General features: G+C 65.7%; 48 protein-coding genes (1 of these 48 running past the window's edge). 28 read left to right on the top strand and 20 right to left on the bottom strand.

The genetic code is table 11. The annotated features are described in order from the left end of the window. Window positions 1–56: 56 nt before the first annotated feature. A complete protein-coding gene (locus GGD62_RS30955) occupies window positions 57–974 on the bottom strand; it encodes a LysR family transcriptional regulator (RefSeq protein ID WP_179735553.1) in 918 nt (305 codons plus the stop codon). 91 nt (window positions 975–1065) lie between these two features. On the opposite strand from GGD62_RS30955, the gene GGD62_RS30950 reads away from it, so the two are divergent. From GGD62_RS30950 to GGD62_RS30940, 3 genes are all read left to right on the top strand, one after another. Then, window positions 1066–1509, top strand: coding sequence for a nuclear transport factor 2 family protein (locus GGD62_RS30950; protein WP_183711944.1), 444 nt, complete (start codon window positions 1066–1068; stop codon window positions 1507–1509). Between the two features lie 11 nt (window positions 1510–1520). Beyond that, window positions 1521–1730, top strand: a complete 210-nt coding sequence (locus tag GGD62_RS41580) for a DUF1127 domain-containing protein (RefSeq protein ID WP_312012694.1) — start codon at window positions 1521–1523, stop codon at window positions 1728–1730. A gap of 330 nt (window positions 1731–2060) precedes the next feature. Then, a complete protein-coding gene (locus tag GGD62_RS30940; protein WP_179735172.1) occupies window positions 2061–4070 on the top strand; it encodes a methyl-accepting chemotaxis protein in 2010 nt (669 codons plus the stop codon). Between the two features lie 58 nt (window positions 4071–4128). On the opposite strand, the gene GGD62_RS30935 is transcribed toward GGD62_RS30940, so the two are convergent. The 3 genes from GGD62_RS30935 to GGD62_RS30925 form a co-directional block, all read right to left on the bottom strand. Further along, window positions 4129–4815 (bottom strand): glutathione S-transferase family protein, encoded by a 687-nt coding sequence (locus tag GGD62_RS30935; RefSeq protein ID WP_183711942.1) that lies wholly within the window; start codon window positions 4813–4815, stop codon window positions 4129–4131. Between the two features lie 125 nt (window positions 4816–4940). Beyond that, entirely contained in the window at window positions 4941–5267 is a 327-nt protein-coding gene (locus GGD62_RS30930; protein WP_183711940.1) for a hypothetical protein, read from the bottom strand. Window positions 5268–5476: 209 nt separating this feature from the next. After that, window positions 5477–6607, bottom strand: a complete 1131-nt coding sequence (locus GGD62_RS30925) for a site-specific DNA-methyltransferase (protein ID WP_283813345.1) — start codon at window positions 6605–6607, stop codon at window positions 5477–5479. A 433-nt stretch (window positions 6608–7040) separates the two neighbouring features. Here GGD62_RS30925 and GGD62_RS30920 point away from each other — a divergent pair, with 433 nt between their 5' ends. Together GGD62_RS30920 and moaB are read left to right on the top strand one after the other, a co-directional pair. Further along, window positions 7041–7970, top strand: a complete 930-nt coding sequence (locus GGD62_RS30920; RefSeq protein WP_092261519.1) for a neutral zinc metallopeptidase — start codon at window positions 7041–7043, stop codon at window positions 7968–7970. A gap of 161 nt (window positions 7971–8131) precedes the next feature. Next, complete coding sequence (gene moaB, locus GGD62_RS30915; RefSeq protein WP_092261518.1) at window positions 8132–8695, top strand: molybdenum cofactor biosynthesis protein B; 564 nt, start codon at window positions 8132–8134, stop codon at window positions 8693–8695. Between the two features lie 181 nt (window positions 8696–8876). Here the strand turns inward: moaB and GGD62_RS30910 are convergent, their stop codons facing one another. Then, window positions 8877–9836 carry a helix-turn-helix domain-containing GNAT family N-acetyltransferase gene (locus GGD62_RS30910; protein ID WP_183238435.1) on the bottom strand — a complete coding sequence of 320 codons (960 nt, stop codon included), beginning with the start codon at window positions 9834–9836 and terminating at the stop codon, window positions 8877–8879. Window positions 9837–9898: 62 nt separating this feature from the next. Then, window positions 9899–10474, bottom strand: coding sequence for a glycosyl transferase (locus GGD62_RS30905; protein WP_018323337.1), 576 nt, complete (start codon window positions 10472–10474; stop codon window positions 9899–9901). 325 nt (window positions 10475–10799) lie between these two features. On the opposite strand from GGD62_RS30905, the gene GGD62_RS30900 reads away from it, so the two are divergent. Next, on the top strand, window positions 10800–11639 hold the full coding sequence (locus GGD62_RS30900) for an RMD1 family protein (protein ID WP_183238434.1): 840 nt from the start codon (window positions 10800–10802) through the stop codon (window positions 11637–11639). On the opposite strand, the gene GGD62_RS30895 is transcribed toward GGD62_RS30900, so the two are convergent. The 4 genes from GGD62_RS30895 to GGD62_RS30880 form a co-directional block, all read right to left on the bottom strand. Continuing rightward, window positions 11633–13243 (bottom strand): PEP/pyruvate-binding domain-containing protein, encoded by a 1611-nt coding sequence (locus GGD62_RS30895; protein WP_183711936.1) that lies wholly within the window; start codon window positions 13241–13243, stop codon window positions 11633–11635. The two genes, GGD62_RS30900 and GGD62_RS30895, sit on opposite strands and share 7 nt — an antisense overlap. 10 nt (window positions 13244–13253) lie before the next feature. Then, on the bottom strand, window positions 13254–15182 hold the full coding sequence (locus GGD62_RS30890) for a hypothetical protein (protein WP_183711934.1): 1929 nt from the start codon (window positions 15180–15182) through the stop codon (window positions 13254–13256). 82 nt (window positions 15183–15264) lie between these two features. Further along, entirely contained in the window at window positions 15265–16455 is a 1191-nt protein-coding gene (locus tag GGD62_RS30885; RefSeq protein ID WP_183711932.1) for an acetate/propionate family kinase, read from the bottom strand. Window positions 16456–16457: 2 nt separating this feature from the next. Further along, window positions 16458–18872 carry a phosphoketolase gene (locus GGD62_RS30880; protein ID WP_183711930.1) on the bottom strand — a complete coding sequence of 805 codons (2415 nt, stop codon included), beginning with the start codon at window positions 18870–18872 and terminating at the stop codon, window positions 16458–16460. A gap of 210 nt (window positions 18873–19082) precedes the next feature. Between GGD62_RS30880 and GGD62_RS30875 the strand changes: the two genes are divergently transcribed. The 4 genes from GGD62_RS30875 (at window position 19083) to GGD62_RS30860 (ending at window position 23468) form a co-directional block, all read left to right on the top strand. After that, window positions 19083–20249, top strand: coding sequence for a PA0069 family radical SAM protein (locus GGD62_RS30875; protein WP_183711928.1), 1167 nt, complete (start codon window positions 19083–19085; stop codon window positions 20247–20249). A 24-nt stretch (window positions 20250–20273) separates the two neighbouring features. After that, on the top strand, window positions 20274–20729 hold the full coding sequence (locus GGD62_RS30870) for a VOC family protein (RefSeq protein ID WP_183711926.1): 456 nt from the start codon (window positions 20274–20276) through the stop codon (window positions 20727–20729). A gap of 73 nt (window positions 20730–20802) precedes the next feature. Then, a complete protein-coding gene (locus tag GGD62_RS30865; protein WP_183711924.1) occupies window positions 20803–21672 on the top strand; it encodes a ribonuclease HII in 870 nt (289 codons plus the stop codon). A 287-nt stretch (window positions 21673–21959) separates the two neighbouring features. Continuing rightward, a complete protein-coding gene (locus GGD62_RS30860) occupies window positions 21960–23468 on the top strand; it encodes a glycosyltransferase family 39 protein (protein ID WP_183711922.1) in 1509 nt (502 codons plus the stop codon). Window positions 23469–23593: 125 nt separating this feature from the next. Here the strand turns inward: GGD62_RS30860 and GGD62_RS30855 are convergent, their stop codons facing one another. Continuing rightward, window positions 23594–24400 (bottom strand): uracil-DNA glycosylase family protein, encoded by an 807-nt coding sequence (locus tag GGD62_RS30855; protein WP_179735190.1) that lies wholly within the window; start codon window positions 24398–24400, stop codon window positions 23594–23596. Between the two features lie 247 nt (window positions 24401–24647). Between GGD62_RS30855 and GGD62_RS30850 the strand changes: the two genes are divergently transcribed. The 3 genes from GGD62_RS30850 (at window position 24648) to GGD62_RS30840 (ending at window position 29393) form a co-directional block, all read left to right on the top strand. After that, on the top strand, window positions 24648–26309 hold the full coding sequence (locus GGD62_RS30850; protein WP_183711920.1) for an electron transfer flavoprotein-ubiquinone oxidoreductase: 1662 nt from the start codon (window positions 24648–24650) through the stop codon (window positions 26307–26309). 296 nt (window positions 26310–26605) lie between these two features. Then, the gene (locus GGD62_RS30845; protein WP_183711918.1) at window positions 26606–28402 is read left to right on the top strand and encodes a tetratricopeptide repeat protein; all 1797 of its coding nucleotides are present in this window, start codon (window positions 26606–26608) and stop codon (window positions 28400–28402) included. A gap of 106 nt (window positions 28403–28508) precedes the next feature. Then, window positions 28509–29393: a 4-(cytidine 5'-diphospho)-2-C-methyl-D-erythritol kinase gene (locus tag GGD62_RS30840; protein ID WP_179735197.1), complete on the top strand. Its 885-nt coding sequence runs from the start codon at window positions 28509–28511 to the stop codon at window positions 29391–29393. Between the two features lie 123 nt (window positions 29394–29516). On the opposite strand, the gene GGD62_RS30835 is transcribed toward GGD62_RS30840, so the two are convergent. The 5 genes from GGD62_RS30835 to GGD62_RS30815 form a co-directional block, all read right to left on the bottom strand. Continuing rightward, a complete protein-coding gene (locus GGD62_RS30835; protein ID WP_183711916.1) occupies window positions 29517–30389 on the bottom strand; it encodes an alpha/beta fold hydrolase in 873 nt (290 codons plus the stop codon). A gap of 7 nt (window positions 30390–30396) precedes the next feature. Then, window positions 30397–31029, bottom strand: a complete 633-nt coding sequence (locus GGD62_RS30830; protein ID WP_183711914.1) for a LysE family translocator — start codon at window positions 31027–31029, stop codon at window positions 30397–30399. 60 nt (window positions 31030–31089) lie between these two features. Then, on the bottom strand, window positions 31090–32352 hold the full coding sequence (gene fabF / locus GGD62_RS30825) for a beta-ketoacyl-ACP synthase II (protein ID WP_183711912.1): 1263 nt from the start codon (window positions 32350–32352) through the stop codon (window positions 31090–31092). 1 nt (window position 32353) lies between these two features. Then, window positions 32354–32869, bottom strand: a complete 516-nt coding sequence (locus GGD62_RS30820) for a helix-turn-helix domain-containing protein (protein WP_018323352.1) — start codon at window positions 32867–32869, stop codon at window positions 32354–32356. 348 nt (window positions 32870–33217) lie between these two features. Then, window positions 33218–34225 carry a polyprenyl synthetase family protein gene (locus tag GGD62_RS30815; protein ID WP_026202916.1) on the bottom strand — a complete coding sequence of 336 codons (1008 nt, stop codon included), beginning with the start codon at window positions 34223–34225 and terminating at the stop codon, window positions 33218–33220. Between the two features lie 134 nt (window positions 34226–34359). Here GGD62_RS30815 and GGD62_RS30810 point away from each other — a divergent pair, with 134 nt between their 5' ends. The 6 genes from GGD62_RS30810 (at window position 34360) to glyS (ending at window position 40031) form a co-directional block, all read left to right on the top strand. Further along, entirely contained in the window at window positions 34360–34587 is a 228-nt protein-coding gene (locus tag GGD62_RS30810) for a DUF2007 domain-containing protein (RefSeq protein ID WP_018323354.1), read from the top strand. Next, window positions 34580–35344, top strand: coding sequence for a tRNA1(Val) (adenine(37)-N6)-methyltransferase (locus GGD62_RS30805; protein WP_183711910.1), 765 nt, complete (start codon window positions 34580–34582; stop codon window positions 35342–35344). Before GGD62_RS30810 ends, GGD62_RS30805 begins: the two co-directional genes overlap by 8 nt. A gap of 214 nt (window positions 35345–35558) precedes the next feature. Next, window positions 35559–36467, top strand: coding sequence for a S49 family peptidase (locus GGD62_RS30800; protein WP_092262413.1), 909 nt, complete (start codon window positions 35559–35561; stop codon window positions 36465–36467). A gap of 105 nt (window positions 36468–36572) precedes the next feature. Then, window positions 36573–36764, top strand: a complete 192-nt coding sequence (locus tag GGD62_RS30795) for a hypothetical protein (protein ID WP_008131462.1) — start codon at window positions 36573–36575, stop codon at window positions 36762–36764. 232 nt (window positions 36765–36996) lie between these two features. Continuing rightward, window positions 36997–37932, top strand: coding sequence for a glycine--tRNA ligase subunit alpha (locus tag GGD62_RS30790; protein WP_038948278.1), 936 nt, complete (start codon window positions 36997–36999; stop codon window positions 37930–37932). Beyond that, complete coding sequence (glyS, locus tag GGD62_RS30785; protein WP_183711908.1) at window positions 37932–40031, top strand: glycine--tRNA ligase subunit beta; 2100 nt, start codon at window positions 37932–37934, stop codon at window positions 40029–40031. Before GGD62_RS30790 ends, glyS begins: the two co-directional genes overlap by 1 nt. Window positions 40032–40279: 248 nt before the next feature. Here the strand turns inward: glyS and GGD62_RS30780 are convergent, their stop codons facing one another. Beyond that, window positions 40280–40633, bottom strand: coding sequence for a DUF1236 domain-containing protein (locus tag GGD62_RS30780; protein ID WP_179735219.1), 354 nt, complete (start codon window positions 40631–40633; stop codon window positions 40280–40282). Window positions 40634–40864: 231 nt separating this feature from the next. On the opposite strand from GGD62_RS30780, the gene GGD62_RS30775 reads away from it, so the two are divergent. From GGD62_RS30775 to GGD62_RS30765, 3 genes are all read left to right on the top strand, one after another. Then, the gene (locus GGD62_RS30775) at window positions 40865–41020 is read left to right on the top strand and encodes a DUF3096 domain-containing protein (protein ID WP_008562090.1); all 156 of its coding nucleotides are present in this window, start codon (window positions 40865–40867) and stop codon (window positions 41018–41020) included. A gap of 96 nt (window positions 41021–41116) precedes the next feature. Continuing rightward, window positions 41117–44068, top strand: a complete 2952-nt coding sequence (gene ppdK / locus GGD62_RS30770) for a pyruvate, phosphate dikinase (protein ID WP_026202919.1) — start codon at window positions 41117–41119, stop codon at window positions 44066–44068. A 454-nt stretch (window positions 44069–44522) separates the two neighbouring features. Continuing rightward, on the top strand, window positions 44523–45971 hold the full coding sequence (locus GGD62_RS30765; protein WP_183711906.1) for a cell wall hydrolase: 1449 nt from the start codon (window positions 44523–44525) through the stop codon (window positions 45969–45971). A gap of 179 nt (window positions 45972–46150) precedes the next feature. On the opposite strand, the gene nadC is transcribed toward GGD62_RS30765, so the two are convergent. The 3 genes from nadC to nadA all read right to left on the bottom strand — a co-directional run bounded on the left by nadC (window position 46151) and on the right by nadA (window position 49953). Then, the gene (gene nadC / locus GGD62_RS30760) at window positions 46151–47029 is read right to left on the bottom strand and encodes a carboxylating nicotinate-nucleotide diphosphorylase (RefSeq protein WP_183711904.1); all 879 of its coding nucleotides are present in this window, start codon (window positions 47027–47029) and stop codon (window positions 46151–46153) included. 11 nt (window positions 47030–47040) lie between these two features. Then, window positions 47041–48639: an L-aspartate oxidase gene (locus tag GGD62_RS30755; RefSeq protein ID WP_183711902.1), complete on the bottom strand. Its 1599-nt coding sequence runs from the start codon at window positions 48637–48639 to the stop codon at window positions 47041–47043. 207 nt (window positions 48640–48846) lie between these two features. Further along, window positions 48847–49953, bottom strand: a complete 1107-nt coding sequence (nadA, locus tag GGD62_RS30750) for a quinolinate synthase NadA (RefSeq protein WP_183711900.1) — start codon at window positions 49951–49953, stop codon at window positions 48847–48849. A 341-nt stretch (window positions 49954–50294) separates the two neighbouring features. On the opposite strand from nadA, the gene GGD62_RS30745 reads away from it, so the two are divergent. The 6 genes from GGD62_RS30745 to GGD62_RS30720 all read left to right on the top strand — a co-directional run. Further along, window positions 50295–51548: an MFS transporter gene (locus tag GGD62_RS30745; RefSeq protein WP_092262434.1), complete on the top strand. Its 1254-nt coding sequence runs from the start codon at window positions 50295–50297 to the stop codon at window positions 51546–51548. A gap of 41 nt (window positions 51549–51589) precedes the next feature. Then, window positions 51590–52576: an MDR family oxidoreductase gene (locus GGD62_RS30740; RefSeq protein WP_183711898.1), complete on the top strand. Its 987-nt coding sequence runs from the start codon at window positions 51590–51592 to the stop codon at window positions 52574–52576. A 113-nt stretch (window positions 52577–52689) separates the two neighbouring features. Further along, window positions 52690–53277, top strand: a complete 588-nt coding sequence (locus tag GGD62_RS30735; RefSeq protein ID WP_018323366.1) for a hypothetical protein — start codon at window positions 52690–52692, stop codon at window positions 53275–53277. Window positions 53278–53441: 164 nt separating this feature from the next. Next, on the top strand, window positions 53442–53696 hold the full coding sequence (locus GGD62_RS30730) for a DUF6894 family protein (protein ID WP_018323367.1): 255 nt from the start codon (window positions 53442–53444) through the stop codon (window positions 53694–53696). A 178-nt stretch (window positions 53697–53874) separates the two neighbouring features. After that, window positions 53875–55611 carry a methyl-accepting chemotaxis protein gene (locus GGD62_RS30725; RefSeq protein WP_183711896.1) on the top strand — a complete coding sequence of 579 codons (1737 nt, stop codon included), beginning with the start codon at window positions 53875–53877 and terminating at the stop codon, window positions 55609–55611. A 196-nt stretch (window positions 55612–55807) separates the two neighbouring features. Beyond that, window positions 55808–57255, top strand: partial view of a methyl-accepting chemotaxis protein gene (locus GGD62_RS30720; RefSeq protein ID WP_183711894.1) — the 5' portion only. 523 nt of this gene lie beyond the right edge of the window; 1448 of the gene's 1971 nt are visible here — the first part of the coding sequence; the start codon lies at window positions 55808–55810; the stop codon falls past the right edge of the window.

Raw genomic sequence — 57255 nt, 5'->3', positions numbered from 1 at the left:
CTTTTTCCGCCGGCGACATGTGGTGGGCACGCTCCGCTTTGCCCACCCTACGGGAGCTACCCAGCCTTCCGCTTCTCCAATTCCCGCCCCGTCTCCAGCATCAGCCGCCGCAGCCAGATCGAGCCGGGGTCCATCTGCGCGCGGGTCGGGTAGAACATGAACTGCTCGTCGATCCCGGGGTCGAGCGGCGGGGTCACCGCGACGAGGCCGAGCTGCTTCGACAGTGCTGCGATCAGCCGGCGTGGCACGAAGGCGACGAGATCGGTGCGGGCGGCGACGTGCAGCGCTTCGAGATAGCCTGACACGACCAGCGAGATGTGCCGCTCGATGCCCTTGGCCCTGAGCCAGGTGTCGATCAGATCCTCGTTGCTGCCTCGGATGATCACGCCGACATGGCGCGCGGCCAGGAACGTCTCGCGCCGCTTCAGCTTGGCGCCCATCGGATGGCCGCGCCTCACCGCCAGCGCGTCGCTGTCGACGTAGAGCAGCTGGCGGTGAAAGCCCTTGAAGGCGTTGCCGATCGAGATCACAAGGTCGATGGTGCGGGCGAACTCGGCGTGGAAGATCGCCGATCCCCGCCATGGCACGATGTCGATGCGGACGTTGGGCGCGGCCCGCGTCACCTTCTCCATCAGCGGCGGCATCAGCAACTCGACTGCGAGATCCGGCATCATCAGGCGGAATTGCCGTTCGCTGCGTGCGGCATCGAAGTCATCGGGCACGAACAGGCCGCGCACCTGATCGAGCGCCTGCGCCAGCGGCGCGCGCAGGGCCTGTGCCCGCGGCGTCAGCTCCATCCGCGCGCCGGTGCGCACCAGCAGCGGATCGCCAAGTATGTCGCGCAGGCGCTGCAGCGCGTGGCTGGCCGCCGGCTGCGACAGGCCCATCCGGAGCGCGGCGCGGCTGACACTGGCCTCGCGCAGCAGGGCGTCGAGCGCGGTCAGCAGGTTGAGGTCAAGCGAATTCAAATTCATCAAGCGAATAGATATCATATTCTCTATCGATTTGAAGAATTTTGATGCTGCGGCGATGATCTCCGCATTCCCACCAAACGGAGATGCCGCCATGAACGCGAGCGCCAACAAGAAACTGATGCAGGATATTTTCGCCGCCGCCGCCAATCCCGATCCGGCCGCGCGCGATCGCGCCCTGTTCGCCGCAAGCCTTGCCGAAGATGCCAAATGGGTCGTGACCGGCCAGTATTCCTGGTCGCGCACCTTCTCGGGCAAGGAGTCGATCCTCAACGATCTGCACGGCTATGTGCGCACCCGCCTGCGCGACCGCACGCGCACCGTCGCGCACCGCTTCATCTCCGACGGCGATGTGGTCGTCGTGGAGGCCAAGGGCGACAACGTCACGCCCGAAGGCGTGCGCTACGACAATGACTATTGCCTGGTGTTTCGTCTCGAGGACGGCAAGATCAAGGAGATCCGCGAGTACTGCGACTCGATCCTGACCGAGCGGGCGCTCGGTTCTTTTCCCCAAGGGGGCGTCAGAGCCGCGGGCTGACCGACTTGAGCATGATCTGGTCCGCCCGCCGGCGACGTCCGTCACCGTGGGCGATGGTCGCGTCGGTCTGGCAAAGACTGGCGGAGATCGTCCGTATCAGGCGCGAGCGGTCTTCGGCGCGCCGTCAGCTCGTCATGATGAGCGAGCGGGAGCTTCTGGACTGCGGGATGTCTCGTTCGGAGATTGAGTACGAGCTGAAGAAGCCCTTCCGGCGGAATTGAAAATAGAGAGAGAACGGAGGGATTCAGGGCGGCAATTGCAGCAGGCCACCGCGTAGGCAGGCATGCATCCGGGCGCCCCATGCAGGTATCTATCTGCATGGGTCGCACGCCTTGCGCCAAGGGCGTAGCGCAACTGGCTATAAAATCAGCAGATATTGTGCGCGCCGCTTTGGTGCGCGCGAAAAATGGGAAGGTTCAATTAACGAGTGTCCCCCATTGTGTCGCGGTGCAGCGTGGGTCGCAAAGACGCGCGGCTGCCAGGGTGGTCGTGACGATTTGCCGGACTTGTTCGGCCGCTCGAAGTGAAATGCATCTGGGTGGACAGTGGGAATGCCGAAGTTTCGTTTGCGGATCAGGGGACGCCTGTACGCAGGCTTCATGGCCTTGGTGGCGGTCGGTCTCGCGATGGCGGTGGTTGCCGTCTGGAATTTGCGGGCGGTGCAGGATCAGGTCGCGAGACAATCCGCACTTTCGGACAGCACGGCGCGGGTTTTGGAAATATCGACCCATCTTCAGGCGATCCAGCGGGCCAATCTGCGTTACGTCTACGACGCCAACGAGCCCGCGATGAAAGAGGCGCAAGAGCGGGAAACCGCTGCGATCGAGCTGTTGCGGGTCGGCGCCAAGGGGACGCTCTCGGAGGATCGGCGAGCGCTCTACAACGGCCTCATCGACGACATTGCCAAGATGCGACGCTTGCGTGACAACCTCGGCGACGCCGTCAACGAGGCGAGAACGGGCAAGGCCACGTTGCTGCCGAGCGGCGAAGAGCTGGCCGTCAAGATGGGCAAGCTGGTCGATGCGGCGCGCGCAGCCGTCGACGAAGACACCGCGGCCCTCGTCGCCGACCTCGAATCCAGGATCCTCCTTGTTCGGGTCGCAAACTGGCGTTTCCTGGCCTTGCGCGACGCGCAGGGACCCGCGAATTTCAGGGCGAGCGTAGACCGGGCGGCGCAACGGCTCGCGGCTCTCGAAAAGAGCCCGCAGGCAGCGGAATTGCGATCCACGCTCGCGCCGGTGAAGACCTCGCTCGGCATCTACAAATCGGCGTTCGAGACGACGTCCGCCGCGATGCTTCAGGCCGACGAGATCTACCACAAGGACCTCGCGCCTCTCATCGTCGACAGCGTCGGCAGGCTCAAGGCCGCGGAAACGACCCTGAAGAAGGACTATCAGGACTCGCGTGCGACCGCCGAAGCCGTGATCGCCGGCACGACGACCGTTCAGGAGATCGCCGGCGGCCTCGCCATCCTGTTCGGCGGCATCGTCGCCTTCCTGATCGCCCGCAGCATCGTCGGTCCGCTGGCCTCGATGACGAGCGCAATGGGGCGGCTTGCCGGCGGCAATCTCGAGGTCGAGATTCCCGGGCGCGGCAAGGCCGACGAGATCGGCGACATGGCCAAGGCGATCCAGGTGTTCAAGGACAACATGGTCGAGACCGAGCGCCTGCGCGCCGAGCAGACCGAGGTCGAGGCGCGGCAGGCCGAAAGCCGCAAGAAAGACATGGTCAGGCTCGCTGATCAGTTCGAGCAGGCGGTCGGCGAGATCGTGAACACCGTGTCGTCGGCATCGAACGAGCTCGAAGCCTCCGCCGGCACCTTGACCACGACCGCTTCGCGGGCCCAGGATTTGTCGACGGAGGTCGCCAGCGCCTCGCAGGAGGCGTCGGCCAATGTGCAGGCGGTTGCATCGGCGACCGAGGAGCTGTCCTCCTCGGTGTCCGAGATTGCCCGCCAGGTGCAGGAATCCGCCCGCATCGCGGTCGAGGCCGTTGGTCAGGCGAGCAGGACCAATGACCGGGTCGGCGCGCTCTCCAAGGCCGCCGCGCGGATCGGCGACGTGGTCGAACTGATCAGCACCATCGCCGGCCAGACCAATCTGTTGGCGCTGAACGCCACCATCGAGGCGGCGCGCGCAGGTGAAGCCGGCCGCGGCTTTGCCGTCGTCGCCTCCGAGGTCAAGGCGCTCGCCGAGCAGACTGCGAGGGCCACCGGCGAGATCGCCCAGCAGGTGTCCGGCATCCAGGCCGCGACGGAGGAATCGGTCGGCTCCATCAGGGAGATCAGCGGCACGATCGAGCGGCTGTCGGAGATTTCGTCGACGGTCGCGGCCGCCGTGGAGCAGCAGGGCGCGGCGACGCAGGAGATTTCCCGCAACGTCCAGCAGGCGGCTCATGGCACGCAGAGGGTGTCGTCCAACATCGGCGACGTGCAGCGCGGTGCCTCCGAAACCGGGTCGGCCTCATCGCAGGTGCTGTCGGCAGCGCGCTCGCTGTCGGCCGACAGCAACCGCCTCAAGCTCGAAGTGGCCAAGTTCCTGAACTCGGTCCACGCCGCCTGAATCCCAAACGCAAAAGGCCACGCGCATGCGCGTGGCCTCGAAGAGCGGCGCGGTGCGCTCAGGCGACCTTGGTCGCCATGTGCTTGAACATGTTGGCGCGCGCCTCGTCGTCCATCTCGGCCTTGAAGGTGAACTTGTCCTTCAGAGCGATCGCACGCGCAGCCGCCGGGCGCGCCGAGATCTCGTCGACCAGCCGCTTCACATTCGGGTAGCGCGCAAAGGCGTCGTCGCCGAGCTTGAACGGCAGCATCCGCGCCCAGCCCCACAGCGCCATGTCGACGATCGAATAGCTGTCGCCGACCATGTAGCTGCGCCCTTTGAGGTGAGCGTCGAGAATCTTGTAGTGGCGGTCGGTCTCGTACTGGTAGCGGTTATGGGCGTAGTCGTGGTTCTGGTCCTTCGGCGCAAAATGCTTGAAGTGCACGGCCTGACCCGAATATGGCCCGACGCCGGTGGCGATGAACATCAGCCATGACAATGTTTCGCCGCGCACGCTCGCGGCGGGCAGGAACTTGCCGGTCTTCTCGGCGAGATAAAGCAGGATGGCGTTGCTGTCGAACACGATGGTGCCGCCATCGTCGATCGCCGGGACCTTGGCATTCGGATTGATCTTGAGGAATTCCGGCGTGAACTGCTCGCCCTTGCGGGTGTCGACCTTCTCCGGCTCGAAGGGCAGGCCGGACTCTTCGAGATAGAGCGCAACCTTGGTCGGGTTCGGCGATCCGTTGAAATAGAATTTGAGCATCGATCTCCCCAATGTTTGTTGCAAGGCGCGAACGCAGCGTCATGGCCGCGCCGCCCGTCTTGCCTGAACCCGTTGCGGGAGGGCAACCGGCGAGTTTGCCGGGCGGTATCTGCGCGCCACGCAGATCAGCCGGCGTAACAAAGGCCGATTGCCGCCGTAATGACCATCGCGGCGCCGACCGCTTCCAGCCGCAGTCCGAGCCGCGTGGCCAGATGCATGTCGGAGGCCCGCGCCGCGCGCTCCGATCCGCGCGCATAGCCGTGAACGATGACGTCGTGATTGAAATTGTCGTGAGCCTCGTTGCTGCTGGCGAGCCCGACGCAGATCACGAGCACGCCGAGCAGCGCGAGGCCGAAGAATCCCAGCAGGGCGATCAGGAACATCGGAAACATGCCGAGCAGGAAGATCGGCAGCAGCGGCACCAACAGCAATGTCTCGGACTGTCGTCGCATGGGGCCCACCGGTCAGGACGGGAGCTGACCGGGCAAATCTAGTCCCGACTGCCGCCCCATTCAAGGCGCCGCAGGGTGGGCAAAGGCGCGTTTGCGCCGTGCCCACGTCTTCGCGTCAATTGGGAAGGACGTGGGCACGCTTCCGCCGTCGCTCTTCGAGCTATGGCGGACAAGTCGCTTTGCCCACCCTACAAGATCGTGGGAAGCGGCTACTCCGCCGCCATGCCGGCGCGGATTTCGGCGCGCAGCTCGTCGATCAGCTTGAGACCCTTCTTGGTCTCGACGTGCCAGAAGGTCCAGCCGTTGCAGGCTTGCGCGCCCTGCGCCACCGCGCCGATGCGGTGGATCGAGCCGACCTTGTCGCCGAACATGATGGCGCCGTCGGCACGCACCAATGCGCCGAGCTTCTTCTTGGCGTCGAACAGCTTCGTGCCGGGCATGATCATGCCGCGCTCGATCAGCTCGGAGAATGCGACCCGCGGTGCTTCGCGCGCAGTCATGAACGGGGCGAGGCTCTCCTCCGGCAGCGGCTCGACCTTGGCGATGCGGGCTTCCGCGGCCTTCGCATAGGTCTTGTCGCGCTCGAAGCCGATATAGGAGCGGCCGAGGCGTTTTGCGACCGCGCCGGTGGTGCCGGTGCCGTTGAAGGGATCGATCACGAGATCGCCGGGCCTGGATGAGGACAGCAGCACGCGTGCGAGCAGGCCTTCCGGCTTCTGCGTCGGATGCACTTTCTTGCCGTCGGCGCCCTTGAGGCGCTCCTCGCCAGTGCAGAGCGGGATCAGCCAGTCGGAGCGTGCCTGCACGTCCTCGTTCGCGGCCTTCAGCACCTCGTAGTTGAACGTGTAGCCCTTGGCCTTTTCGTCGCGCGCCGCCCAGATCATGGTCTCGTGCGCGTTGGTGAAGCGGCGGCCGCGGAAATTCGGCATCGGGTTCGACTTGCGCCAGACGATGTCGTTCAGGAGCCAGAAGCCGAGGTCCTGCATGATCGCGCCGACGCGGAAGATGTTGTGATAGGAGCCGATCACCCAGATCGTCGCCGACGGCTTCATCGCGCGGCGCGCGGCAAGCAGCCAGGCGCGGGTGAAATCGTCATAGGCGGAGAACGAATCGAACTTGTCCCAGTCGTCGTCGACGGCGTCGACATGGGATTCGTCGGGGCGCTTGAGATCGCCCTTGAGCTGGAGATTGTAGGGCGGATCGGCGAACACGAGATCGACCGAACCAGCCTGAAGCTTCGACATCTCGGCGACGCAATCACCGAGAATGATGCGATGCGAGGCGGACTCAAAATTTGTGCGGGGCGCCCTTGCAGACGCCCCGCGACGCGACTCTACCATGACTCAAGAACTCTGACTCAGGCGACGCTGTCGGCGACGCGGGACCAAACAACCGACTGACCGTTACATTGAAGCGGCAAAGTAAAAATCGACTTAACCCGCCGCTTTCGTGAGCAGTCCCCGCACCGCGTCCGGCGCGCTGGTCGTCGTGCGCATTCGTCGTGTTTTACAGTGTATTTCGCAATTCTTCGCGTTGCGGGAGCAGCCCCGGCGCCAAAAAAGCCCCAAACTTCTCTCGGAAAAAATTGCTCGACCCTCGGAAAAAATTGCTGGCATCGCCATGTTGCCACACTAGGCAATTTTTGCCGGCCACGATATTGATAAAGGCAAGGGAAATTTTACGTGTGTGGCGCGTTGAGCTTTCGCGCTCCTGCGCGCCGACGAAACTGAATCAGGGGTCCCGGGAATCGGGGGCTCCAAAGGGAAGGCCGCCATGCGTTACGATGACTTCCGCCGCAGCGACGACATCGAGGATCGTCGCGACGAGGGTGGCGGCGGTGGAGGCGGCGGGTTCGGCCTGCCGATGGGCGGCGGCGGGCTCGGCATCGGCACCATCATCGTGCTCGGCCTCGTCGGCTATGCCTTCGGCATCGATCCGCGCATCCTGATCGGCGGTGCCGAGATTCTCACCGGCGGCGGCCAGGCGCCGAGCTATCAGACCGATCGCCAGGCCTCGTCAGGCAAGCGTGGCGCGCCGACGGACGAGATGGGCAGCATGATCTCCGGCATTCTCGGCGAGATCGACGATCGCTGGAGCGAAATCTTCCAGGCCTCGGGCCAGTCCTACACCGGTCCGAAGGTCGTGCTGTTCCGCAACGTCACCAATGGCGGCCGCTGCGGCCGGGCAGAGTCGGCGATGGGGCCGTTCTATTGTCCGCCGGATCGCACCATCTTCCTCGACACCTCGTTCTTCCGCGAGGTCGAGACGCGCTTCCGCGGCTGCTCCGGCAAGTCCGCCTGCAATTTCACCACCGCCTACATCATCGCGCACGAAGCCGGCCATCACATCCAGAACCTGCTCGGCATCATTCCGCGCGTGACGCGGCTGCAGCAGCAGGCGGGCTCGAAGGCGGAGGCCAACGCGCTCCAGGTGAAGGTCGAATTGCAGGCCGATTGCCTGTCCGGCGTCTGGGTCAATCGCGAGTCGAAGAAGCGTCCGAACTTCCTCGAGCCCGGCGACATCGACGCCGCGCTGACCACGGCGAGCGCGATCGGCGACGACACGCTGCAGCGCCAGGCCACGGGACGCGTCGTGCCCGATTCCTTCACCCACGGCTCGGCCGCGCAGCGCAAGCAGTGGTTCATGACCGGCTATCAGCAGGGCACGGTCCAGGCCTGCAACACGTTCGGCGGCGGGCAGTAGTAAGCTATTAGTGGCGTCATCCTGAGGTGCTCGCCACTTGGCGAGCCCCGAAGGATGGCGGAGCCTGCGGCCCATCCTTCGAGGCTCGCCCTGCGGTGCCCTTGCACCGCACGGCGCGCACCTCAGGATGACGGCGGTGGGCAGGAAACAGGAGTGAAGTCGTGGCCTCCATCGACGAAGCAAAACAATTCATCCCGCTCGACATCGCGGTGCTCACCGTGTCCGACACCCGTGCGCTCGCGGATGACAAGTCCGGCCAGACGCTCGCCGACCGCCTTGCCGCAGCGGGCCATCGCCTCGCCGCCCGCGAGATCGTCACCGACGATGTCGAGGCGATCCGCGCCGTCGTTCGCCGCTGGATCGCGGATGCGGGCATCGACGTCGTCATCACCACCGGCGGCACGGGCTTCACCGGGCGCGACGTCACGCCGGAGGCGATCGAGCCGCTGTTCGAAAAGCGCATGGACGGTTTCTCGATCGCGTTCCACCTGCTGAGCCACGCCAAGATCGGGACGTCGACGATCCAGAGCCGCGCCACCGCCGGCGTCGCGGGTGCGACCTACATCTTCTGCCTGCCAGGCTCCCCCGGCGCCTGCCGCGACGGCTGGGACGGCATCCTTGCCGCTCAGCTCGACTACCGCACGCGGCCCTGCAATTTCGTCGAGATCATGCCGCGGCTGGACGAGCATCTGCGCCGGCCGAAGGCGCAAGGCGCCACGGTGTGATTGCTTTCTCCCTTCTCCCCTTGTGGGAGAAGGTGGCGCGAAGCGCCGGATGAGGGGTCTCTATCCGCACGGAATACGCTGAGACATACCCCTCACCCAAGTGAGCCTGTGTCTGCCGGCGTCGCTGCCCTCTCCCACAAGGGGCGAGGGCACATTCATGCGCATCGCGCTCGTCGCAAAATCAGAGATCCCGCTCCCAGGTCTCGCCGACCAGATCGGCACCGAAGCTGTGGTGCTTCTCTTCCTTCACGAGCTTGAAGCCTGCACTTTGATAGATGCCGCGCGCGGCAACCAGGATGCTTTGCGTCCACAGCGTCATCCTGCTGTAGCCCCGCTCGCGTGCGCCCTGGATGCACTGCTCGACCAGCGCGCGGCCGACACCGAGCCCGCGCGCCTTCTTCTCCACCTGCAACAGGCGCAGCTTGGCGATCTCGTCCGTGGCCTTGACCAGGAAGATCGAGCCGACCGGCTCGCCGCCCACTTCCGCGATCCAGCAGTGCTCGCGCGCGGCGTCATAGTTCTTGATGAATTGTGCGCAGATCTCGGCGACCAGCGCTTCGTAGCTGATGTCCCAGTTGTAGTCCGCGGCATAGGCGGCGGCCTGCTTGGAGATGACCCAGCCCATGTCGCCGACGCGATGGCTGCGCAGCATGAAGGCCGCAGGCTGGGTTCGACGTTGCTCCAGCACGGCCTCGATGGTCGCCATGGCCTGCGTGAGCCGCGCTGCATCGCTGGCCGAAAGCTGGGCCAGCATTGCGGCGACCTCGTTTTGCGAGCTCAGGTTCAGCTTGGCGTAGGTCTGGCGGCCCTTGGCGGTGAGACTGAGCTGGTATTGCCGGCGATCGGCGGGCAGGGGCCTTCGCGTGATCAGCCCCTTTTCGTCGAAGCTTTGCACGATGCGGCTGAGATAGCCGGGGTCGAGGCCAAGCTCGTTCCCGATCTCCTTTGCCGCCAGCTCGTCGCGATGCGCGAGTTCGTAGAGCACCCGGGCCTCGCTGAGCGAGAACGGGCTCTTTCCAAGATGCTGGTCGAGCACACCGAGCTTGCGGGTATAGAAGCGGTTGAAGGCCCGGACCGCCGCGATGCGATCGTCAGCGACCTGTTCGATCGCAAGAGCTGATGGGGAAGAGCTTGATGGCATGGGGCACCTCGATACTTGCCATTGTCAATTAATTATTTGACTTTGGCAAGTATGTGGTGACTTCAGCCGACCATGACGATCCGGCTGCGCAGCATGGTCCGGGACGAGCGGCCGAGCCGGCGCAGCAGCCGTGCCTCGGAACGGCGGGCCTGCGGCGGGTAACCGCCGATCCGGTCGTAATGATCACGCGCAATCAAAAGGCCCTGATCGCCGAGCGGGCCGATCACCCTGCGCACCACGGCCCGGAGGACGTCGCGCAATCCGGTATCGACGTAAGGCGAGCGCGCATAGCGGAACACGGCAGCACGGTCCCGTCCGCTGGTCGCGACGGCCTGGATGAACTGGGTGGTTTCCTCGATCCAGCCGGTTTCGAGCACGGCGCCTGCGGGCAGGAACATCAGCCACGGCGAGCGGGCCTGGAGCGCGCCGGCCGCGAGCGCGGCGCCTTGCGAAGATCCCTCGAAGCCGACGAAACGGCAGCCTGCGACGTCGGCAACCCGCTCGATGACGCCGTTGCGGGTGCCGTCGACCAGAAGCACCTCGCGGATGACGCCGGCGGCGGCCCCGGGGACCAGCGCGGCCAGAGTCGCCACCGCGGTCTGCTCGACGCCTTCGGTCGGAATGATGACGCTCAGCATGATTGAGGCTTCAATGTCTGCACTTCGGGAGAAGCGTAGCTTGTTATGATGTTGTCATAAACACGTGGCGTTGCCGAGTGCAACTTTCCGGCCGCGCCTCGACGTGCGATGGTAAACTGCAGCCAGTCCTCGCAGCCAAATGTGTCACGCGCGGGTTGGCGATGTTGCCGAATGTTTCGGCACAAGCGCGTCCCGGGGGTATTAACCCGGAGTTTTACGGCGACATTGCGCGGCGCGCGGGTAGCCGGCTCCTGCAGGGAGGGTGCGCCCTGCAAGAAAGGTTCGAACGGGAAATGTGTGACTTTGGTGCCGGTGGAGGCTTCCTGTGAACGCCGATCAACTCGCTGTTGGCACGGCGTCAACGTCGCCGAAGCCGGAGGCTGCGCCGACCTTGCGGATCCGCGCGCTGATGCTGGGCGACCGCATCAATGCCGCCGGTCTCGAGATCGGCACGCTGGTCTCGTCGACGCCCGCCGCCTTCCGTGTCCATGCCGGCCTTGCCGTGATCTTCCGTTACGGCGTCGTGGTGCTGATCGGGCTGCTCCCGTCCGAGGAGAAAGTGCTGATCGACAGCCTGAAGCCGCGGGTGATCGGCGAGCTCAGCCCATATGAGGAAGAGATCGCGCAGGCACAGCTCTGCAAGGATGAAAGCACTGAAGCGATCCAGCCGGGCGGGCCGATCTGCCTCGCAAAGTTCTCCGACGACCGGCTGCTGCTGGTTGCGGACGCGCTTGCCAAAAGCACGTCGCTCGCGCGGGACGAGCGCCGCGTCGCCGCGGTCTTCGATGTGATCGAGCCGTTTGCGCGGGAGCTCGCCGAGCACGGCCGCACGCCGCGCCGTCGCAAGGGCATCCTGCAACTGATCGGCAATGCACTGCTGGTGCAGCAGCGCGTCGCCGGCCGCGTCGCGATCGCCGAGAAGCCCGACGTGCTCTGGGAGAAGCCCGAGCTCGACCGGCTCTATTCCCGCCTCGAGGACGAGTACGAGCTGAAAGAACGCCTCGACACGCTCGAGCGCAAGCTCACCGCGGTGTCGGAGACCGCCAATGCGCTGACCGACATCATCGACACCCAGCGCTCGCTCCGCCTGGAGATCGCGGTCGTGGTGCTGATCGTGATCGAGGTCGCGATCGGATGTTTTCAGATCCTGACCGGCACTCACTGAGTCGCGTCGGCGCGTCTGTCATGTCGGCCAGATTGCGCCTGCCACGCGGCGATCTCGGCAAGCTCGGCTTCGGGCCGTGTCCGGATCGTCTCGCAACGTCCGAGATGGAGCTCTCCGGCATCGCCTTCGATCGTAATCCAATCGCCTTCGGCAAATGCGACATCGCCGAGCTCGGCCCGCCCCGCGACAGGATCGATCTTCAGCGCACGGCAACCGACCACGCAGGGTTTGCCCATCTGCCGCGCCACCAGGGCCGCATGTGAGGTGCGCGCCCCGACCGAGGTGACGATGCCGGCGGCCAGGGCGAAGCCTGCGACGTCGGCGGTGCTGGTGTCGGGACGCAGCAGGATGACCGGCTCGCCGGCGGCCGACAGGCGCTGAGCGCTTTCGGACGAGAACGCCGCCCGTCCGATACCGATGCCGCCGGAGGCGCCGATGCCGGTCGTTGCGGGTCTGCCGGGGGAAACCAGTCTGGTTTCGGTGAGCGAGGCGAGGTCGATCTCCGCAATCCGCCCCAATGCCTCGTCTTTCGAGATCAGGCCTTCATGCACGAGGTCGATCGCGATCCTGGCGGCGGCCCGCGGCGTACGCTTGGCCGCCCGGGTCTGGAGGATCCAGAGCTTGCCGTTGTCGACGGTGAACTCGACATCCTGGACGTCGGCGAACGCGCCCTCCAGTCGCTTCAGCACATCGCCAAGCTCCGATTCGAGTTTCGGCAGCTCGCGGGCGATCGCCTCGGCCGTATCAGGTGCGCGTCTTCCGGAAACGACGTCTTCACCCTGCGCATCGAGGACGAGGTCGATCATCGGGCGCCGCGCGCCCGTCGACGGATCGCGCGAGAATGCCACGCCCGCGCCGGAGGCGAGACCGCCATTGCCGAAGACCATCGCCTGCACGGTCACGGCGGTGCCCTCGAGCGCTTCGAGGTGCTGGAGACCTCGATAGGTCTGCGCACGCTCGCTCATCCAGGAGCGATAGACCGCCTGGGCTGCCGCCTCCAGCTGCGCGAAGGCATCCTCCAGCGAGCCGTCGGCGCGATCCTCGATCAGCGCCTGCTCGCGGCCGGCGAGCCGTTCCAGCGCTTCGCTGTCGAGCTCACGGTCGCTGCCGGCGTGCTCGGTTGCGACGAGCTCCGAAATGCGCGCGGCAAAAGCGGCCTGGTTGAGTTCGAGCACGGTTTCGCCAAAGCTCTCCAGGAAACGGCGCCGGCAATCCCATCCGAGCCGCGGACGGCCGGTCGCGCGGATCAGGCCGTGCACGGCATCGGACGTGCAGCCGACATTGAGAACGGTGTCGAGCATGCCCGGCATTGATCGTGCCGCGCCCGAACGCACCGACACCAGCAGCGGTTGCCTGCGGTCGCCGAAGCGCTTTCCCGTGGCGCTCTCCAGGAACGCGATGCCCTCCTTCAAGCCGTCGCGCAGGTGTCGCGCGGCGTGCGCATGGCCTGCAATGATGTCGGCGCAGAGCTTCACCGGGAGCACGAAGGCAGGCGGCACCGGCAGGCCCAGTGCCGCCATGCGGGCGAGGTTGGCGGCCTTGGCGCCGATTGCTTCGGCGGGCAGCAATTCGGCGGCTTCAGCGCCGATACGCGCGATATGCATGGTGACTTCCTCAAGCTGCGAGATCGATCATGATGTGACGGCGGAGCAGATGCCCGAACGCGGCGAAGCGGTCGGTGGCGCGTTCGACGGCGCGAGCGAGCTCGATCACCGACAGCGAGGTCGCGACGTCGAAGCCGCCGCAGAAGACCAGCGCGGTCGTCGTGCGTTCGCAACTGTCGGCGGCGTGTTCGGCGTCGATCAGGCGGGTCACGGCGGAGAGCGCATCCTCGGAATCGGCGCGCCGTCCTTCCGGCACGTCGATGGCAGCGGCGACGCCGCTCGCGGCCGCTTCGGTGGCGGTCTGTGCCACCGCGCAAAGCTCGGCCAGCGATGCCAGAAGGGATGGATCGGTCATTTCCGGCATCAGCGAGGCGATGAATGCGGCCTGCTCCAGCTCGTCGACGGCTTCCTCTGCGCGATCGATCAGTTGCCCGATCAGCGGGCGCGCATTGAGGCGGTCGACCTCGTTGCGGCTTTCGAGCGCGATCCGGTCGGCCTTCTGCTCGATCGCGCCGCAGCGCTGCGTCAGGAGTTTGCCGTCGGCAGGCTGACCGGTCCGCAACGCGGCGATATGGCGCGAGATCGCGGCGACGAGATCGTGGGCGAGGCCGATCTGACGCAGCACGGCTGCCAGCAGAGCCCCGTCGACGCGATCCAGGTGCCGCATCAGATCGGCCTCGATCTGGTCGCGCACCGTCCTGACCGAGCGGCCCGCAAGCAGCGCCTCGGTGGAGGCACGCAGCGACGCCTTGAGGAAATCGATTGCGGCGGTGCGGCCGAGCGCCTGGTCGAGCCGCTCGCCGAAACCGATCCGCGCGGGGGCGGCGTTCCGGACCGCGGAGCTGAGCAGATCGTTGCCGCCGAGCTCGAGAAAGCCGCGATGGCCGATCCGCTGGCGCGCAGCCCATTCCAGGGTGCGAGCCGCGTCCTCCTTGGCGACCCAGGTCCTCAGCAGCTTGCGCGCCTTGTTCCAGTCGATCAGAAAGACCAGTGCGGCGCCGATCGCGGTGAGGAATTCGTTGCGATCGGAGGCGTGTCCGGTCTCATACTGGCCGGTGACGAGATAGAACGAATTGTCGTCGCCGAGACCTGCGGCGGTGTGACGATCGAGCCCGCTCCAATTCGCCTCGAAATCGGCGAACAGCGAAATGAAGAATTTCGCGCGGGCCAGATGCACATCGGTGTAGGTGACGGTGACCGTGTTCTTCTTCACCGCGATCACGACGACATGGGCGTCCGTGGTGCCGATGTCGTTCTGGATCAGCAGCCGTCCGCCGACGCGCGTGGCCATGGTGTCGAGGCCGGGATGATTGAACTTGAGACCGCGCGTCGCATTCAGGCCCTTCATGAAAGCGGCGACGGCTGCCCGGTCCTCGCTATGCAGGCCGAAGACATGCGCGCCGTCGAGCGCTTCCTCCGAGCAGCTCGCCGCAAGCCTGTTGAGCTGCTTGTGCAGATCCATGACGAGGCGATGCAGGCTGTCGCCGCCACTGTCGGCCACGCCGGTCAGACGCGCGACATGGGACATCTCGATCTCGCCGGCGGCCTCGAGCAGGCCGGCTGCGCGGATGGCGTCGAACCGCGCCTGCGCTCTCTCGCCGTCGCTCGCTGCGCCGGCGCCGACGGCGCGGATCATGGTCGCTGCGTCGTCCGCAATCTCCTGCATCAGTTTAGCAAGGTCGGGGGCCGCGAGCCGGCCCTGTCCGATCAGATGGGCGCCGCCGATCAGCGTCGCGATCCCGGCGGGGGCGATGCCCGCAGTCTGGCTTTCGACGCCAAGGTCGCTGGCGGGCCGGCCCGGCTCCTGCGCATGCTGGGCCGCCGCCTGCAATGCGCTCATCCGCACCTTGATGCGGTCGTTGGCGGCGAGCCCTTCCGCCACCAGCGCGGGCAACAGGATGCCGTCTTGTCCGAGCTCTTCGATGATGTGGGTTTTCATGATCCGTCCGCCCGAGGATTGATGCAGTCTCTATGCCGCGAAACCGCGGCGGCATCATTGCGGCAGATCATTCATAAAAACGTCACGTGGCGTGGCGGTCGCGGATCAGAGCAGCGCAATGGCGCGCGATCGTCAACTCTTCATCGGTCGGGATGACGAGGACGTCGACGGCGCTATCGCTGCTGCTGATGCGTTCGTGCGCGTCGTCATTCGCCGTCGCATCGATCCGCACGCCGAGCCAGCCGAGCCGCTCGCCGATCGCGCTGCGGATCTCCTTGGCGTGCTCGCCGATGCCGCCGGTGAAGACCAGGCAATCGAGGCCGCCAAGCGTGGTCGCCATCATCGCGACCTGCTGCGCCGCGCGGAAGGTGAAGAGATCGACCGCCTCCCGTGCGGCAATCTCGCCGCTCGCCAGCAGCGTGCGCATGTCCGCGGAGATGCCCGAGACGCCTACCAGGCCCGACTGGTGATAGAGCAGGTGCTGGACATCCTCGATCGACATCTTTTCGTGCTGTTGCAGATAGAGCAGCACGCCGGGATCGATCGTGCCGCAGCGTGTGCCCATCACCAGGCCGTCGAGCGGCGTCAGTCCCATGGTGGTGTCGACGCTGCGTCCGTGGTGTAACGCGCACAGGCTGGCGCCGTTGCCGAGATGCGCGATGACGCTGCGCTTGGCGACGAGCTCCGGCGCAATCTCGGCGAGGCGGCGCGCGACATATTCGAAGGAGAGGCCGTGAAATCCGTAGCGTCGGACGCCACGTTCCTCATAGCGCCTCGGAATGGCGAAGCGGCTCGCCGGCGGCGCCAGGCCGTGATGGAACGCCGTGTCGAAGCACGCGATCTGCATCAGCGCTGGCCGGATCGCCGCGAGCGCGCGAATTGGCGCGAGGCACCGCGGCTGGTGCAGCGGCGCAAGCGGCGTCAATGCCTCCAGCTTCGCGACGACGTCGTCGGTCAGCGCGACCGGGCCTGAATAGTCCGGCCCGCCATGAACGATGCGATGGCCGGCGGCGCGCAGATGATGTTCGCCGAACCGGTCCTCGATGAAGGCGAGCACATCGGCGAATAGATGGCCGCCATCGGCGTCCGGCGCCTCTGTCCGCGTCTCGAACAGGTCTTCGCCGGCGGGGCTCTTCACCACCAGCCGGGGCTTTGCCTCGTGCTCGTCGAGCAGCCCCTTGCAGAGCAGGTTGGGTTCAACAGCCGAGATCTCGAACAGGCCGAACTTGATGCTCGACGATCCCGAGTTGAGGACGAGGACCGTGTCCGGCATGGCTAATCGCCGGCCTCAGTCGGGGTGTTGCCGCCGGAGCTGTTGGGCCAGACCCATCCCTGGACATCAGGCATGTCCTCGCCGTGCTCGCGCACATACCGCGAATGCTCGATCAGCTTGTCGCGGAATTGCTGCTTGGCCCGCGCGGCCCTAGCCGCCAGCCCGGGCACGCGTTCGATCGCTTCGATCGCGAGGTGGTAGCGGTCGAGCTCGTTGAGCACGACCATGTCGAACGGCGTCGTCGTGGTGCCTTCCTCGGCAAAGCCGCGCACATGCAGGCCGGCATGGTTGGTGCGGTTATAGGTAAGGCGGTGGATCAGATAGGGGTAGCCGTGATAGGCGAAGATGACAGGCTTGTCGCGCGTGAACAGGCTGTCGAAGTCGCGGTCCGAAAGCCCATGAGGATGCTGATCCCTCGGTTGCAGCGTCATGAGGTCGACGACGTTGACGACGCGGATCTTCAGGTCCGGCAGCGCCTTGCGCAACAGGTCGACGGCGGCGAGCGTCTCCAGCGTCGGCACATCGCCGGCGCAGGCCATCACCACGTCGGGCTCGCCCGTTGCATCTTCCGTCCCCGCCCAGGTCCAGATTCCGATGCCGGCATCGCAATGCGTGGCTGCTTCCTGCATCGACAGCCATTGCGGCGCCGGCTGCTTGCCGGCAACGATCACGTTGATGCGGTTATAGGTCCGCAGGCAATGGTCGGCGATCCACAGCAGCGTGTTGGCATCCGGCGGGAAGTAGATGCGAACGATATCGGCCTTCTTGTTGGCGACGAGATCGACGAAGCCGGGATCCTGATGGCTGAAGCCGTTATGGTCCTGCCGCCAGACATGCGAGGTCAGGAGATAATTGAGCGAGGCGATCGGGCGCCGCCATGGCAGATCGCGCGTGACCTTCAGCCATTTGGCGTGCTGGTTGAACATGGAATCCACGATGTGGATGAAGGCCTCATAGCAGGAGAAGAAACCGTGGCGTCCAGTGAGCAGATAGCCCTCGAGCCAGCCCTGGCAGAGATGCTCGCTCAAGACTTCCATGACGCGGCCGTCCTGCGCCAGATGCACGTCGTAAGGCTCGATCGGCTCCATCCAGACCCGCTCGGTCTCCTCGAACACGGCGTCCAGACGGTTTGACGCGGTCTCGTCCGGGCCCATGATGCGGAAATTGCGCTCCTTCGCGTTGAGGCGGATGACGTCGCGCAGGAATTTGCCGAGCTCGCGCGTCGCTTCGGCTGCGACGCCGCCGGGCTGCGGCACCTCGATGGCGAAGCTGCGGAAGTCTGGCAGCTTCAGCTCCTTCTTGAGCAGGCCGCCATTGGCATGCGGATTGGCGCCCATGCGGCGAATGCCTTCGGGCGCGAGCGCCTGAAGTTCTGGAATGAGCGCCCCGCTCTGGTCGAACAGCTTTTCGGGCTCGTAGCTGCGCATCCAGTTTTCGAGCACTTTGAGGTGCGCCGGGTTCTCGCGACAGCCCGCCACCGGCACCTGATGCGCGCGCCAAAAACCCTCGACCTTCTTGCCGTCGACCTCTTTCGGGCCGGTCCAGCCTTTCGGGCTGCGCAGCACGATCATCGGCCAGCGCGGCCGCTCGACTGCCTTGCGGCCGTCGCGGGCGTGCTGCTGGATCGAGCGGATGCTGGCGAGCGCAACGTCGAGCGCATCCGCCATGGCCTGATGCATCAATTTGGGATCGTCGCCCGCGACGAACAGCGGCTCGTGGCCGAACCCGCGGAACAGGTCGCGGATCTCGCTGTCCCGCATCCGCCCGAGCACGGTCGGGTTGGCGATCTTGTAGCCGTTCAGATGCAGGATCGGCAGCACCGCGCCGTCATGCGCGGGGTTCAGGAACTTGTTGGAGTGCCAGGAGGCCGCGAGCGGGCCGGTTTCCGCTTCGCCGTCACCGACCACGCAAGCCACGATCAAGTCGGGATTGTCCAGCGCCGCACCATAGGCATGCACCAGCGCGTAGCCGAGCTCGCCGCCTTCGTGGATCGAGCCCGGCGTTTCCGGCGCCGCGTGGCTCGGAATGCCGCCGGGAAAGGAGAACTGCCTGAACAGCTTGCGCAATCCGTCCGTGTCGCGCGCGATGTCGGGATAGATCTCGCTATAGCTGCCTTCCAGATAGGTGTTGGCGACCATGCCCGGCCCGCCATGGCCGGGACCGCAGACATAGAGCACGCTGACATCCAGCGCGCGGATGACGCGGTTGAGATGGGCGTAGATGAAGTTCAGGCCGGGCGTCGTGCCCCAATGGCCGAGCAGACGCGGCTTGATGTGCTCGGCCTGCAAGGGCTCGCGCAGCAGCGGATTGTCGAGCAGGTAGATTTGCCCGACGGAGAGGTAGTTCGCGGCGCGCCAGTAGCGATCGAGGAGGTCGAGGTTGCTGCTTGCCGCGGCCGATTGTTGTTGATTTGTCATGTTCCTGCTGACCTTCACCCGGCGATCGTCACCAACATTGTTCCGCGACGATTGATCCCTGGCCGGCATCAAACGAAATCGTTGCGACGGGTGTGTTGCGTGAGGTCAAAGGACCGCGCCCGAAATTTGAGCGGCTACTTTGCATGGGGTTGTTTTCCCATTTTTTGTTTGTGTTCTTGATTTGTTCCGTTGTGGTGCTATCTTGGCTTCATGAGTCCAGCAGCATCCTCTCATGCTCTCAAACACCCGCCGGTCAAGGCGCCCTCCGAGCCGGCGGGTGTGGACTCTGACTTTCCAGAGCTTGGCGTCGCCATCGACCGCGCACGCAGGCGGGGGCGGGGCGCACAGTCGAATGCCAGCGGCCGCTATGAGGCCGAGGCGCGCGTGGCCTTCGACGACGGCTGGCAGAGCCTGGAAGAGCTGCCGCCGTTCAAGACCAGTGTGGGGGTCGACACCTCGCGCAAGGTGATCACCCGCAACGATTCCCCCGATATCGGCTTCGACCGCTCGATCAATCCCTATCGCGGCTGCGAGCATGGCTGCGTCTACTGCTTCGCGCGGCCGACCCATGCCTATCTCGGCCTGTCGCCCGGGCTCGACTTCGAGTCAAAGCTGTTCGTCAAGCCCGAGGTGCCGGCGCTGCTGGAGAAAGAGCTCGCCGCGACCGGCTATGAGCCCCGGATGATCGCGATCGGCACCAACACCGATCCCTATCAGCCGATCGAGCGCGAGCGCAAAATCATGCGCGGCATCCTCGAGGTTCTCGAGGGTGCCGGCCATCCCGTCGGCATCGTCACCAAGTCGGCGCTGGTGGTGCGCGACATCGATATTCTCGCGCGGATGGCCAAGCGCAACCTCGCCAAGGTTGCGATCTCCGTCACCTCGCTCGATCCGAAGCTCGCGCGCACCATGGAGCCGCGCGCCTCGACGCCGCCGAAGCGGCTGGAGGCGCTGAAGCAGCTCTCGGACGCCGGCATTCCCACCACGGTGATGGTTGCGCCTGTAATCCCCGCGCTGAACGATTCCGAGATCGAGCGCATCCTCGATGCTGCCGCCCATGCCGGCGTCAAGGAAGCCTCCTATGTGCTGCTGCGGCTGCCGCTGGAGGTGCGCGATCTCTTCCGCGAATGGCTGATGGCAAACTATCCCGACCGCTATCGCCACGTCTTCACCCTGATCCGCGACATGCGCGGCGGCCGCGACTACGATGCGAAATGGGGCGAGCGGATGAAGGGCACGGGACCAATGGCCTGGACCATCGGCCGCCGCTTCGAGATCGCCTGCGACAGGCTTGGCCTCAACAAGCGGCGCTCCAAGCTGACGACCGATCACTTTGCGCGGCCGAAGCGGAACGGCGATCAGCTCAGCCTGTTCTGATCGGGGAAGTGGAAGAGGCGTCCCGTGGTCAAGGAACTTCACCCGCCGGTGCCGCGGCTCACTGTCATCACGCTCGGCGTCAGCGATATCCGTGCCAGCATCGCTTTTTACGACGCGCTCGGTTTTGCGCGCCGGCTAAAGGCGACCGGCGAGGCCGTCGCTTTCTACGATACCGGTGGCCCGGTGCTCGCACTTTATCCCTGGGATCAGCTCTCGGCCGACGCGATGTTGCCGGACCAGCCGAGGCCATCGACCTTCCGCGGCATCACGGTCGCCTGGAACTGTCGGACCCGAGAGGAGGTCGATGCGGTGCTGGCCTTTGCTCTCGGCAAGGGGGCAAAGCTGGTGAAGGCCGCGCACGAGACCGATTATGGCGGCTATTCCGGTTATTTTGCCGATCCCGACGGCCATCCCTGGGAGGTCGTGGTCGCACCCGGCATCGAGGTCGGCGAGGACCGGCGGGTGCATCTGGCGGAATAGGGCGGCCTGAATAACGGGAATTGCGCGGGGTTCCCGGTTGCGCCGGCCGGGCCGCTTGCGCACGATCCCCGCCATGATTCGGGACAAGTCCGCCAAGACATCCGCCACGACACCGGCCAAAGACGCGCCAAGGAAGGACGTTGCGAAGAAGGCAGCGCCCGCCAAGGCCGGCAAAGCGCCTGCGACCAAAACAACGACCGTTCCCGCAGGCAAGAAAGGCATCATCGCGGTCGCACCGCCGAGCTTCCGGCGCGAGCGCGCGCTGATCAAGCGCGGCGTCTGGCCGGTCGCCGGCTGCGACGAAGCCGGCCGCGGGCCGCTCGCCGGCCCCGTGGTAGCCGCGGCCGTGATTCTCGACCCCGACCGGATTCCGCGCGGCATTGACGATTCCAAGCGCCTGACCGCCGAGGAACGCGAAAAACTGTTCGACAAGATCTGCGCCACCGCCCAGGTCTCGGTCGCCGTCGCCTCGCCCTCGCGAATCGACCGCGACAACATATTGCGCGCCTCATTGTGGGCGCTGAAGCGCGCCGTGGTGGCACTGCCGGAGGCGCCGAGGCACGTCTTCGTCGACGGCCGCGACCGGCTCGACACTCCTTGCGATTGCGAAGCCGTGATCGGCGGCGATGGCATCGTGCTGTCGATCGCGGCGGCCTCCATCATCGCCAAGGTGACGCGCGACCGCCTGATGTGCGCGCTGGCGCAGGACTGCCCAGGCTATGGCTTCGAGCAGCACAAGGGCTACGCCGTCCCCGAGCACCTCGACGCGCTCGACCGTCTCGGCCCCTCGGTCCATCACCGCCGCTTCTTCGCCCCGGTTGCGGCGGCGCGTGCCAAGCACATGCCGTGGACCGTCGAGCCGGTGCCGGATCTGTTTACGGTGACCGAGGTCGAGGTGCCGGTGGAAGCCAGCGTCGAGATCGACGCGTCGGCGGGTCTCTAACGGCTCTCTCCGCTGCCCTCTTCGCCTCTCCCGCGTGCGGGGAGAGGCCGCATCCCATCCGAGATGGGATGCGGGTGAGGGGGAGCCTCCGCGAGTCCATCTGTCACCGTGATTGCCGACGCAGCCCCTCACCCCGACCCTCCCAGCGCGAGCGAAGCTCGTCGCGCCCCGTAAGAACGGGGAGAGGGAGCACACCGTCGTTGCCACGACGCGTGACGCCCCTTATCAAAGTGTTTGTGAGCGAATAGGGCCGGCTGGACGGGTTGGCTGCATCTTTCGGACGTTGCATGCGGTTTACCTCCCTGGTCATCGAGCTCATTCGCGCCCGGCCGCGGCTGATCGTCTGGATCGCCGTGCTGCTGCAGGCCGCGATGTGGCTGTTCGTGGCGCTGGTGTTCTACCGCAGCCCGCCCGGCAGCCTGGCGACGCTCCTGGCTTTTGGACGCGAATACCAGGTCGGCACCGATCTCGGTCCGCCCTTGCCGGTCTGGCTCGCCGACATCGCCTATCGTGCCGCCGGCGGCCACATGTTCGGCGTCTATGTGCTGGCCGAGCTCTGCGAGATCGCGACGTTCATTGCGCTCTATCATCTCTCCCGCGCCGTGGTCGGCTCGCAGCAGGCGGTGCTCGCGGTGCTCTTGACCATGACGGTGCTCGCCTTCTCCTCGTCGGCGCTCGACTTCGGCCCGCTTGTCCTAGCCCGGCCGCTGTGGGCGCTGCTGCTGCTGCACTCCTGGCAGATCATCGGCCAGCGCCGCGGCAATGCCTGGTTCGCCTGGTCGATCGAGGCCGGTCTCCTGCTGCTGACGACGCCCGCGGCGATCTTCCTGTTGCTGCTGCTCGTTGTCTTCGCGGTCTCGACCGCCGGCGGCCGCCGGACGCTGCGCGCGCTCGATCCGCTGTTCGCGCTTGTTGTCGTCGCGGTGCTGGCGCTGCCCTATGCGGTCTGGCTGATGCGTGCCGAGACGCTGGTGATGCCGGCCTTGCCGCAAGTTGCGGAGCTGAATGCCCGCGCCCTGCATGCGGCCTGGCTGTTCGGCGGCCTTGTGCTCGGGGCCGCTGCGATCCCGGCGCTGACCTTCCTCAACGCCGGCCTGTTCGCCGGCAAGGGCGAGGAGCCGCCGATCATCTTTAGGCCGCCGGTCGAGCCGTTGGGGCGCAACTTCGTCTATTTCTTCGCGCTGGCGCCGGCGCTGGGCGCGGTGCTGATCTCCGGCCTGCTCGGGCTCGAGTCCGTCGTCGGGGGCGCCGGTGTCGTGCTGGTTGTGTCCGGGCTTGCCGTGGTGGTCGCAGCCGGCGATCTCATCGCGATGCGCCGTGCGCGGATGCTGCGGACGGTCTGGGCCGCCGCCGTCGTGGCGCCGGCCGTCGGCGTCGTGCTCGCCGTCCTGCTGCTGCCCTGGACCGGCACGAACGAGATCGCGACCTCGATGCCGGCGCGCGCGATCTCGGACTTCTTCGACGAGAGCTTTGCCCGCCGCACCAACCATCGCCTGCGTGCGGTGGCCGGCGAGACGCAGCTTGCGAGCCTGATCACGCTGCATTCCGGCCGGCCGCATCTCTTCATCGACGCCGACCCTGCGCGCACACCGTGGATCAACCAGGCCAAGTTCAGCGAGACCGGCGGCGTCGTGGTCTGGCGCGCCTCCGATACCGCCGGCACGCCGCCGCCGGACATCCTCAAGCGCTTTCCCGGCATCGTCCCGGAGGTGCCGCGCGCCTTCGAATGGCTGGTGACCGGTCGTCAGCAGCTCCTGCGCGTCGGCTGGGCCATCGTGCGGCCGAAGGGGACGTGAGCCGCGCGCGTTGTTGGGTGGTCAAAGGCGCAACGCGCCGTGCCCACGATAGGTGGTGGGCACGCTTCGCTTTGCCCACCCTACGAGAGCTGCGTGCCGCACCGCGTCCGGGACACGAGAGCTCGCTAGCCCGCCAGCACCTTGGCGATCGCGCGCAGATCCTGCCAGGCTAGGCGCTTGTAGGACGGCGAGCGGAGCAGATAGGCCGGATGGAACGTCGGCAGCGCGCGGATGGTGCGCCCGCCGGCGTCGTAGTCGAACCAGCGCCCGCGGGTGCGCATGATGCCTTCGCGCGTTCCGAGCAGCGTCTGCGTCGAGGGATTGCCGAGCGTTACCAGCACGTCGGGATTCACCAGCTCGATCTGGCGCTGGATGAAGGGCAGGCAGATCTGCGTCTCCTGCGGCGTCGGCGTGCGGTTGCCGGGCGGCCGCCACGGAATCACGTTGGCGATGTAGGCCGTGCTGCGGTTGAGCCCGATCGCGCCGATCATGAGATCGAGCAGCTTGCCGCTGCGCCCGACGAAGGGCAGCCCCTCGATGTCCTCATCGCGGCCCGGCGCCTCGCCGACGAACATGATACGCGCCTGCGGATTGCCGTCGGCAAATACCAGCCGCGTCGCAGTGTGTTTCAGCGCGCAGCCCTCGAAGCTCTGCATCAGCTCGCGCAGCGCTTCCAGCGTCGGCGCAGTGCGCGCGGCCTCGCGTGCGGAGGCAATTGCGATGTCCGGCGCCGGTGCGGCCTCGCCGCGCATGGCCGCGGGGGCGGCGACAGGACGAGGTGCCTCGACCGGAGGCGCCACGCGCGGGGCCGGCGGCGGCGCATCCAATTCCGCCAGGCGGTCGATCGGTTCCTCCGCGAGCGCGCAATCGACACCGGCCTCCAGATAGAAGGCGAGAAGCTCGCGGACGGTGGGTGCGGGTTCGGGTATCATGGGAAAGTCTGACTATTATAGCATAGCGTTTTCGAGCGAAGTGGCCACCCGGTTCGCGTGAAGAAAACGCGTCAAAAAAGATGGGACTTCCCCGGTTCTGGCCTACCAGAACCGGGGAGGTCCCGTTTAGGGCGCCTTGCACCCCCCTTGCACCCCGGCGAAACGCATTTCCGAGGTTGTCCTACCCGGAAAAATCGGAAACAAGAGGGCGCAAATGACCAAGGACCGTCTCAAGGGCTGAGATCAGATGAGCACCGAAGAACTTCCCCCGCGCGAATCCATGGAATTCGACGTCGTCATCGTCGGCGCCGGCCCCTCGGGCCTGTCGGCCGCGATCCGGCTGAAGCAGCTCAATGCCGATCTCAACGTCGTCGTGGTGGAGAAGGGCTCCGAGGTCGGCGCGCACATTCTCTCCGGCGCCGTGATCGACCCCGCAGGGCTCGACAGGCTGATCCCGGACTGGCGCGAGGATTCCGACTGCCCGCTGAAGACCCAGGTGAAGGACGACCGCTTCTACTGGATGACGGGCGGCGGCGCGATCAAGCTGCCGAACTTCATGATGCCGCCGCTGATGGACAATCATCACTGCTACATCGGCTCGCTCGGCAATGTCTGCCGCTGGCTGGCGCGCAAGGCTGAAGCGCTTGGCGTCGAGATCTATCCGGGCTTTGCTGCGGCCGAGGTGCTCTATGACGACGCCGGCAACGTCAAGGGCATTGCCACTGGCGACATGGGCATCGGCCGGGACGGCAAGCCGAAGGACTCCTTCACTCGTGGCATGGAGTTGCTCGGCAAGTACACGCTGTTCGCCGAAGGCGCCCGCGGCAGCCTGACCAAGCAGCTCATCGCCAAGTTTGCGCTGGACTCCAAGAGCGAGCCGGCGAAGTTCGGCATCGGCCTCAAGGAAGTCTGGCAGATCGATCCCGCCAAGCACCAGAAGGGCATGATCCAGCATTCCTTCGGCTGGCCGCTCGACCTGAAGACCGGCGGCGGCTCGTTCCTCTATCATTACGACGACAACCTCGTCGCCGTCGGCTTCGTCGTGCATCTCAACTACGACGATCCGTACCTGTCGCCGTTCGACGAATTCCAACGCTTCAAGACCCATCCGTCGATCCGCGGCACCTTTGAAGGCGGCAAGCGTCTCGCCTATGGCGCGCGCGCCATTACCGAGGGCGGTTACCAGTCGGTGCCGAAACTCAGCTTCCCCGGCGGCGCGCTGATTGGCTGCGCGGCCGGCTTCGTCAACGTGCCGCGCATCAAGGGCGTGCACAATGCGATGGGCACCGGCATGCTCGCGGCTGAACATGTCGCGACGGCGCTGGCCGCCGATCGCGCCAATGACGAGCTCGTCGAATACGAGAATGCGTGGCGCTCGTCGTCGGTCGGCAAGGATCTGTTCCTGGTCCGCAACGTCAAGCCGCTGTGGTCGAAGTTCGGCACCGTGCTCGGCGTCGCGCTGGGCGGCTTCGACATGTGGTGCAACACGCTGTTCGGCGCTTCGCTGTTCGGCACCCAGGCGCACGCCAAGCCCGATCGCGCCACGCTCGATCCGGCCAAGAGCCACGCGCCCAAGAACTACCCGAAGCCGGACGGCAAGATCTCGTTCGACAAGCTGTCCTCGGTGTTCCTGTCCAACACCAACCATGAGGAGGACCAGCCGGTCCATCTCAAGGTCACCGACATGAACCTGCAGAAGACCTCCGAGCACGACGTGTTCGCCGGTCCCTCGAATCGTTATTGCCCGGCCGGCGTCTATGAATGGGTCGAGGAAGGCACGAGCCCGCGCTTCCAGATCAACGCCCAGAACTGCGTTCACTGCAAAACCTGCGACGTGAAGGACCCCAACGGTAACATCACCTGGGTTCCCCCCGAGGGCGGCGGCGGTCCGAACTATGAGGCGATGTAAGAGCCGGCCGAGCACAAGGACCTGATCACGAGGGTGATCCGGCGCACGTTCGCGTGAGGACACCGCTGCGGCCACCGGTCGCGGCCACGATAAGGCCATACTGGCAGCGTCTTGGGACCGCTCTTGGCCGATTTAAGGCGTGCGGAGGGGATCGCCCGGCCCGAATCCTTGCGGCGAAGCGCCAAAAGCGGCATTGTCCGCCGGACGGTTCCGGGTCCCGATGCCACCGGCCGCGTTCGCATGCGATACGGCCCTCTGCTGCAAACCCAGGCACTACCAACTCAAGGCGAGCCCTGATGTTCTCAAATCGTTTCAACCGCTGGACTGTTGCCGCCATCGCCCTCATGGGCACAGCGATCGCGACCGTCCCCGGCAGGGTCCTGGCGCAGACGCCGGATCATCCGTCCGACACGGCGGCACAGTTTCCGACCCGAAACGATCTGAAGTCGCTCACCACCGCCGGCAGCTATCTCGCTGCCCGCCACGCCAGCGTCGAGCGCGACGCCGCCTCCGCCGCCGCCTTCTACCGCTCGGCGCTGCGCACCGATCCCAAGAACAACGAGCTGCTCGACCGCGCCTTCATCTCGTCGGTCGCCGACGGCGATATCGACGAAGCCGTCAAGCTCGCCGAGCGCATCCTCACCATCGACAAGACCAACCGCGTCGCGCGTCTCGTCGTCGGCGTGCATGATCTCAAGGTGAAGAAGTACGCGGCCGCGCAGACCAACATCAACCAGTCGATCCGCGGTCCGATCACCGATCTCGTCGCCACGCTGCTGTCGGGGTGGGCCGCCTATGGTGCGGGTGATGCCAAGGGCGGTGTCGCCACCATCGACAAGCTGGCAGGTCCCGAATGGTACCCGCTGTTCAAGGACCTTCACGCCGGCATGATCCTCGAGCTCTCCGGCAAGGAGAAAGACGCCGGCACCCGCTTCGAGCGCGCCTACAAGCTCGACGATTCCATGCTGCGCGTGACCGAGGCCTATGCGCGCTGGCTGTCGCGCAACAAGGATTCCGCCGCCGCGACCACCGTCTACCAGGCCTTCGACAAGAAGCTCGCGCGCCATCCGCTGATCCAGGAAGGCCTGCGCGAGACCAAGGCCGGCAAGAAAATGCCGCCGCTGGTCGATTCCGCCCAGGCCGGCGCCGCCGAAGCGCTCTACGGCATCGGCGCCACGCTGACCCGCCGCGGCGGCGAGGATCTGGCGCTGGTCTATCTCCAGCTCTCGCTCTACCTCCAGCCGACCCATCCGCTGGCGCTGCTCTCGCTGGCCGATCTCTACGAGTCCGTGAAGCGGCCGCAGATGGCGATCAAGGTCTATGAGCGCGTGCCGTCGACCTCGCCGCTCAAGCGCAATGCGCAGATCCAGCTTGCCATCGATCTGGATTCCGCCGACCGCACCGACGAGGCGATCAAGATCCTCAAGGGCGTTACGTCGGAGGATGCCAAGGACCTCGAAGCGATCATGGCGCTCGGCAACATCGAGCGCGGCCGCAAGAGGTTCGGCGACTGCGGCGCGACCTATTCGCTAGGCGTCGACGTGCTGCCGCCCGGCAACGACAAGGCCAACAGCGTCTGGTACTATTATCGTGGTATCTGCGAGGAGCGCTCCAAGCAGTGGGACAAGGCCGAGGCCGACATGAAGAAGGCGCTCGAGCTCCAGCCCGACCAGCCGCATGTTCTCAACTATCTCGGCTATTCCTGGATCGACCAGGGCGTGAACCTCGACGAAGGCATGAAGATGATCAAGCGCGCCGTCGAGCAGCGTCCCGACGACGGCTACATCGTCGACTCCCTCGGCTGGGCCTATTACCGCATCGGCAATTATGAGGAAGCGGTGAAGAACCTCGAGCGCGCGATCGACCTCAAGCCCGAGGATCCCACCATCAACGACCATCTCGGCGATGCCTATTGGCGGGTCGGCCGCACGCTGGAAGCCAAATTCCAGTGGTCGCACGCGCGCGATCTCAAGCCCGAGCCGGAAGAGCTGCCGAAGATCGAGGCCAAGATCGCCAATGGCCTCGCCGACGACAATTCGAACTCTTCGGCCGCGCAGGCGGAAAAGAAGAAGGACGACGGCAAGGGCGGCTAGGCTTGCGCATGATCCGGACCCGAAGGGCCGCGCTAGCGCAAATCGTGTAGCGGTTTTCCGACAAGATCATGCGCGACAAGGAACTGAAGTTGGGGGCGTGTCGCCGATGCCGGCGTTGATTGAAGAAGGACGGGCGAAGGTCAATCTCAGCCTTCGTGTCGTGGGCCGTCGTGCCGACGGCTATCATGATCTCGAAAGTGTGGTCGCGTTTGCCGACTGCGCCGATCGGCTGACGCTGGAGCCGGGCGGCGAGCTGAAGCTCGCCACCACCGGACCGCTTGCCGCAGCCTGCGGCGATACCGCGGACAATCTCGTCTTCAAGGCGGCCAAGCTTCTGGCCGACGCGGTGCCGAACCTGAAGCTCGGCGCCTTCGCGCTCGACAAGGTGCTGCCGGTTGCCGCCGGCATCGGCGGCGGCTCGGCTGATGCTGCAGCGGCGCTGCGGCTCCTGGCGCGCCTCAACAATCTGTCGCTCGACGATCCGCGCCTGCAGAAGGTCGCGCTCGCGACCGGCGCGGACGTGCCGGTGTGCTTGCTCTCGCGCGCCTGCGACATGACCGGCGTCGGCGAGCAGCTGCTGCCGCTCGCACTGCCGAGCATGCCCTGCGTGATGGTCAATCCGCGCGTGCCTGTGGCCACCAAGGATGTTTTCCAGCAGCTGGGCCTGCGCAACGGCGAGCTCCTGGTCGGCGCCACCTCGGTTCTGGGAGCTCCTGCGTGGCCGGAGGAGGGCGGGTCGATCGCCGATTGGGTCGACGTTCTCGAAACCGTCGCCAACGATCTCGAAGCGCCTGCGCTGCGTATCGAACCTGTCATCGGTAACGTGCTGGAGGCCTTGCGTGGCTCCGCCGGCGTCAAGCTCGCCCGCATGTCCGGCTCGGGCGCGACATGCTTTGCGATCTACGGCTCGCCCGCCGACACCCATGCCGCGGCCGAAAAGATCCGGCGCGATCACCCCGGCTGGTGGGTGCATGCGGGGACATTGAGCTGAGTCTCTCTCCGGGGACGGTGCCGTAGGGTGGGCAAAGGCGCTTTTGCGCCGTGCCCACCATCTTTCCGATACGGAGACAGATGCGTGGGCACGCTTCGCTTTGCCCACCCTACGGCACTCGAGCTAGCCGCTGCTCTCGCCGAGCCCAAGAAACCGCCGGATCTCGCTCAGCACCTCTTCCGGCTTGTCATGCTGCAGCCAGTGTCCCGCCCCGCCGATGGTCTCGATGCGCGCGTTCTGGAAATACCGCTCCAGGCCTGCGGCTCTGGCACCGGCAAGAAAACTTTCGCCGGCATTGAGCAGCAGCGTCGGGCAGGCGATGCGCGACCACAGCGCGACGTGATCGTCCGGCCAGAGCCGGTGCGGCGCGCTAGCGCGCTGATAGGGATCGAACTTCCAGCTATAGGTGCCGTCCTCGTTCTGCCGTGCGCCGTGGGTGGCGAGATGCAGCGCGAGGTCACGGGACAGGCGCTTGTTGTGAAGCACCATCTGTGCGGCCGCGTCTTCGAGGGTCGCATAGCGGCGCGGTGTGCGGTCATGCAGCCTGTCGAGCTGGGTCACCCATTTGCCGATGCGCTCATGTGCCGGCGGCTTCGGCGAGTCCGGCAGCATGGTCACGCCGTCGAGCACGACCAGCTTCGAGACCTGCTCGGGAAACGACCCTGTAAAGATCAGGCTCACCATGCCGCCCATCGAATGGCCGATGAGAGTGACCTCCGGCGCTGCGATGGTGCGGATGAGCTGGGTGAGATCGTAGACATATTCGGTCAGCGCGTAGCTGCCGCCGCGGGTCCAGTCGGAATCGCCATGGCCGCGCAGGTCGGGCGCCACCACGTGAAAATGCGGCTGCAGCGATCGGGCGATGACGTCCCAGCTCCGGCAGTGATCGCGGCCGCCATGGACCAGGATCAGAGGCGGCGCGCCCTCATTGCCCCAATCGGCGTAATGCAGCCGCAGGCCATGGGACTCGTAGAAGCGGCTTTGCGGGGTGAGCATCGGAGCCCTATCCATTCGCCGGCCGCCGCACCAGGGCCAGCGACAGGCCGAGGCCTGCAATGAAGACGCCGGAGCCCTGCGTGAGACGCCGCATCAGATGCGGCCGTCCAATCAGCTGGTTGCGTGTCGCGGAGGCCATCAGCACCACGATGACGTCGGCGAGGGTGTTCAACGCCACCGAGATCGCGCCGAGCAGGATGAATTGCAGCGTGGGGCTCGACCCCGCGGGATCGAGGAATTGCGGAATGAAGGCGAGGAAGAACGCGGCGGTCTTCGGGTTCAGCGCCTCGACCAGCACTCCGTCGCGGAACGCGCGCTTGTCGCCGAAGGCTTCTCCCTCGAGCGACAGTGTGCGGCCGGCGCTGCGGAAAGTCTTGATGCCGAGCCAGACCAGATAGAGCGCGCCGACGAATTTGACGGCGGCGAACAATTCGGCGCTGGCGAGAATGATTGCGGAGATGCCGAGGCTGCCCGCGACGACATGAACCAGCCCGCCCAGCGCCGTGCCCGCGGTCGATGCGAAGCCGCTGGCGCGTCCCTCCGACAAGGTCCGTGCCGCGACGTAGAAGATGCCGGGGCCGGGAACGGCGGCAATGAGACAGGCTGCGGCCAGGAACAGCCAGAAATTCGTTTCGATCATCCTGTTTTGGTAACGGAGCGGGCCGCGATTGCAAGTCTTCTGGGCGCGGGGGGCTCTCGTTTAGCCCGTGCGGCGGAAGATCACGCTGGCATTGACCCCGCCGAAGCCGAAGCCATTGGAGATCGCGTGTTGCATCGGCATCGGCCGCGCGCTGCCGGCGACGATGTCGATGCCATCAGCGCCCGCATCAGGGTTTTCGAGATTGAGCGTCGGCGGCGCGATTTGGTCGCGCAAAGCGAGCACGGTGAAGATCGCCTCGAGGCCGCCGGCGGCACCGAGCAGATGGCCGGTGGCCGATTTGGTCGCGCTGACGGCGATGCCGCGGTTGCGGCCGAACAGCGCCGCGATCGCGCCAAGCTCGCTCTCATCGCCGGCGGGCGTCGATGTCGCGTGGGCGTTGAGGTGCTGCAGATCCGCCGGCGCAAGGCTCGCCTGCCGGAGCGCAATCTCCATGGCGCGGCGGGCGCCGTCGCCGTCGGGCGGACCTGATGTCATGTGGTAGGCGTCCGCCGTCGTGCCGTATCCGATCACTTCTGCGATCGGCGTGGCGCCGCGCGCGAGCGCATGTTCCAGTTCCTCGATCACAAGAATGCCGGCGCCTTCGCCCATGACAAAGCCGTCGCGGTCGCGATCGAACGGGCGCGAGGCCCGCGCCGGCTCCTCGTTGAACCCGCTCGACAACGCGCGTGCCGCCGCAAAGCCGCCGAGGCTGACGATGTCGATGCAGGCCTCCGCGCCGCCGCAGATCGCGATGTCGACTTCGCCTGATCGAATCATGCGCGCGGCATCGCCGATCGCCTGCACGCCGGCGGCGCACGCGGTGACCGGTGTGCCCAGCGCGCCCTTGTAGCCATATTTGATCGAGACGTGGCCGGCGGCGAGATTGGCCAGGAACGAGGGGATCGTGAACGGCGACAGCCGGCGCGCGCCGCGCTGCTCGGTGATGCGCACCGCCTCCGCCATCGCCGGGAAACCGCCGACGCCGGAGGCGATGATCGTCGCGGTGCGCTCCAGCGCGGCAGCGTCCTGCGGCGTCCATTTCGCCTGCGCGATCGCCTCGGCGGCCGCGAGCAGCGCGAACAGGATGAACCGATCCATCTTGCGCTGGTCTTTTGGCGCGGCGGCCTGCGCGGGATCGAAGCCGCCCTCGGCATCGTCGGCCTTGTCGGGCACGAGTCCGGCAATGCGCGCCGGCAGCGCCTGCGCCCATTCGGGCAGAGGGCGCAGTCCGCTGTGGCCGGCGAGCAGCCGGCGCCATGAGGTTTCGACACCGCAGCCGAGCGGCGATACCGCGCCCATTCCCGTCACGACGATCCGACGCATATTACTCTCCAGCCGGCGCGACGGCCGGGTTCATGGCCTTGAGTGAAGCGATCCGCTTGCGCATGCCGCGGCTGGCGCGGGGACCGGCGACGACGATCGTATTGGCGAGCGTGATCGGCTGCATGTCGGCAGCGTCGACCACGACCGGATTGAACGGGCGAGCGTCGCTTCGGTTCGCCAGCACGATGGATTCGCCTTTGGGCGCGAGATGCTTGTTGCCGAAGGCGAGCAGCGTAGCGATCACCGGGAAGAAATCCCGCGCCTTGTCGGTCAGAACGTATTCGTAACGCGGCGGCCGCTCCTGATAACGGCGGCGCACGAACATGCCTGATGCGGTGAGATGGGCAAGCCGCCGCGACAGGATGTTCGGCGCGATGCCGAGGCTTTGCGAGAACTCGTCGAATTTCGTCGCGCCCTGAAACGCATCTCGCAGGATCAGGATGCTCCACCATTCACCGACCGTCTCCACGGCACGGCCGACCGGGCATTCCAGGATCGAGGGGGATTTGGGCTGCATGGCGGGAAAGTAGGAGAGTCACTTGCAAAAAGCAAGTGACCGGGGTGGACCACATGAGCGCTGACGGAGGCGGGCCGCACATCCGCAAAAAGTTGTCACTGTAATTTGAAATGCGAATTGGCGAATGCCGGCTGCGCTCGCAATGACAGTGTTGACGCAGCTGGGACCTATCTCACCGGTGTCGTCCCGGCGAACGCCGGGACCCATAACCACAGGGAGTGGTTTGGCGAAGATTGGTTATTATGGGTATTCGCACCGACACTGTGTCGATAGATCACGTGGTGGGTCCCGGCGTTCGCCGGGACGACACCGAGTGTTTCGCTAGCGGTGCGCCGAAACTCAAAAAGCCTAATGCGACCGCGCCAGACAGAACGCCACCACCTGCTCCAGCGCGCTCTTCATCGGGGAGGACGGGAACAGCGCCAGCGCGTCCACGGCCATGGCGCCGTAGTGCTGGGCGCGGCTGAGCGTATCTTCCAGCGCGCGGTGCTTGTTCATCAGCCCGATGGCGTGATCGAGATCGCTGTCGCCGATCTCGCCGCGCTCCAGCGCGCGGATCCAGAACGCGCGCTCGGTGTCGTTGCCGCGGCGGAAGGCGAGCACGACGGGCAGGGTGATCTTGCCCTCGCGGAAATCATCGCCGGTGTTCTTGCCGAGCTTTGCGCTCTTGCCGCCATAGTCGAGCACGTCGTCGACGAGCTGGAAGGCGATGCCGAGATTCATGCCGACCGAGCGGCAGGCGGTCTGCTCGGCCTTGGGACGGTTGGCGATGACGGGGCCGACCTCGCAGGCCGCCGCGAACAGCTCGGCGGTCTTGCCGCGGATCACGGCGAGATATTCGTCCTCGGTGGTCGCGGTGTTCTTGGCGGCGGCCAGCTGCATCACCTCGCCCTCGGCGATGGTGGCGGCGGCCGCAGAGAGGATGTCGAGCGCGCGGAGCGAGCCGACCTCGACCATCATGCGGAAGGCCTGGCCAAGCAGGAAGTCGCCGACCAGCACGCTCGCCTCGTTGCCCCAGAGCATGCGCGCCGACAGCTTGCCGCGGCGCATCTCGCTCTCGTCGACGACGTCGTCGTGCAGCAGCGTGGCGGTATGCATGAACTCGACCGAGGCGGCGAGCTTGATATGGCCGTCGCCGGTGTAGCCGGCGAGGTTGGCCATGGCGAGCGTCAGCATCGGCCGCAGCCGCTTGCCGCCGGAGGAGATCAGATGGTTGGCGACCTCCGGGATCATGGTCACGTCCGAACCGGTCCGCGACAGGATCGTGGCGTTGACGCGCTCCATGTCAGGGGCGACAAGGGCAACCAGCTCTTCGATCGACGCGCCGGGAGTTTCGAAAGGTACGATGACGGCCACGCCGGTCTCCAATATTTGCCCCGGAGGGGCTATTCTGACGGAAAGACAATAGAAACTGGCGGCGGATGCGGCAAGGCCCGCGGAACCATTGACATTTGCCGCTTTAGCCCCCTTTCAGGCAAGGAACCTGCGTTTTGCGTGAACTGGTTCGGACCAACGATATGGTGCTGGTGTCGGCGATCGGCGCGCTGCTCGACGGCGCCAACATCCATCATCTGGTGCTGGACCAGAACATGAGCATCATCGAGGGCTCGCTCGGCATTTTGCCGCGGCGGATCCTGGTTCATGAGGACGACGCCCAGGAGGCGAGGGAGCTCCTCACCGAGGCCGGCCTCAGCCACGAACTGCGCGGCGATGAGTGAGGCCGCAGATATTACCGAGGACGCTTTTCTCGGCGGGCAGTTGCGCCTGAGGCAGAAGCGGAGTGGCCACAGAGCCGGGCACGACGCCATTCTGCTTGCGGCGGCGACGGAGGCCCGTCCCGGAGACCGCGTGGTCGATTTCGGCGCCGGGATCGGCACGGCCGGGCTGGCGCTGGCCCGGCGCGTCGCTGGTATCGGGCTAAGCCTGGTCGAGATCGATCCGGAGCTGGCCGAGCTCGCGCGCGCCAATGCAGCCGCGAATGCGCTTGCCGCCGAGACCGTCGTGCTCGATGTCACCGCCGACGCCACGGCCTTTGCGGCAAACGGGCTGTCTCCCGACAGCGTCGACGCGGTGCTGATGAATCCGCCCTTCAACGATCCGGCCCGGCATCGCGGCTCGCCGGATCAGGCGCGTCACACCGCGCATGTGGCGACCGAGGAGACCCTGCATGCCTGGGTGCATGCAGCGCGGCGCATCCTCCGATCGAATGGTGTGCTGACATTGATCTGGCGCGCAGATGGCATCGCCGATGTCCTGGCGGCGCTGTCACGCGGCTTCGGCAGCCTTTCGATCCTGCCGGTTCACGGGGAGGCGGGGCGGCCTGCGATCCGCGTGCTGGTGCGTGCGGTCAAAGGCGGCCGGGCTCCGACGCGATTGCTGCCGGGCCTCATGCTCAACGACGAGTCGGGCGCGTCCAAAAAAGAGGTGACGGAGATTCTGGAGGGGAGAGCGGCCTTGCCGCTGGTGGAACCGTGACGGCTTACTGCGGAAGCGATTCCGGCTGCTGCTCTTGCGGGGACGTCAAGCGGATCGCCATGAACAGCGCACCGACCAGCAGCATCAGCAGATAGATTTTCATGGTGTTCTCCGCTGCCCCATTGCAGCCTCCCGACGGAAAATCTGCAAAACACGTTCCAGGCACTTCCAATGACAGTCGCGTGATAAGAAATGGTTAATCAGAGGTAACGGCATGGCCGAACAATTGAAAGATCGTGAGAGTTCCGGCCTGGCCGACAAGCTCATGCAATATCTGCCGGCGCGTTTCCGCCCGGGCACGGCTGTCGTGCCGGTGGTGCGGCTGTCCGGCGTGATCGGCGCGGTGACGCCGCTGCGCCCGGGCATGACGCTGGCGGGCGTCGCGCGGGTGCTGGAGCGTGCGTTCTCATATCGGCACGCCAAGGCGGTGGCGCTGGTGATCAACTCGCCCGGCGGCTCACCGGTGCAGTCGCGCCAGATCTATCTGCGCATCAAGCAGCTCGCGGCGGAGAAGAAGCTGCCGGTGCTCGTGTTCGTCGAGGACGTTGCGGCCTCCGGCGGCTACATGATCGCCTGCGCCGGCGACGAGATCATCTGCGATCCCTCGTCGATCCTCGGCTCGATCGGCGTGGTCGGCGGCAGCTTCGGTTTCCAGGAGGCGATCAAGCGGCTCGGCATCGAGCGGCGCCTCTATACGGCCGGCGCGCACAAGGCGATGCTCGATCCTTTCCTCCCCGAGAACCCCGACGATGTCGCCAAGCTGAAGGCGCTCCAGCGCGAGATCCATCAGATCTTCATTTCCCTGGTGAAGGAGAGCCGCGGCGCGCGCCTCAAGGGCGCGGACGACGCCCTGTTCACGGGCGAATACTGGGCCGGCGAGAGTTCGATCGCTCTGGGGCTCGCCGACAGCATCGGCGATCTCCGCTCAACTCTTCGTGCCCGCTACGGCGAGAAGGTTCTCACCCCCGTGATCGCGCAGCCGACCGGGCTGCTCTCCGGCATTCTGGGCCGCAAATCGCCCGGCGCGGGGCAGCTTTCGGCCATGGAATCAATGGCCGGCCTGCCGGACGATCTGATCTCGGCGCTTGAGACGCGAGCGATCTGGGCGAAATTCGGGTTCTAGGCCGAGCCCTCCCGCGCCATTTGGCCTCTTGGCGTGCCGATTGCGGCGCAGCCCCGACTGCGCAACAATATGCGTGGGGGCTGAGCACTAGACGAGGATCGACAGATGCCGCCGTTCGTCGCTTTCGCGGGCGTCCTGGGTGGGCTTGCCGTGGTCCGCTGGGCCTACAAGACCGCTGTCCGGATCAATCAGGAGCTGGAGGAGATGCGCCTGTCGCGTGTCGCCGAGGCCGCCCATATGGGGAACATCCAGACGCTGAAACGTGATCCCGTGACTGGAGCTTACCGGCCGGGGTAGCGCTCTCAACACGTAAGGTGCCGTAGGGTGGGCAAAGCGAAGCGTGCCCACGACAGCACCTCAATCCTGGAAAGATGGTGGGCACGGCGCAAGCGCGCCTTTGCCCACCCTACGGCACCTCCCGGGATGAGGCCTGATTGGCCCGAATCCGCCCCGTTTGCCTTGATTCCCACCCCCGCCGTCGATACGGTCCCGCGCGATTCAAAACCCCCCGCGAGAGCCTGATCTGACGATGGACGCCTCATTGCCCGCCCATATGCGCCCGGAACGCTCGTTCCAGGGCTTCATCCTCGCGCTCCAGCGGTTCTGGGCCGAGCAGGGCTGCGTGATCCTGCAGCCCTACGACATGGAGATGGGCGCGGGCACCTTCCATCCGGCGACCACGCTGCGCGCGCTTGGGCCAAAGCCCTGGAACGCGGCCTATGTGCAGCCCTCGCGCCGTCCCAAGGACGGCCGCTACGGCGAGAACCCGAACCGGATGCAGCACTATTACCAGTTCCAGGTGATCATGAAGCCGTCGCCGCCGAACCTTCAGGAGCTGTACCTGAAGTCGCTCGCCGCAATCGGCATCGATTCCGCCGTGCACGACATCCGCTTCGTCGAGGACGATTGGGAGAGCCCGACGCTGGGCGCCTGGGGCCTTGGCTGGGAGTGCTGGTGCGACGGCATGGAAGTCAGCCAGTTCACTTACTTCCAGCAGGTCGCGGGCTTCGAATGCGCCCCGGTCGCGGGCGAGCTCACCTACGGGCTCGAGCGTCTCGCGATGTATGTGCAGGGCGTCGACCGCGTCTACGACCTCAACTTCAACGGCCGCGACGGCGATGCCAAGGTCACCTATGGCGACGTCTTCCTGCAGGCCGAGCGGGAATATTCGAAGCACAACTTCGAAGTCGCCGACACCGCGATGCTGTTCGAGCAGTTCAAGATGGCGGAAGCGGCCTGCCGGAAATATCTCGACGCCGGCTGGAAGGACGACAAGCGCGAGGCGCATCTGATGGCGCTGCCGGCCTACGACCAGTGCATCAAGGCCAGCCACGTCTTCAACCTCTTGGACGCGCGCGGCGTGATTTCGGTGACGGAGCGGCAGAGCTACATTCTGCGCGTGCGCGAATTGGCAAAAGCCTGCGGCGAGGCCTGGATCCATACTGAAGCGGGCGGAGCGGCCTGATGCCCGAACTTTTGCTTGAACTGTTCTCGGAAGAGATTCCCGCGCGCATGCAGGCTAAGGCGGCGGACGATCTGCGCCGTCTCGTCACCGATAAGCTCGTTGCCGAAGGCCTGGTGTACGAGGGCGCGAAAGCGTTCGCGACGCCGCGCCGGCTCGCGCTCACCGTGCACGGAATCCCCGCGCGCCAGCCTGACCTCAAGACCGAACGCCGCGGGCCCAAAGTCGGCGCGCCCGACGCGGCTGTGCAGGGCTTCCTGAAGGCGACGGATCTGAAGTCGCTGGACGAAGCCAAGATCCAGCGCGACCCCAAGGGTGATTTTTACATCGGCTTGATCGAGAAGCCCGGCCGCGACGCGATCGACGTGCTCGCGGAAATCCTGCCCGTCATCATCCGCACCTTCCCCTGGCCGAAATCGATGCGCTGGGGCGCGCGATCGGGCAAGCCGGGATCGCTGAGCTGGGTGCGCCCGCTGCACGCGATCACCGCGACGTTCGGGCTTGAGACCGAAGAGCCTGATGTCGTGAAGTTCGAGGTCGACGGCATCGAGACCGGCCAGACCACCTACGGCCATCGCTTCATGGCACCGGACGCGATTTCCGTGCGCCGTTTTGAAGACTACGAAGCGAAGTTGAAAGCCGCAAAGGTCATCCTCGATCCGCAGGCGCGCAAGGACATCATCTTCGCCGACGCCAAGGAGCTGACCTTCGCACAAGGCTTCGAGCTGGTTGAGGATCAGGTGCTGCTCGACGAGGTCTCGGGCCTCGTCGAATGGCCCGTTGTCATGATGGGATCGTTCGAAGCGGAATATCTCGCCATCCCGGACGAAGTGATCCGCGCCACCATCCGCAACAACCAGAAGTGCTTTGTGGTCAAGGATACCAAGACCGGGAAGCTGACCAACAAGTTCGTCCTCACCGCCAATATCGAGGCGACCGACGGCGGCAAGGTCATCGTATCAGGCAACGAACGCGTGATCCGTCCGCGCCTGTCGGATGCGAAGTTTTTCTACGAGACCGATCTGAAGACGAAGCTCGAGGATCGTCTGCCGAAATTCGAGCAGATCGTGTTCCACGAGAAGCTTGGCACCCAGGCCGCGCGCATCAAGCGGATCGAGAGCCTTGCTGCCGAGATCGCGCCGCTGGTCGGTGCCGACGTGGCCAAGGCGATGCGCGCCGCGCATCTGGCGAAGGCGGACTTGCTGACCGAAGTCGTCGGCGAATTCCCTGAAGTGCAGGGCCTGATGGGCAAGTACTACGCGCTGGCGCAGGGCGAGGATGGCTCCGTCGCCGCGGCGTGCGAGGAGCACTACAAGCCGCAAGGGCCTGCAGATCGCGTGCCGACCGATCCGGTGAGCGTCGCGGTGGCTTTGGCGGACAAGATTGATACGCTTGTTGGCTTCTGGGCGATCGACGAAAAGCCGACGGGGAGCAAGGACCCGTATGCGCTGCGTCGTGCAGCGCTGGGCGTGATCAGGCTGATCGCCGAAAACGGCCTGCGGCTCTCGCTCACGAAGGTTGCGGCTTCCGCACTTGCTGGCTTGTTGGTGAAGCCTGCCGATGCCACGAGGCTTCCGAGCGATCTGCTCGCCTTCTTCGCCGACCGCCTCAAGGTCCAGCTCCGCGAGCAGGGCGCGCGGCATGATCTTGTCGACGCCGTGTTCGCGCTCGGCGGTCAGGACGATCTCCTGATGATCGTCCGCCGGGTCGAGGCGCTGGGAAAATTCCTGGAGAGCGACGACGGCAAGAACCTGCTCGCCGGCACCAAGCGCGCCAGCAACATCCTCTCGATCGAGGAGAAGAAGGACAAGCGCAGCTTCGACGGTGCGCCCGATGCTGCACTTTATGGTCTGGCCGAGGAGAAGGCGCTGGCAAAGGCGATCGGCGAAGTGCAGGCGGAGGCCAGCGCCGCCGTTGCCAAGGAGGATTTTGCCGCCGCGATGAGCGCGATGGCCAAGCTGCGCCCGCCGGTCGATGCGTTCTTCGACAAGGTTCGCGTCAACGACGACGATGCGAAGGTGCGCGAGAACCGCCTCAAGCTGCTGAACGAGATCCGCAGCGCCACGCGCGCGGTGGCGGATTTCTCGAAGATCCAGGATTGAAGCCGCGGTCGCGCGGCGAACACCGCTGTCATTCCGGGGCGCGCGTAGCGCGAACTATGGTGCGCAATTGCGCACCTGAGAATCTCGAGGTTCCGGGTTCGGTCCTCCGGACCGCCCCAGAACGACAGAGAAGAAAAAGCCCCGCCCGGCGGGGGGAAGACCGGGCGGGGCCTGATGTCCGATTTAACACTGCTCGCGCCAGCCTGATGTGACGCGCCGGACATCTAGTCGATGTCAGCCAGTCGATGTCAGTCCAGCACCTCGACGATGCGGCGCGAGCGCGGCTCGACCAGCACGGTTTCGCCGTTCACGACGGTGTAGCGATAGGTGGTGGCACCGAAGCGTTGCGGCACGTCATAATAAGTGACGCCGCTTTCGGGTAGGGTGGCGCCGACCACGATGCGATCCGGAATGCGGAAGGCTGGCACACGTTGCTCGACGACATAGTCGCGGAAGGCGGGCCGCTGGTCGGCCGCAATGGTCGGAGCGCTGTCGACCACGGCGGGCGCGCGTCCGACGGTGACACCGCTTTGCGCCTGCGCCGCAACGGGCGAGCCGATCGCGGTCGCGAGCGCTGCAAGAGCGAGAATCCTGTTCCGCATGGACAACTCCTTCGACGTGATTTTATTTTCGGACGCGTCATTGGCGCGACCGGTTGGCCAATGCATGCACCCTTCGCAATGTTCCGGGAAAAGGCCTGCCGCATTCGCGGCAATTTCAGGCAGTTTTCGTGGGTGCCGGAACTCGCATCGCCTCTTGCGCGTCTCTACTCGCGGAACCGGGAGGACTATGATCCGCCCGCGATTCGCCCCACCTCCACAGAAAGATAATTCATGCACATCACCGTCGCCCACATTTCGCCGATCCTGTCGTTGATTGCGGGCGTGCTCATCCTGATCATGCCGCGACTCCTCAACCTGATCGTCGCGATCTTCCTCATTGTGAACGGTGCGATCGGGCTCGGGCTCCTGAAATGGCTCCGCTTCTAGGCGTTCATTTTCCGGAACTGTCCGACTTGCGCGGGCCCGCCCAAAATGGTGTAAGGCCCGCGAATTCCCATTCCTCTCGCAGGTTGTGTGCAAGCTATGGCCAAAGCCGCCTCGAAGCCCAATAAAACTCCAGCGAAATCAAAGTCTTCCGCCAAGGCGAAAGCCGCGCCGGCAGCCCGCAAGACGCTTGCCAAGAGCGCGCCCAAGCCGGTCGCCAAAGCTGCCGCAAAGCCGGTCGCCAAAACGGCCGCAAAGGCTGCTGTCAAGCCGGCGGCGAAGGCTGTGACCAAGGCGGCTCTGCCGAAGGTCGCCGCGAAGCCTGCACCGAAGAAGACTGTACCGGCCAAGGCCGCGCCAGCCGCGGGCAAGGCCGGCAAATGGGTGTACACGTTCGGTGACGGCAAGGCCGAAGGCCGCACGGAGATGCGCGACCTGCTCGGCGGCAAGGGCGCGAACCTTGCCGAGATGGCCAATCTCGGCCTGCCGGTGCCTCCGGGCTTCACCATCCCGACCTCGGTCTGCACTTACTTCTACGCGCACGACAAATCCTATCCGAAGGAGTTGCAGTCGCAGGTTGAGAAGGCGCTCGACTATGTCGGCAAGTTGACCGGCAAGGTCTTCGGCGATGCCAAGAACCCGCTGCTCGTCTCCGTGCGCTCCGGCGCGCGCGCCTCGATGCCGGGCATGATGGATACCGTGCTCAATCTCGGCCTCAACGACCAGACCGTGGAAGCGCTGTCGGAATTGTCGGGCGACCGCCGCTTCGCCTATGACAGCTATCGCCGTTTCATCACCATGTATTCGGACGTGGTGCTCGGCTTCGAGCACCATCACTTCGAGGAAATCCTCGACACCTTCAAGGACGGCCAGGGCTACACCCTCGATACCGACCTCGCCGCCGAGGATTGGGTCGAGCTGGTCGGCAAGTACAAGGACGCCGTCGCACGCGAGACCGGCAAGGACTTCCCGCAAGACCCGCACGATCAGCTCTGGGGCGCGATCGGCGCCGTGTTCTCATCCTGGATGAACGCGCGCGCGGTGACCTACCGCAAGCTGCACGACATTCCGGAATCCTGGGGCACCGCGGTCAACGTGCAGGCCATGGTGTTCGGCAACATGGGCGAGACCTCGGCGACCGGCGTTGCCTTCACCCGCAACCCCTCGACCGGCGAGAGCAAGCTCTACGGCGAGTTCCTGATCAACGCGCAAGGCGAGGACGTGGTGGCGGGCATCCGCACGCCGCAGGACATCACCGAGGAGGCGCGCCAGGAATCGGGCTCCGACAAGGCGTCGATGGAAGCGGCGATGCCGGAGGCCTTCAAGGAGCTGACGCGGATCTACACGCAGCTCGAGAAGCACTACCGCGACATGCAGGACATGGAGTTCACCGTCGAGCGCGGCAAGCTCTGGATGCTGCAGACCCGCGGCGGCAAGCGCACCGCCAAGGCAGCGCTGCGCATCGCGGTCGAGCTCGCCAATGAAGGCCTGATCTCGAAGAAGGAAGCGGTGACCCGCATCGATCCGGCTTCGCTCGATCAGCTGCTGCATCCGACCATCGATCCCAACGCCAAGCGCGACGTGATCGCGACCGGCCTGCCGGCATCCCCGGGTGCGGCCTCCGGCGAGATCGTGTTCTCCTCGGACGAAGCGGCCAAGCTTCAGGGCGACGGGCGCAAGGTCATTCTGGTCCGCATCGAGACCAGCCCGGAAGACATCCACGGCATGCACGCCGCCGAAGGCATTTTGACCACCCGCGGCGGCATGACCTCGCACGCGGCGGTGGTCGCGCGCGGTATGGGCAAGCCCTGCGTCTCCGGCTGCGGCACCATCCGCGTCGATTACGGCCGCGGCACCATGAGCATCGGTTCGCGCACCTTCAAGACCGGCGACGTCATCACCATCGACGGCTCGCTCGGCCAGGTGCTCGCCGGCCGCATGCCGATGATCGAGCCGGAGCTGTCCGGTGAGTTCGGCACGCTGATGGCCTGGGCCGATCAGGTCCGCAAGATCGGCGTCCGCGTCAACGGCGACACCCCCGACGACGCGCGCACCGCGATCAAGTTCGGCGCCGAAGGCATCGGCCTGTGCCGCACCGAGCACATGTTCTTCGAGGAGACGCGCATCCGCACGGTGCGCGAGATGATCCTCTCCGAGGACGAGCAGTCCCGCCGCGCGGCGTTGGCAAAACTGCTGCCGATGCAGCGCGCCGACTTCGTCGAGCTGTTCGAGATCATGAAGGGCCTGCCCGTCACGATCCGTCTGCTCGACCCGCCGCTGCACGAGTTCCTGCCGCACACCCACGCCGAGGTCGAGGAAGTGGCACGCGCCATGAATACCGACCCGCGGCGCCTGGCTGACCGCGCGCGCGAGCTCTCGGAGTTCAATCCGATGCTCGGCTTCCGCGGCTGCCGCATCGCGATCGCCTATCCGGAGATCGCCGAGATGCAGGCGCGTGCGATCTTCGAGGCGGCGGTCGAAGCCGAGAAGCGCACCGGCAAGGCCGTCGGCCTCGAGGTGATGGTGCCGTTGATCGCGACCAAGATGGAGCTCGACCTCGTCAAGGCGCGGATCGATGCGACCGCGCAGGCGGTGATGCGCGACACCAACACCAAGCTGACCTATCAGGTCGGCACCATGATCGAGCTGCCGCGCGCCTGTCTGCTCGCGGCCGAGATCGCAGAGTCGGCCGAGTTCTTCTCGTTCGGCACCAACGACCTCACGCAGACCACCTACGGCATCAGCCGCGACGACGCGGCGAGCTTCCTCGGTCCCTATGTCGCAAAGGGCATCCTGTCGGTCGATCCCTTCGTCGCGCTGGACCAGGAAGGCGTCGGCGAGCTCGTCAAGATCGGCGTCGCGCGCGGCCGCAAGACGCGGGCGAAGCTCAAGGTCGGCATCTGCGGCGAGCACGGCGGCGATCCCGCCTCCGTCGCCTTCTGCCACAACATCGGCCTCGACTACGTCTCCTGCTCGCCCTACCGCGTGCCGATCGCCCGGCTCGCAGCGGCGCAAGCCGCACTCGGCAAGGCGATCGCCAGCCAGGCGTAAGCAGAGCTAAATGCTGGAATGAGAGAGGCGGGGCCAAAACCCCGCCTCTTTTTCGTTTTCGCGATGCTCTCGCCAACCCGTCATTGCGAGCGCAGCGAAGCAATCCTGAATCTCTCCACGGCGGCAGCCTGGATTGCTTCGTCGCAAGAGCTCCTCGCAATGACGAGGTGGAAGCTCGGACAACTAGGAACCACGCGCGCGTCCCGTAATGATACGCGCCAGCAAGAGTTCCTTCACCATTCGCGTTGACCGGTTGTTTACCGCTTCGCGTGACGACGCATTTACCACCGTGCGCGATCACCCCGTGAAAACACCTGCAATCGCTTGAGTGTGCTGCACGCGCAACGCCGATTAACGCCCCGGCAACCTAAATTGGATACTTACGATAAAGATCGAATTGCACGGATGTACTGCGTTTCGATTTTTCTGGCGTAAGCGTAGCGTGAGCGTATCGATGTCTGTGTTGCGTAACCATCCGAAGGGCGCGCGGTTCGCGTCCTTCGGCATCGGTCTCTGCATCTTCGCATTGATGCCGAGAGAGACCGGCTATCAGGATATTGCCTCTCTGCTGGCGCGCCAACCCGGCGTCGCCGAGCGTTGGCAGAAGCAGGTGTTCTCCGCGGCGTCCTCGATCCAGCTCGCCACCTACAGCTTTTCCCGCCCCATCGGCACCTCGGTTCCGCAGAGCGCGATGGTTCGCCTGGCGAGCCTCGATGGCCGCGACGTCACCGGCGCGATCAGCCGCAATCCGGCGCTGCAGGCTGCGCCGCGCTACCAGGCTTCCGACTTTCCCAAGGTCGATCGCTCCATGAAGGGTGATCGCCTCGCAACCGTGACCCCGACCGAGACCCCCGAAGCGCCCGCTGCGGCGCCGGCGCAGCAAGATCCCGCGACGTCCAACAGCTCGGTGTTCGGCGCCAAGACTGCCGCGCTGCCGCAGGCGATGTCGCCGGAATCCGCGGCCGCGCTCGATCCCGAGCTGCAGGAGGCGCTCCGCGCGCCACCGCTGCCGCAATATACTAATGCCCCGCGGGCCAGCGACGCCGCGCGCGCTTTCGCGGTGCAGCCGCTCGAGGCGCTGAAGCGGACCACTGCGCCGACGACGCCGGTGCGGGATCCCTTCAGCGTCAAGACCTCCAATCTCTTCTTTGGCAGTTCCTCGCTCGGCGGCAATCTCGAAAGCATCGAGAGCTGGCAACCCGGCGCCGAGCCGCTGATCGTGATGCCCGATCCCGACATGAAGGTGACGGCCTCGCTATCGCCGCCCACAGTGGACATCGCCAAGGATATCGAGAGCGGCGAGAGCGTCGCGCCGAAAGGCGAGGTCAACGCCGACAACCAGCGCGCCAGATCGCCGGCGGAGCGTCTCGCGCTCGACGACAAGTCGCGGGCAAAATCCGAGAAGTGCCTTGCGGAAGCGGTCTATTTCGAGTCGCGCGGCGAGGCCGTTCGCGGCCAGATGGCCGTCGCGCAAGTCGTGATGAACCGCGTGTTCTCCGGAAAATATCCCGACACCGTGTGCGGAGCGGTCTATCAGAACAAGCACCGCCATCTCGCCTGCCAGTTCACCTTCGCCTGCGACAACAATGCCGACGTGATCCGCGAGCCCGAGATGTGGGAGCGCGCCAAGAAGATCGCGAAGGCGATGCTCGACGGCCAGATCTGGCTGCCCGAGGTGGGCAAGTCCACGCACTATCATGCCTACTGGGTGCGCCCGTCCTGGGTCGCCGAGATGAAGAAGATGTACAAGACCGGCGTGCACACCTTCTATCGGCCACGCGCCTGGGGCGACGGCAGCGAGGAACCGAGTTGGGGCACGCCGGCCCAGACCGCCGCGCTGTCGGCCGAGCTCGCGCAGGAAGCGAAGAGTTCTGCGGAAATGGGTGCGAGCGAGCGGCGCTGAGGCAATCAATCGTCGCGGCAGTGAAGGTGCGCTCCCTCTCCCGCTCGCGGGGGAGGGTCGGGGAGGGGGTGTTTCCACAGGCGAGAACCCCAGTGTGGAGAGAGCCCCCACCCGGCGCTTCGCGCTGACCCCCCGCAAGCGGGAGAGGTGCAGCCAGCCCCGGGCTCAGAGCGGTGATCTCACATCTCAATATCCAGCGCGCAATCAAAGTTCGGCGCCGAATGCGTCAGCGCGCCCGCCGAAGCGTAGTCGACGCCGGTCGCCGCGATGGCCGCGATCGAGTCCAGGGTCATGCCGCCGGACGCCTCCAGCTCGAGACGACCCTCGTTGATCCGCACCGCCTCGCGCAGCGTCGCAAGGTTCATGTTGTCGAGCAGCACGGCGTCGGCCATCCCGGTATCGAGCACCTCGCGCAATTGCGCCAGCGTATCGACCTCGATCTCGATCTTGACGAGATGGCCGGCGTGGGCGCGGGCGCGCTCCAGCACCGCACCGATGCCGCCGGCGACCGCGATGTGGTTGTCCTTGATCAGGATCGCATCGTCGAGGCCGAAGCGGTGGTTGAAGCCGCCGCCGCAGCGCACCGCGTACTTCTCCAGCGCGCGCAGCCCCGGCGTGGTCTTGCGCGTGCAGCAGATGCGCATTTTCGTGCCTTCGGTGCGGGCGACATAGTCGGCCGTGAGCGTCGCGACGCCCGACAGGCGGCCGACGAAATTCAGCGCGGTCCGCTCCGCCGTAAGAATGGCACGCGCCGGCCCCGAGATCGTCAGCACCTGCTGTCCGCGGACAACGCGTGCGGCGTCACGGACGTGCGCACGCACGTCGATGTCGGGTGAGAGCTTCTGCAACGTCGCCAGCGCCAGCGGCAGGCCCGCGATCACGCCCGACTGGCGCGCGACCAGAATGGCTTGCGCCCTGGTCGCTTCCGGGATCGTCGTCAGCGAGGTGATGTCGCCGGCGCGGCCGAGGTCCTCGTCGAGCGCGCGCTGCACCGCTTCGTCGATCGCAAGCGGCGAGAGAAAGGCGTCGGGATAGAGCAGGGAGGTGGGGGTAATCATGGCAAACTCCATCAGGCGATCATGGGTTGCGCAACGCGCGGCCGGGAACTCAGGCTCTCCGCGATCTCGCGCACCGCGGCGAGTGTCGTCATCGTTCGCCGCGCCTGCGCAGGGACGTCAGCGGGATGGTCGGAGCGGAAATGCGCGCCGCGACTCTCGCGCCGGCTCCACGCCGAGGCGGCAACGAGCAGGGCGGACGTCGCCATATTGCGCAGCGCGAGGCTGGTTGCCTCGCGTTCGAGCGCGGCGAAGTGGTGCACGGCCTCGGTGAGGCCGTCGCCCTTGCGGATCACGCCGACATGGGCGCTCATCATCGCGCGCAGCCGCTTCCCGGCCAGAGCATCCGGCGTGCCGCCGCGCGGTGTCACCAATGCGTCGGGGAGGCGGTCGGGCGCGGGGATCGAGCGGCCGGCGATGTCGTCGGCGATGCGCGCGGCGTAGACCACCGCCTCCAGCAGCGAGTTCGAGGCGAGCCGGTTGGCGCCGTGCGCGCCGGTCGACGACACCTCGCCGCCGGCCCAGAGTCCGTCGATCGAGCTGCGGCCGCGCGCATCCACGGCGATGCCGCCCATGTGGTAGTGCGCGGCGGGCGCAATCGGGATGGCTTGCGTGGCCGGATCGATACCGGCGGCAATGCAGCTCGCATGCACGGTTGGAAATTTGTCAGCGAAGCGCGCGCCCAGCGCCTGCCGCGCATCGAGGAAGGCGCCGCGACCGGCCGCGATCTCGGCGAATACGCCGCGGGCCACGATGTCGCGCGGCGCCAGCTCCGCGAGCGGGTGACGCGCTGGCATGAAGCGCTCGCCATTGCCGTTGATCAGCGTTGCCCCTTCACCACGCAGTGCTTCGGTCGCGAGTGGTGCGGGATCGCGGCCGACCATGATGGCGGTCGGGTGGAACTGCACGAATTCCGGATCGGCGATCACGGCACCGGCACGCGCGGCGATGGCGAGGCCGGAGCCGCTGGCTTCCATTGGATTGGTCGTGACGGCGTAGAGATGTCCGATGCCGCCTGTGGCAAGCACCACCGCGCGCGCAGCGAGCAGGAACGGTCGAGCCGTGGGATTGCCGGCTTCGCGCAGTTGAAGGCCGGCGACGGCACCGTTCTCGGCCAAGAGGGCTTCGGCGACGAGCCCTTCGATGACACGGATCGACGGCGTGCGGCGCACCGCGTCGCTCAAGGCCGCGATGATCGCGGCACCGGCACCGTCGCCTCGCACATGCACGATGCGCCGGGCCGAATGTGCCGCTTCGCGTCCCACGGCGAGCCTGCCTTCGAGATCGCGATCGAAGGGGACGCCATAGGTCAGGAGATCGTGGATGCGCGGCGCGGCCTCGCGCGCGATCCCAAGTGCAACCGCCTCGTCGACGAGGCCGCCGCCGACCGCGATGGTGTCGGCGGCGTGGGCTTCGGGCGTGTCACCCTCGGCCACCGCCGCGGCGATGCCGCCTTGCGCCCATGCGGATGATGCGCCCTGTCCGAGCGGCGCGGCCGAGATCAACGTCACCGGCCGCGGCGCGAGCTTCAGCGCGCAGAATAGTCCGGCAAGGCCGCCGCCGACGATGACGATATCGTCGGTGCGGGTGAGGTTGTGAATGTTGTTGGTCATTGTTCTCTCCATTCACTCTGCCGTCGTCCCTGCGAACGCAGGGACCCATACGCCGCGGCGGAAGTTGTTGTGCGAAGCTGCGCGTTGCCTCTCTTCGCCAAACATCTTCCTGTGGTCAGCGCGACGAGCGCGAGCGCTCGCGCGGGGGTCCCGGATCTGCGCTACGCTTGTCCGGGACGACAGCTGTGTGTGACGCTGCATGTGTTGTTAATTCTTCAGATTGATCATCCGCTCGACCGAGCGCCTTGCGCGATCCGCAAGTGCGGGATCGATCGTCACCTCTTCGCGGAGCGTCAGCAGGCTGTCCAAAATGTTGGCGAGCGTGATGCGCTTCATGTGCGGGCAGAGATTGCAGGGGCGCAGCATTTCGACGTCAGGCAGCTCGGCGCGCACATTGTCGGCCATCGAGCATTCCGTGATCATCACCAGCCGCCGCGGCCGCTTTTCGCGCACCCAGTTGATCATGTGCGCGGTCGAGCCGGTGAAGTCGGCTTCCGCCAGCACGTCCGGCGGACATTCGGGATGTGCGATGATCTGCACGGACGGATCGGCCTCGCGAAAGGCGCGCAGCTCTTCGCCCTTGAAGCGCTCGTGCACCTCGCAGGCGCCCTTCCAGGCGATGATCTTCACGTCGGTCTTCGAGGCCACGTAAGTGGCGAGATAGCGATCGGGCAGGAAGATCACGCTTGGCGCGTTCAGGCTCTCGACCACCTGCACCGCGTTCGAGGAGGTGCAGCAGATGTCGACCTCGGCCTTCACCTCCGCCGAGGTGTTGACATAGGCGACGACAGGGACGCCCGGAAACTTTTCGCGGAGCAGGCGCACGTCGGCGCCGGTGATGCTGGCGGCCAGCGAGCAGCCGGCGCGCGAATCCGGGATCAGCACCGTCTTGTCCGGGTTGAGCAGTTTTGAGGTCTCCGCCATGAAGTGCACGCCGCACTGGACGATGACATTGGCCTCCACCTTGGTGGCCTCGACCGCGAGCTGCAGCGAGTCGCCACCGATGTCGGCGACGCAGTGGAAGATCTCCGGCGCCTGGTAGTTGTGGGCGAGGATCACCGCGCCCCGCGCTTTCTTCAGGTCGTTGATCGCCTTGATCGTCGGCGCCATCAGCGGCCACTCGATCGGGGGGATGACGTGCTTCACGCGCTCATAGAGCGGGGCGGTGGCGCGTTCGACCTCCGCCGTCCATCCCAGCGAAGGCGTCGGCAGCGCGCGCGCTGTGGGAGCCGGTGCGGGGCGGGGAGAGGAGGCGAGATGGCCCTGCGGCCGGTTGGCAAAATCGTCTGGACCGTAGATTTCAGTGATCGGCATTAAAGCCTCCCTCGCATGTCATTTATACTCAATATGAGTATATGTAGGGCCTGAGTAATCCGGCCGAGGGGCCGGAGCGGGTTTCATCGATCCTCATATATGCTCAATATGAGTAAATCAGAAATAGCACGCTCTGCCGAGGACGGCTAGGTCTTGCCGCACACAATCTCGTCAGGTCGTCGTCCGACGCGTCTGGCGAGGCCAGATTGAAACGCAATGCTCCCGCGGCAGCCCCTCGTGGAATGCAACCGTTTTTGATTTGGGATTTTCATGCAAATGCATTAAATGACGCATTCGCGGCCGCCTCTTTGCGAATCCGCCAATGACAGACGGGGAATACCATGTCGACATCAGTGGGCGAACTCGCTCCGGCCTCACGTTCCTCCAGCTGGCGTACCCCCGCCGTCATCATTTTGTGCGGCTGCGCGATCGGCATGCTCGGCTTTGGCCCGCGCTCGGCGCTCGGTTTCTTCGTGCAGCCGATGAGCCATGAATTCTCCTGGGGCCGCGACGTGTTTGGCCTCGCCATCGCCTTTCAGAATTTGCTGTGGGGACTGGGTCAGCCCATCGCCGGCGCGGTCGCCGATCGCTTCGGCCTGTTCCGGGTGATGTGCGTCGGGGCGCTGCTCTATGCCGGCGGCCTCCTGCTGATGCGCTATTCCTCGACGCCGCTGTCGCTCAACATCGGTGCCGGCGTCATGGTCGGCTTCGGACTCGCCGGCTGCTCGTTCAATCTGGTGCTGTCGGCATTCACCAAGCTGCTGCCGGCCGAAAAGCGCGGCCTCGCGCTCGGTGCCGGCACGGCCGCGGGATCATTCGGGCAGTTCCTGTTCGCACCGATCGGCGTCGCGTTGATCGACAATTTCGGCTGGCAGCAGGCCCTCTCCGTGTTCGGCTTCCTGATGCTGCTGATCATCCCGCTGTCACTGGCGCTCTCGACGCCGCCGGCTGCAACTACGGCCAGTGCGACGCCGGCGGATGAGCAGACCATCACCAGGGCGCTCGCCGAAGCCTTCGGTCACCGCTCCTATGTGCTGCTGGTGCTCGGCTTCTTCACCTGCGGATTCCAGCTCGCCTTCATCACCGTGCATCTGCCGGCCTTCCTGGTCGATCGCGGCATCTCGACGCAAACCGGAGGCTGGGTGATCGCGGCGATCGGCCTGTTCAACATCATCGGCTCGCTCAGCGTCGGCTATCTCCAGAACTCGCTACCCAAGCGCTACATCCTCTCGGCCATCTACTTCACGCGTGCGCTCGCAACCCTCGCCTTCATTTCGTTCCCGATCACGCCGTTCTCGGCGATCGCGTTCGGTGCGGTCTCCGGCCTGACCTGGCTGTCCACGGTGCCCCCGACCTCGGCGCTGGTGGCGCTGATGTTCGGCACGCGCTGGCTTGCGACGCTGTACGGCTTTGCCTTCGTCAGCCATCAGGTCGGCGGCTTCCTCGGCGTCTGGTTAGGGGGCATCGTCTTCGAACGCTTCGGTTCCTATACGCCGATCTGGTGGCTCTCGATCCTGTTCGGCGTGCTTTCCGCGCTGATCAATCTTCCGATCGTGGAGAAACCTGTCGTTCGGGCGGTTGCGCAGCCTGCCTGATCGGCTAAACATCCCGGTCAAACCAGTCAGGGAGTTCAGCTGTGGCCACATTCAAGGCGATCCGGATCGACAAGGCGGACAAGGGCACCACCGCCGCGCTGACGCAGTTCGATGAAGCCGAGCTGATGGACGGCGACGTCACCGTCCGCGTGGAATGGTCGACGCTGAACTACAAGGACGGCCTCGCGCTCACCGGCAAGGCGCCGGTGGTGCGCCGCTTCCCGATGATCGCCGGCATCGACTTCGCCGGCACGGTCGAGCAATCCTCGCATCCGCAATGGAAAGCGGGCGACAAGGTCGTCTGCACCGGCTGGGGCATGGGCGAGACCCATCTCGGCGCCTATGCCGAGCTGGCACGGGTGAAGGGCGACTGGCTGGTCGCCTTGCCGCAAGGCCTGTCGGCACGCGATGCCATGGCAATCGGCACCGCCGGCTTCACTGCGATGCTCTCGGTGCTGGCACTGGAGAAGCACGGTCTCTCGCCGAAGAGCGGCCCTGTGGTGGTGACGGGTGCTGCCGGCGGCGTCGGCTCGATCGCCACCGCCGTGCTCTCGAAGCTCGGCTACCACGTCATCGCTTCAACCGGCCGCGCCTCGGAGGCCGACTATCTGAAGCATCTCGGAGCAGCCGAAATCATCGACCGCAACGAATTGTCGGCGCCGGCTAAGCCGATCGCAAAGGAGCGCTGGGCGGGTGGCGTCGACAGCGTCGGCTCGACCACGCTGGCGAATCTGCTCTCGATGACGAAATACGGCGGGGCCATCGCGGCCTGCGGCCTGGCCGCCGGCATGGACCTGCCGTCATCCGTCGCGCCCTTCATTTTGCGCGGGGTGTGCCTTCTCGGCATCGATTCCGTGATGTGCCCGATCGAGCCGCGGAAAGCCGCCTGGCAGCGCCTGGCGTCAGATCTTGATCGGACTAAACTATCTGAAATCACTCATGAAATTTCCCTCGATCAGGTTTCGGAGTGGGGCGCAAAAATCCTGGCCGGCCAGGTCCGCGGCCGCATCGTGGTAAAAATTGTCTAACGGCGTTCAGACTTTACCAACCAAGCTGCTTCAATGTCGCCATGGTTAGTATGGTAAGCAGCGGGTAAAGAGATAAGGCATCGCCCGCCGCGGGGGTTAGTTCGGAGTTGAGCATGCTTGCGCGTATTGTGTTGGGGGCTGTCACGGCGGCAGCAACGTTTGCGCCGGCCCTTGCCGGAAGCATGAACGCCGACGAGGCGCGTCGCTTCGTGGCAGGCAAAGTGTTTGCCTTCACCTGTTTCGACGGCACCCGCGGCGCGGGCCGCATCCTGGACGATCTCGGCGCCGCCGGTGCGGTGCAGTTCTCCGGCGCTGGCCCGGTCAAGCATCTCCGCCTGCCCGGCAATACGCTCCAGATCCGTGGCCAGAATGTCTGCGCCTCGATCAAGGGCATTCCATTCGAGCCTTGTTTCAACCTGGAAAAGACCGACGATCGCAGCTTCCGCGGCTCGGTATCGGGGATGGGCTTCGCCTATTGCGACTTCCATCACCAGGGCGGCAACCAGATGCTGATGGCGCGCGCTGCGGCGCGTCCGCGCTCGCTGCACAGGACAGAGCACACCGGTTCCGTCGGCGCGTCCAACACCGAAGTTGCCGCGCGCGTGGAGACGCCGCGTGTCGAGAGCAGCCGGCTCGAGCCGGTGAAGTCGGAGCCCGCCAGGAACGAGGGCCCGCTGGAGCTGCGCCGTTCCACCCAGTGAGTCGGCTGCACGGGATAGCCCGCGCACTTTGTCGTTGAAGACGTTCATCGAACGCCAAGCCGCCGCGCCGTAGTCATACGGACGGCGGCTTTCATGCGTTGGTAGCTGTTCGCGCGCCAGTTTGCGGACGGCCGGGGGGCGCGGCCCGATAAAAGGGTTCAACGATGTCGCTGTACTTTTTCCGCATCAGCACCGGTCGCTATTCCGGCGCCGCCGACCAGCCGTACGAGTTCGACGATCGCACAGCCGCCTGGACCGAGATGACCGAGGTCTGCGCCAATCTGCTCGGCGGCATCGCGCGCAGCCTGAAGCCGAACGCCGAATGGTGCATGGAGCTGCTCGACGAGGACAAGAAGCCGGTCTTCCGCATCAGTCTCGTCGGTGAGAGCGTAACGGGTCCTATCACTGCGTGTGATTAACCTGTTAAGCGCGCATACCGTGCTGAAATTCAAGGGGTTTTCCTACCGATCCCGTATTTGCCGGGAGGCCGCGTTAACCAAATTGGAATGGTGAACGCATACTTTTTGGACAAGGGCGATCAACGCCGAGGGCGGCTGGCAATGACTCGGCCGCGCATTCCCTAGGGGAAGCATGCCCATGTTGAGCCTCGTTCAGAATTTGCGGATTGGGACCAAGCTGGCGATCTCATCGGCGGTCGGCATCCTCCTGGTCCTCGCGATGATAGCAGGTCAGGTGATCGGAAACGGCAACGTGCGCCGGTCCAGCCAGACGGCGTCCGAGCAGCAGGAGCTCGCACGCGAGGCAGTCGAATCCAAGCTCGCGGCGCGCGCCATGCAGCTCGCCGCACGCGACATCCGCCTCGCCAATAATTCAGATGAACTGCAGAAGGCGCGCGACGCGCTGGTCGAACGCGCCGGTCATTTGGTGAAGCTTGCCGACGCAATGCTCACGCTCTCGCACGTGCCGGAAAACCGCGCGAGGATAGAGAAGCTCAAGGTCCTCACGGCGAACTACCTCAAGGGAGCTCAGCAGCTCGCATCCGTGCGCGGTGCCGCCGTGGCTCTCACGGGCGAGGATGCCGCTACTCGCCTCGCCAAGCTCGTCGATGAGGGGACGCGTCTCGCCCGCGAGGTCACGTTGCCGATCGCAGGCGAAATAGACCAGGCTGCCAATCAGATTGCCGACGTCGCCAGGCACAGAAGCGAAGAGGAGATTGCGGCCTCCGCGCGGGAGATGGCGTCCAGCGAGCATATCGCAATAGTCATCGGCGCTTTCACGGCGCTCGTCCTCCTCGGCTCCTGGCTCACGTCGTTCCTGACCATCGCACGGCCGATCCGCGCGCTCACGGTGGCCATGGACAAGCTCGCCGGCGGCGACTTTTCCGTGGTGCTGCCCGGTCTCGGCCGCAAGGACGAGGTCGGCGGTGTCGCGGCGGCTGTCGAGAAGTTCAAGATCGTGTCCGAACAGAAGGCGCGCGAGGAGGCCGAGGCCAAGATCAGGCAGGATCAGGCTGCAGCCGTGCAACGCAAGGCCGAGATGTCCAGGCTGGCCGATGGCTTCGAGGCGGCGATCGGCGAGATCGTCGATACCGTGTCATCGGCCGCGACTGAACTGGAAGCGTCTGCGTCGACGCTCACGTCGACTGCGGCGCGCGGACAGGAACTCACCACCATGGTTGCTGCCGCCTCCGAAGAGGCGTCCACCAACGTGCAGTCGGTGGCGTCGGCGACCGAAGAGCTGTCGTCGTCGATCACGGAGATCAGCCGCCAGGTGCAGGAATCCGCGCGCGTCGCCAGCGAAGCGGTCAGCCAGGCCCGCACCACGACCGACCGCGTCGGCGAATTGTCGAAGGCGGCGGCGCGGATCGGCGACGTGGTCGAGCTGATCAACACCATCGCCGGCCAGACCAATCTCCTGGCGCTCAATGCGACCATCGAGGCCGCGCGCGCCGGCGAGGCGGGCCGCGGCTTTGCCGTCGTCGCCTCCGAGGTCAAGGCGCTCGCCGAGCAGACTGCGAAAGCGACCGGCGAGATCGGCCAGCAGATCGCCAGCATCCAGACCGCGACCGAGCATTCGGTCGGCGCCATCAGGGACATCAGCAACACCATCGAGAAGCTGTCGGAGATTTCCTCGACCATCGCGGCTGCCGTCGAAGAGCAGGGCGCGGCGACGCAGGAGATCTCCCGCAACGTGCAGCAAGCGGCAGAAGGCACTCACCAGGTCTCCTCCAACATCACCGACGTGCAGCACGGCGCGAGCGAAACCGGCTCGGCATCCTCGCAGGTACTGGCGGCGGCGCAATCGCTGTCCGGCGACAGCAACCGCCTCAAGCTCGAGGTCGGCAAGTTTCTCGGCACCGTGCGCGCCGCCTGAACCGCGACATTCCTCGGCAGATCTGCTTGCAACCGCCGCGTGACCGCGCGGCGGTTGCGCGCGTTCGTAATTCGACGCCGCGACCCTCGGCGCGCGGGGTTAACTTTCCGGAAAAGCGACGCAGTCATGATTGCCGCAATTTCCCGGATGCTGAGTCGTCCTTCGCGTATTGCGTCTCAATCGTTGGAGCACATTCATGAGTGGCATTTCCATTCGCCTCACTCACAAGGTCATGGCGATCGGACTGTTCGGCCTCATCGGGCTCGTCGCCTTCGGCACGATCTACCAGATTGGCAGCCTCTCCCAGGACACGTCTCGCAACGCCGCCGAAGAGGCGCGCAGGCTGTCCGATCTGAACCAGCGGATCACCCATCAATTGCTCGAAGCGCGCCGGGCCGAGAAGGATTTCCAGCTTCGCCGCGATCAGTCCTATGCGAAGCGTCACGCCGAACTTGCTTCCAACATTACCCACAATCTTGATCGTCTCGGCAGCGCGACGCGTGCGGCAGGGTACGCGGCAGTCGGGGAAAAGGCGTCACTGGTCCGCGCCGGGTTCGAGAGATATGTGAGCGAATTCGCGGCCGTCGAACGGGCCGAGGTCAAGCTTGGATTGAACGAGACCCTCGGGTTGTCAGGCTCGTTGCGCACGGCGGTGCACGACATCGAGACCAAGCTCAAGGACGTCGACGATCCGAGGCTCACCAGCGGCATGCTGACGATGCGTCGTCACGAGAAAGATTTCATGTTGCGCCGCGACCCGAAATACCTCGACGCCCTGAAGAAGACGGCGACGGAATTCTCCGGGCAAATCGAGGCTTCGGCGATCCCGCCGGCCGTCAAGGCCGATATCGGCAAGAAGCTCTCCAAATACCAGGACGACTTCGTGGCGTGGGTAGCCGGCGCGCAGGATCTGGCCGCGCACGGCTCGGCGATGTCCAAGGAATTCCGCACCATCGAGCCCGTGCTCGACGAGATCGAAAAGACCGTCAGTCAGCGATATGACGCGGCGAAGGCCGCCGAAGAGTCGATGCGGGCCTCGATCAAGCTGTGGATGTGGGTCGCACTCGGATGCTCCATCCTGCTGGTGGGAAGCGTGTCCTTCTTCACTGGCCGCTCGATCTCGACCGCGCTGATCGCCATGGTGCGGTCGATGACCGGTCTGGCAAACGGTGACACCTCCGTCGTGATCCCCGGCGTCGGCCGCAACGACGAGATCGGCGAGATGGCCGGCGCGGTCGCGGTCTTCAAGACCAACATGGCGGAAGCCGATCGGCTGCGCGCCGAGCAGGCCGAAGCGGACGCGCGTGGGCGAGAGCAGCGCAAGCTCGATATGCAACGGCTCGCCGATACGTTCGAAGGCGCCGTCGGCGAGATCATCGAGACGGTGTCGTCGGCGGCCACCGAGCTCGAGGCGTCGTCGAACACGCTGACCCACGCCGCCGAGCGCGGCAACGGGCTTGCCATCGCCGTGGCGGCGGCCTCGGAGGAGGCGTCCGCCAACGTGCAGTCGGTGTCGTCCGCGAGCGAGGAATTGACCTCCTCGGTCTCCGAGATCAGCCGCCAGGTGCAGGAATCGGCGCGTGTCGCCGACGTCGCCGTCGGGCAGGCCCAGCGCACCAATGCGCGCGTCGCCGAGCTGACCAA

Source organism: Bradyrhizobium sp. ERR14 (assembly GCF_014198235.1).
Lineage (GTDB): Bacteria > Pseudomonadota > Alphaproteobacteria > Rhizobiales > Xanthobacteraceae > Bradyrhizobium.
Note: the sequence above shows the minus strand (reverse complement) of the source record. Positions and strands in the feature narration are given on the sequence as shown.

Bases quoted from the DNA above. Each gene is read 5' to 3' on its own strand.
- ppdK (WP_026202919.1), top strand. From the start codon at position 41,117: ATGGCCAAAGCCGCCTCGAAGCCCAATAAAACTCCAGCGAAATCAAAG.
- GGD62_RS30735 (WP_018323366.1), top strand. From the start codon at position 52,690: ATGCTTGCGCGTATTGTGTTGGGGGCTGTCACGGCGGCAGCAACGTTT.
- GGD62_RS30730 (WP_018323367.1), top strand. From the start codon at position 53,442: ATGTCGCTGTACTTTTTCCGCATCAGCACCGGTCGCTATTCCGGCGCC.
- GGD62_RS30800 (WP_092262413.1), top strand. From the start codon at position 35,559: ATGGCCGAACAATTGAAAGATCGTGAGAGTTCCGGCCTGGCCGACAAG.
- GGD62_RS30840 (WP_179735197.1), top strand. From the start codon at position 28,509: ATGCCGGCGTTGATTGAAGAAGGACGGGCGAAGGTCAATCTCAGCCTT.
- GGD62_RS30755 (WP_183711902.1), bottom strand. From the start codon at position 48,639: ATGACCAACAACATTCACAACCTCACCCGCACCGACGATATCGTCATC.
- GGD62_RS30930 (WP_183711940.1), bottom strand. From the start codon at position 5,267: ATGCGACGACAGTCCGAGACATTGCTGTTGGTGCCGCTGCTGCCGATC.
- GGD62_RS30835 (WP_183711916.1), bottom strand. From the start codon at position 30,389: ATGCTCACCCCGCAAAGCCGCTTCTACGAGTCCCATGGCCTGCGGCTG.
- fabF (WP_183711912.1), bottom strand. From the start codon at position 32,352: ATGCGTCGGATCGTCGTGACGGGAATGGGCGCGGTATCGCCGCTCGGC.
- GGD62_RS30845 (WP_183711918.1), top strand. From the start codon at position 26,606: ATGTTCTCAAATCGTTTCAACCGCTGGACTGTTGCCGCCATCGCCCTC.
- GGD62_RS30790 (WP_038948278.1), top strand. From the start codon at position 36,997: ATGGACGCCTCATTGCCCGCCCATATGCGCCCGGAACGCTCGTTCCAG.
- GGD62_RS30745 (WP_092262434.1), top strand. From the start codon at position 50,295: ATGTCGACATCAGTGGGCGAACTCGCTCCGGCCTCACGTTCCTCCAGC.
- GGD62_RS30880 (WP_183711930.1), bottom strand. From the start codon at position 18,872: ATGACAAATCAACAACAATCGGCCGCGGCAAGCAGCAACCTCGACCTC.
- GGD62_RS30795 (WP_008131462.1), top strand. From the start codon at position 36,573: ATGCCGCCGTTCGTCGCTTTCGCGGGCGTCCTGGGTGGGCTTGCCGTG.
- GGD62_RS41580 (WP_312012694.1), top strand. From the start codon at position 1,521: ATGATCTGGTCCGCCCGCCGGCGACGTCCGTCACCGTGGGCGATGGTC.
- GGD62_RS30725 (WP_183711896.1), top strand. From the start codon at position 53,875: ATGTTGAGCCTCGTTCAGAATTTGCGGATTGGGACCAAGCTGGCGATC.
- GGD62_RS30920 (WP_092261519.1), top strand. From the start codon at position 7,041: ATGCGTTACGATGACTTCCGCCGCAGCGACGACATCGAGGATCGTCGC.
- nadC (WP_183711904.1), bottom strand. From the start codon at position 47,029: ATGATTACCCCCACCTCCCTGCTCTATCCCGACGCCTTTCTCTCGCCG.
- nadA (WP_183711900.1), bottom strand. From the start codon at position 49,953: ATGCCGATCACTGAAATCTACGGTCCAGACGATTTTGCCAACCGGCCG.
- GGD62_RS30950 (WP_183711944.1), top strand. From the start codon at position 1,066: ATGAACGCGAGCGCCAACAAGAAACTGATGCAGGATATTTTCGCCGCC.
- GGD62_RS30860 (WP_183711922.1), top strand. From the start codon at position 21,960: ATGCGGTTTACCTCCCTGGTCATCGAGCTCATTCGCGCCCGGCCGCGG.
- GGD62_RS30905 (WP_018323337.1), bottom strand. From the start codon at position 10,474: ATGCTGAGCGTCATCATTCCGACCGAAGGCGTCGAGCAGACCGCGGTG.
- GGD62_RS30830 (WP_183711914.1), bottom strand. From the start codon at position 31,029: ATGATCGAAACGAATTTCTGGCTGTTCCTGGCCGCAGCCTGTCTCATT.
- GGD62_RS30875 (WP_183711928.1), top strand. From the start codon at position 19,083: ATGAGTCCAGCAGCATCCTCTCATGCTCTCAAACACCCGCCGGTCAAG.
- GGD62_RS30895 (WP_183711936.1), bottom strand. From the start codon at position 13,243: ATGCATATCGCGCGTATCGGCGCTGAAGCCGCCGAATTGCTGCCCGCC.
- GGD62_RS30850 (WP_183711920.1), top strand. From the start codon at position 24,648: ATGAGCACCGAAGAACTTCCCCCGCGCGAATCCATGGAATTCGACGTC.
- glyS (WP_183711908.1), top strand. From the start codon at position 37,932: ATGCCCGAACTTTTGCTTGAACTGTTCTCGGAAGAGATTCCCGCGCGC.
- GGD62_RS30955 (WP_179735553.1), bottom strand. From the start codon at position 974: ATGAATTTGAATTCGCTTGACCTCAACCTGCTGACCGCGCTCGACGCC.
- GGD62_RS30775 (WP_008562090.1), top strand. From the start codon at position 40,865: ATGCACATCACCGTCGCCCACATTTCGCCGATCCTGTCGTTGATTGCG.
- GGD62_RS30940 (WP_179735172.1), top strand. From the start codon at position 2,061: ATGCCGAAGTTTCGTTTGCGGATCAGGGGACGCCTGTACGCAGGCTTC.
- GGD62_RS30805 (WP_183711910.1), top strand. From the start codon at position 34,580: ATGAGTGAGGCCGCAGATATTACCGAGGACGCTTTTCTCGGCGGGCAG.
- GGD62_RS30865 (WP_183711924.1), top strand. From the start codon at position 20,803: ATGATTCGGGACAAGTCCGCCAAGACATCCGCCACGACACCGGCCAAA.
- GGD62_RS30910 (WP_183238435.1), bottom strand. From the start codon at position 9,836: ATGCCATCAAGCTCTTCCCCATCAGCTCTTGCGATCGAACAGGTCGCT.
- GGD62_RS30820 (WP_018323352.1), bottom strand. From the start codon at position 32,869: ATGCAGCCCAAATCCCCCTCGATCCTGGAATGCCCGGTCGGCCGTGCC.
- GGD62_RS30765 (WP_183711906.1), top strand. From the start codon at position 44,523: ATGTCTGTGTTGCGTAACCATCCGAAGGGCGCGCGGTTCGCGTCCTTC.
- GGD62_RS30855 (WP_179735190.1), bottom strand. From the start codon at position 24,400: ATGATACCCGAACCCGCACCCACCGTCCGCGAGCTTCTCGCCTTCTAT.
- GGD62_RS30925 (WP_283813345.1), bottom strand. From the start codon at position 6,607: ATGGTAGAGTCGCGTCGCGGGGCGTCTGCAAGGGCGCCCCGCACAAAT.
- GGD62_RS30885 (WP_183711932.1), bottom strand. From the start codon at position 16,455: ATGCCGGACACGGTCCTCGTCCTCAACTCGGGATCGTCGAGCATCAAG.
- GGD62_RS30780 (WP_179735219.1), bottom strand. From the start codon at position 40,633: ATGCGGAACAGGATTCTCGCTCTTGCAGCGCTCGCGACCGCGATCGGC.
- GGD62_RS30935 (WP_183711942.1), bottom strand. From the start codon at position 4,815: ATGCTCAAATTCTATTTCAACGGATCGCCGAACCCGACCAAGGTTGCG.
- GGD62_RS30890 (WP_183711934.1), bottom strand. From the start codon at position 15,182: ATGAAAACCCACATCATCGAAGAGCTCGGACAAGACGGCATCCTGTTG.